Source organism: Trichocoleus sp. ST-U1, from assembly GCF_039961835.1.
Lineage (GTDB): Bacteria > Cyanobacteriota > Cyanobacteriia > Cyanobacteriales > FACHB-T130 > FACHB-T130.
The window spans coordinates 1-46588 of sequence record NZ_JAMPJZ010000044.1; the positions used below are offsets into that span (position 1 = coordinate 1).

General features: G+C 46.2%; 39 protein-coding genes and 3 pseudogenes. 23 read left to right on the top strand and 19 right to left on the bottom strand.

All coding sequences use genetic code 11. The features are described 5' to 3' along the window. Positions 1-153 precede the first annotated feature (153 nt). A complete protein-coding gene (locus NDA06_RS16125) occupies positions 154-291 on the bottom strand; it encodes a hypothetical protein (protein WP_190985825.1) in 138 nt (45 codons plus the stop codon). Between the two features lie 472 nt (positions 292-763). On the opposite strand from NDA06_RS16125, the gene NDA06_RS16130 reads away from it, so the two are divergent. Continuing rightward, positions 764-1570: a phytanoyl-CoA dioxygenase family protein gene (locus tag NDA06_RS16130; RefSeq protein ID WP_190434278.1), complete on the top strand. Its 807-nt coding sequence runs from the start codon at positions 764-766 to the stop codon at positions 1568-1570. Positions 1571-1577: 7 nt separating this feature from the next. Beyond that, complete coding sequence (locus NDA06_RS16135) at positions 1578-2597, top strand: glycoside hydrolase family 43 protein (protein ID WP_190985824.1); 1020 nt, start codon at positions 1578-1580, stop codon at positions 2595-2597. 195 nt (positions 2598-2792) lie between these two features. Here NDA06_RS16135 and NDA06_RS16140 read toward each other — a convergent pair whose 3' ends face one another. Further along, on the bottom strand, positions 2793-3899 hold the full coding sequence (locus NDA06_RS16140; RefSeq protein WP_242031243.1) for a HAMP domain-containing sensor histidine kinase: 1107 nt from the start codon (positions 3897-3899) through the stop codon (positions 2793-2795). Between the two features lie 698 nt (positions 3900-4597). Further along, positions 4598-4780, bottom strand: a pseudogene (locus NDA06_RS16145) (hypothetical protein); the annotation flags it as partial. 220 nt (positions 4781-5000) lie between these two features. Between NDA06_RS16145 and NDA06_RS16150 the strand changes: the two are divergent. The 3 genes from NDA06_RS16150 to NDA06_RS16160 all read left to right on the top strand — a co-directional run bounded on the left by NDA06_RS16150 (position 5001) and on the right by NDA06_RS16160 (position 7119). Then, the gene (locus tag NDA06_RS16150; RefSeq protein ID WP_190412389.1) at positions 5001-5972 is read left to right on the top strand and encodes a sodium-dependent bicarbonate transport family permease; all 972 of its coding nucleotides are present in this window, start codon (positions 5001-5003) and stop codon (positions 5970-5972) included. A 4-nt stretch (positions 5973-5976) separates the two neighbouring features. Beyond that, positions 5977-6288, top strand: a complete 312-nt coding sequence (locus tag NDA06_RS16155) for a P-II family nitrogen regulator (RefSeq protein ID WP_190412390.1) — start codon at positions 5977-5979, stop codon at positions 6286-6288. 114 nt (positions 6289-6402) lie between these two features. Next, entirely contained in the window at positions 6403-7119 is a 717-nt protein-coding gene (locus NDA06_RS16160; RefSeq protein ID WP_190985823.1) for a carbonic anhydrase, read from the top strand. Positions 7120-7758: 639 nt separating this feature from the next. On the opposite strand, the gene NDA06_RS16165 is transcribed toward NDA06_RS16160, so the two are convergent. The 4 genes and pseudogenes from NDA06_RS16165 to NDA06_RS16180 all read right to left on the bottom strand — a co-directional run bounded on the left by NDA06_RS16165 (position 7759) and on the right by NDA06_RS16180 (position 10181). Beyond that, a complete protein-coding gene (locus NDA06_RS16165; protein ID WP_190985822.1) occupies positions 7759-8742 on the bottom strand; it encodes a DUF5763 domain-containing protein in 984 nt (327 codons plus the stop codon). 351 nt (positions 8743-9093) lie between these two features. Then, a pseudogene (locus NDA06_RS16170) lies at positions 9094-9582 on the bottom strand (transposase family protein); the annotation flags it as partial. A 57-nt stretch (positions 9583-9639) separates the two neighbouring features. Continuing rightward, entirely contained in the window at positions 9640-9930 is a 291-nt protein-coding gene (locus NDA06_RS16175) for a transposase family protein (RefSeq protein WP_242047453.1), read from the bottom strand. 56 nt (positions 9931-9986) lie between these two features. Continuing rightward, positions 9987-10181 (bottom strand): hypothetical protein, encoded by a 195-nt coding sequence (locus NDA06_RS16180; protein ID WP_206755362.1) that lies wholly within the window; start codon positions 10179-10181, stop codon positions 9987-9989. A gap of 34 nt (positions 10182-10215) precedes the next feature. Between NDA06_RS16180 and NDA06_RS16185 the strand changes: the two are divergent. Beyond that, a pseudogene (locus tag NDA06_RS16185) lies at positions 10216-10445 on the top strand (IS1 family transposase); the annotation flags it as partial. Between the two features lie 220 nt (positions 10446-10665). On the opposite strand, the gene NDA06_RS16190 reads toward NDA06_RS16185, so the two are convergent. Both NDA06_RS16190 and NDA06_RS16195 read right to left on the bottom strand, forming a co-directional pair. Next, positions 10666-11865 carry a PEP-CTERM sorting domain-containing protein gene (locus NDA06_RS16190; protein ID WP_190985820.1) on the bottom strand — a complete coding sequence of 400 codons (1200 nt, stop codon included), beginning with the start codon at positions 11863-11865 and terminating at the stop codon, positions 10666-10668. A gap of 635 nt (positions 11866-12500) precedes the next feature. After that, positions 12501-12689 (bottom strand): hypothetical protein, encoded by a 189-nt coding sequence (locus tag NDA06_RS16195; RefSeq protein WP_190683874.1) that lies wholly within the window; start codon positions 12687-12689, stop codon positions 12501-12503. A 49-nt stretch (positions 12690-12738) separates the two neighbouring features. Between NDA06_RS16195 and NDA06_RS16200 the strand changes: the two genes are divergently transcribed. After that, complete coding sequence (locus NDA06_RS16200; protein ID WP_190985819.1) at positions 12739-14142, top strand: sugar porter family MFS transporter; 1404 nt, start codon at positions 12739-12741, stop codon at positions 14140-14142. Between the two features lie 90 nt (positions 14143-14232). On the opposite strand, the gene NDA06_RS16205 is transcribed toward NDA06_RS16200, so the two are convergent. Then, positions 14233-16017, bottom strand: coding sequence for an ABC transporter ATP-binding protein (locus NDA06_RS16205; protein WP_190524795.1), 1785 nt, complete (start codon positions 16015-16017; stop codon positions 14233-14235). Positions 16018-16430: 413 nt separating this feature from the next. Between NDA06_RS16205 and NDA06_RS16210 the strand changes: the two genes are divergently transcribed. Both NDA06_RS16210 and NDA06_RS16215 read left to right on the top strand, forming a co-directional pair. Beyond that, positions 16431-16679: a helix-turn-helix domain-containing protein gene (locus tag NDA06_RS16210; RefSeq protein ID WP_190524797.1), complete on the top strand. Its 249-nt coding sequence runs from the start codon at positions 16431-16433 to the stop codon at positions 16677-16679. 44 nt (positions 16680-16723) lie between these two features. Continuing rightward, entirely contained in the window at positions 16724-17710 is a 987-nt protein-coding gene (locus tag NDA06_RS16215) for a site-specific DNA-methyltransferase (RefSeq protein WP_190524799.1), read from the top strand. Between the two features lie 17 nt (positions 17711-17727). On the opposite strand, the gene NDA06_RS16220 is transcribed toward NDA06_RS16215, so the two are convergent. The 3 genes from NDA06_RS16220 to NDA06_RS16230 all read right to left on the bottom strand — a co-directional run bounded on the left by NDA06_RS16220 (position 17728) and on the right by NDA06_RS16230 (position 20607). Continuing rightward, the gene (locus NDA06_RS16220) at positions 17728-18321 is read right to left on the bottom strand and encodes a restriction endonuclease (RefSeq protein WP_190524801.1); all 594 of its coding nucleotides are present in this window, start codon (positions 18319-18321) and stop codon (positions 17728-17730) included. Between the two features lie 129 nt (positions 18322-18450). Continuing rightward, on the bottom strand, positions 18451-20202 hold the full coding sequence (locus NDA06_RS16225; RefSeq protein ID WP_190985827.1) for an ABC transporter transmembrane domain-containing protein: 1752 nt from the start codon (positions 20200-20202) through the stop codon (positions 18451-18453). Between the two features lie 147 nt (positions 20203-20349). Beyond that, entirely contained in the window at positions 20350-20607 is a 258-nt protein-coding gene (locus tag NDA06_RS16230; protein ID WP_190985818.1) for a hypothetical protein, read from the bottom strand. A gap of 481 nt (positions 20608-21088) precedes the next feature. On the opposite strand from NDA06_RS16230, the gene NDA06_RS16235 reads away from it, so the two are divergent. Continuing rightward, complete coding sequence (locus tag NDA06_RS16235) at positions 21089-22792, top strand: bifunctional diguanylate cyclase/phosphodiesterase (protein WP_190985817.1); 1704 nt, start codon at positions 21089-21091, stop codon at positions 22790-22792. Positions 22793-22831: 39 nt separating this feature from the next. Here NDA06_RS16235 and NDA06_RS16240 read toward each other — a convergent pair whose 3' ends face one another. Further along, on the bottom strand, positions 22832-22963 hold the full coding sequence (locus NDA06_RS16240) for a hypothetical protein (protein WP_277878373.1): 132 nt from the start codon (positions 22961-22963) through the stop codon (positions 22832-22834). A 129-nt stretch (positions 22964-23092) separates the two neighbouring features. Here NDA06_RS16240 and NDA06_RS16245 point away from each other — a divergent pair, with 129 nt between their 5' ends. Both NDA06_RS16245 and NDA06_RS16250 read left to right on the top strand, forming a co-directional pair. Continuing rightward, a complete protein-coding gene (locus tag NDA06_RS16245; RefSeq protein WP_190985816.1) occupies positions 23093-23989 on the top strand; it encodes an AraC family transcriptional regulator in 897 nt (298 codons plus the stop codon). A gap of 91 nt (positions 23990-24080) precedes the next feature. Beyond that, entirely contained in the window at positions 24081-25655 is a 1575-nt protein-coding gene (locus NDA06_RS16250) for an amidase (RefSeq protein WP_190985815.1), read from the top strand. A 401-nt stretch (positions 25656-26056) separates the two neighbouring features. Here NDA06_RS16250 and NDA06_RS16255 read toward each other — a convergent pair whose 3' ends face one another. Next, positions 26057-26185, bottom strand: coding sequence for a hypothetical protein (locus NDA06_RS16255; protein WP_277877550.1), 129 nt, complete (start codon positions 26183-26185; stop codon positions 26057-26059). On the opposite strand from NDA06_RS16255, the gene NDA06_RS16260 reads away from it, so the two are divergent. The 3 genes from NDA06_RS16260 to NDA06_RS16270 all read left to right on the top strand — a co-directional run bounded on the left by NDA06_RS16260 (position 26184) and on the right by NDA06_RS16270 (position 32429). Continuing rightward, entirely contained in the window at positions 26184-31577 is a 5394-nt protein-coding gene (locus NDA06_RS16260; RefSeq protein ID WP_190985814.1) for an AAA family ATPase, read from the top strand. The genes NDA06_RS16255 and NDA06_RS16260 overlap by 2 nt on opposite strands. 283 nt (positions 31578-31860) lie before the next feature. Further along, complete coding sequence (locus NDA06_RS16265; protein ID WP_190667023.1) at positions 31861-32136, top strand: hypothetical protein; 276 nt, start codon at positions 31861-31863, stop codon at positions 32134-32136. Further along, complete coding sequence (locus NDA06_RS16270; RefSeq protein ID WP_190985813.1) at positions 32133-32429, top strand: antibiotic biosynthesis monooxygenase; 297 nt, start codon at positions 32133-32135, stop codon at positions 32427-32429. The genes NDA06_RS16265 and NDA06_RS16270 overlap by 4 nt, the downstream gene beginning before the upstream one ends. Here NDA06_RS16270 and NDA06_RS16275 read toward each other — a convergent pair. Together NDA06_RS16275 and pyrC are read right to left on the bottom strand one after the other, a co-directional pair. After that, positions 32426-33046 (bottom strand): heme-binding protein, encoded by a 621-nt coding sequence (locus tag NDA06_RS16275; RefSeq protein ID WP_190985812.1) that lies wholly within the window; start codon positions 33044-33046, stop codon positions 32426-32428. The two genes, NDA06_RS16270 and NDA06_RS16275, sit on opposite strands and share 4 nt — an antisense overlap. A 180-nt stretch (positions 33047-33226) precedes the next feature. After that, positions 33227-34279 (bottom strand): dihydroorotase, encoded by a 1053-nt coding sequence (pyrC, locus tag NDA06_RS16280; protein WP_190985811.1) that lies wholly within the window; start codon positions 34277-34279, stop codon positions 33227-33229. 182 nt (positions 34280-34461) lie between these two features. On the opposite strand from pyrC, the gene NDA06_RS16285 reads away from it, so the two are divergent. Continuing rightward, positions 34462-35214 (top strand): DUF4336 domain-containing protein, encoded by a 753-nt coding sequence (locus tag NDA06_RS16285; RefSeq protein ID WP_190985810.1) that lies wholly within the window; start codon positions 34462-34464, stop codon positions 35212-35214. 222 nt (positions 35215-35436) lie between these two features. Here NDA06_RS16285 and NDA06_RS16290 read toward each other — a convergent pair whose 3' ends face one another. Then, positions 35437-35856, bottom strand: coding sequence for a helix-turn-helix domain-containing protein (locus NDA06_RS16290; RefSeq protein WP_190673190.1), 420 nt, complete (start codon positions 35854-35856; stop codon positions 35437-35439). Between the two features lie 136 nt (positions 35857-35992). Here NDA06_RS16290 and tmpT point away from each other — a divergent pair, with 136 nt between their 5' ends. From tmpT to NDA06_RS16320, 6 genes are all read left to right on the top strand, one after another. Continuing rightward, complete coding sequence (tmpT, locus tag NDA06_RS16295) at positions 35993-36631, top strand: thiopurine S-methyltransferase (RefSeq protein ID WP_190985809.1); 639 nt, start codon at positions 35993-35995, stop codon at positions 36629-36631. 14 nt (positions 36632-36645) lie between these two features. Continuing rightward, complete coding sequence (locus NDA06_RS16300; protein ID WP_190985808.1) at positions 36646-37449, top strand: sulfite exporter TauE/SafE family protein; 804 nt, start codon at positions 36646-36648, stop codon at positions 37447-37449. Positions 37450-37553: 104 nt separating this feature from the next. Beyond that, positions 37554-38528 carry an aldo/keto reductase gene (locus tag NDA06_RS16305; RefSeq protein ID WP_190985807.1) on the top strand — a complete coding sequence of 325 codons (975 nt, stop codon included), beginning with the start codon at positions 37554-37556 and terminating at the stop codon, positions 38526-38528. 310 nt (positions 38529-38838) lie between these two features. After that, positions 38839-40851: a methyl-accepting chemotaxis protein gene (locus NDA06_RS16310; protein ID WP_190985806.1), complete on the top strand. Its 2013-nt coding sequence runs from the start codon at positions 38839-38841 to the stop codon at positions 40849-40851. 426 nt (positions 40852-41277) lie between these two features. Further along, positions 41278-41775 carry a cupin domain-containing protein gene (locus tag NDA06_RS16315; RefSeq protein WP_190985805.1) on the top strand — a complete coding sequence of 166 codons (498 nt, stop codon included), beginning with the start codon at positions 41278-41280 and terminating at the stop codon, positions 41773-41775. A gap of 152 nt (positions 41776-41927) precedes the next feature. After that, a complete protein-coding gene (locus NDA06_RS16320) occupies positions 41928-42446 on the top strand; it encodes a DUF1993 domain-containing protein (RefSeq protein WP_190531233.1) in 519 nt (172 codons plus the stop codon). Positions 42447-42827: 381 nt separating this feature from the next. Here NDA06_RS16320 and katG read toward each other — a convergent pair whose 3' ends face one another. Further along, positions 42828-45056, bottom strand: coding sequence for a catalase/peroxidase HPI (gene katG, locus NDA06_RS16325; protein ID WP_190985804.1), 2229 nt, complete (start codon positions 45054-45056; stop codon positions 42828-42830). A 535-nt stretch (positions 45057-45591) separates the two neighbouring features. On the opposite strand from katG, the gene NDA06_RS16330 reads away from it, so the two are divergent. Continuing rightward, the gene (locus tag NDA06_RS16330) at positions 45592-45945 is read left to right on the top strand and encodes a DOPA 4,5-dioxygenase family protein (RefSeq protein ID WP_190985803.1); all 354 of its coding nucleotides are present in this window, start codon (positions 45592-45594) and stop codon (positions 45943-45945) included. Positions 45946-46588 lie beyond the last annotated feature (643 nt).

Sequence of the window (46588 nt, forward strand, 5' to 3'; positions counted from 1 at the left end):
ACTGTGTGTATGGCATCGCCCCCTCCTTAAGTTGCTCCTTGTCTCTCCTTAATTTTGCAATTCGACGATCGCCAACTGGCACACTATTTTCTCATTCATGCAGGAGGTCTAATGAAGTATATCTGAGTTTTGTCTCAGTGCGGGAAGCAATTATCAAGTATCAATTAGGCAGGCTACCACTGCCAGAGTCTCCCGGAAGTTATCTACCCGAATAGCGCGATCGCATAGCGTGCTGTAAGCATTCGCCATCTCATCGCCAGTCTTCATCCAGAGAAAAATAGTGTTGCTCAACTTGCAAAACTAACCCAAAGTTTTTTTAAGATTTCAAGTAGTGATTGCTATTCTGCATCTATCGCGGGGAATAATAGTATTAAGTAGATGACGCTATGTTTTTCTTTAGGCAATGAGGAATCAGTTTTAGTAGCAGCGATGAAACTTCGAGAAGCTAGGTCACTAAGGCTTGTGGATATGGAAATGACGATTGGACGATAGTGGTTAATAATTCAACCGTTGAGGGTGAGTGAAGATTTTACAGCTTCATTCTTTGCCTGCTGATTAAGCAGCTCGGTCACAGTTTCATCTGAAAGTTCAGGAGATTCCATAAGCGCGAAGCGTGGAAATTACTGAACTCTTGAACACCTTGTTAAGCAGTAATTATACGGAAGGTTTTGGGAGCAGCAAACTAGCTTCCTGAAACACTTTGCTCTTGAAAGCTAGATTTTACTTCAACTCTAACGCCCTGAATTGGAGCAGGAACAGCAACATGATTCAAACTACAGATACAGCTAAGTTTTCGACGACTGACCTAAATCGCTTTGCTGAAGAACTCAATCGAGATGGAATTTGTGTGATTCGGGGTCTGTTTGACAGAAGATTAATCGAAGAGTGGGGAGACGCTTTTAATGAATTATTCCAAAAGCGCCAAAATCAACCGGGTGGTCTGGCACCTCGCGAACAAGCCCGCTTCTATCTAACCTTCCCCTGGGTTGCTCCCTTTGCCAATGTAGATGTGTTTGCGAATCCAGTCATTTTGGGGATTCTCAATCGCGTATTCTACCAAGAATATAAGATGGTGCAATTGGGGGCTGATATTCCAGTCCAGGGTTCGGATTACCAAGAAATTCACCGGGACTTTCGCCCACTTTTCTCAGATCAGATAGTAACGCCACTCTACGCGCTGGCGGTTAACTTTCCACTGGTAGAAGTAACGGCGGACAATGGGCCGTTTCAAATGGCGCGGGGAACTCATGTCTTGCCTCGTGAGGAAGGGTTAGTGAAGGTCGCTGCTGGCGAAATTCCGATGGAGTCCTTTTATATGCAGCCGGGTGATGTGATGATTCGCTCGCCGTTGGCGCTACATCGAGGTTCACCAAACCGGACAAACACACCCAGACCGATGGTTGTGATGGGCTATGTGATGCATTGGCTGCATACCGCAAAAGTAGACTTGACTGTGCAACGGGACTATTATGAAAGTCTGCCAGAGGAAATAAGGGAATTACTGCGGTGCCACGTGGTAGAGCAGTTGCCAGAGAACAAAGTTGAAACCTACGTGAATTTCAAGTATTAGGACGCTAATGTCTCAATTTGAGCCGACGCCTGAAGAATTCCCTAGCAAGCGCACCTATACCAATCCGGTGTACAACGGCTATTTTGCCGATCCGTTTGTTTGGGAACACGAGGGAGTATATTACGCAATCGGCACGGGTGCAGCAGAAGCAGAGGGAGAGGTGGACGAAATCGGCAAACAGCGCGTCTTTCCCCTCTTGCGCTCTGAGGACTTTGCAAACTGGGAGTTTGCGGGTAATGCACTGCTGCGCCCAGATGCTGCTCTGGGAGATAACTATTGGGCACCCGAAGTTGCTTATTGCGATCGCAAGTTCTATCTCTACTACTCAGTAGGACACGAAGACAAGCGGCATCAGTTACGGGTTGCAACGAGCGATCGCCCGTTGGGACCTTATCAAGACATCGGTGAACCCCTCATAGACCCTGAATCGTGTTCTTTCGCCATCGATCCTCATGCCTTTCGGGATGACGATGGGCAATGGTATCTGTTCTACGCCCGCGATTTCCTGGATACAGAAGGCGGAGTAAGGGCTGGAACGGCGCTGATGGTAGACCGATTGATAGGGATGACAAAACTGGCTGGAGAGGGGAAAGTTGTTTTACGCGCCCGCTCTGACTGGCAGCGGTTTCTAGCGAACCGTTTGATGTACGGCGATCGCTATGATTGGCATACCTTAGAAGGCCCCAGTGTCCGCAAACATGGCGATCGCTACTACTGCTTTTACAGCGGTGGGCGTTGGGAAACGGAAAACTACGGTGTCGATTATGGCGTTGCAGATAGCGTCATGGGTCCTTACTCCGATGCGGGGAATGAAGCAGGACCCCGCGTATTGAAAACTGTTGTCGATCGCGTTCTCGGTCCCGGTCATAACTCGATCGTTGTCGGTCCCGATGGTAAAACTGATTACATCGCTTACCATGCTTGGGATACGGGCAGGTCAGCGCGGCGAATGTGCTTAGATAAATTGATTTGGATGGCGGACGGTCCGCGCTGCGATGGTCCCACCTGGACATCGCAGACTATCTAACAGCGAATAGCGATCGCGCTTACCGAAACCGAAGCAATTCCAGCGATTGCTGGCGGCAAGATGTCAAGTGCGATCGCTATTGAGGAGTGTCATGTATACGGGCAATTCTCTGGAAAGATTTTTAGCCTAGAATCCAGGTTACAGAAATTGGCGACCGTCCTTCTTTTCACCAAAATCAGCGAAGAACCTTAGCCACTATGCCACCTGATCGGGAACTTTGGGTAACTTGATGATAAAGCTTGTTCCCTTGCCTTCAGCGCTTTCAACTTCAATCGTCCCTTCATGTGCTTCAGTAATACTCTTTACCAAAAATAATCCTAGTCCCCATCCCGTTTGCTCCTCAGCAGAGATAGTTCGACGAAATTGTTGAAATAGGATTGATTGAGCGTCTAGGCTAATCGGATCGCCTTCATTATGGATAGTAAGGCTGATCTGCGTTTCAGTTTGCTGAAGCGTGAGTGTAATCGGCGTGCCAGACGCCCCATATTTCACAGCGTTAACTGCTAAGTTTTCAATCACCCGCCGTATTTCTTTACGGCTGCAATAACTCCTGATATCAGAATCACAAACCACAACAAACCGATCTCCATAAGCGAAGCTCAAATCCTCTACTACCTCTTGAACTAGCACCTCTAAATCGCATTCTTCAAATTCAATCTTTAAACTCTGCCCTGTCCGCAGCCGACTTGCATCAAGCAGATTTTGAATCATCGAATCCAGCCGATTGATTGCATTGAGCATCCTCGCGGCTATATCCACGTGGCTATCTCCTCGTTCCACCCGACGCAGAGTCAGTTGAGTTCCCATTTTTACAACATTAAGGGGGCCTCTGAGGTCGTGAGTTAGCGTCACCATAAATAGCTCTTGAATATCTCGCAGCGTCTCGGAGAATTGAGTGGCAGCGTCATTAACGGCTTGCTCAATGGAGTCGATAATGATGTCTCGTTCCCTCACGTCTAAAGGTGCTTCTTCCTCTAAAACTTGAAAGATGACTTGACGAAGGATGTGGTACTCGAAAATGAGTTGAGTCATGGAGTAGTCGGCATAACCGGCCCGCTCATGCCCATGCTTCTTGCCAATCCGAGTGCTTTCTACCTTGTCGGCTGCGATTCGGGCAGGTGTCCTGTCAATTCTGTTTGAGAGTTCATCTACCAGTTGGTTTAAGTACAGAGGTAGCGAATTTCGTAAAACAAGAGACTCATGATGCATTGATGCTTTGACTTCATCACGCGCCCGCTCCTCCCACAGATGCATAATTCTTTCAGCATTTTGCTTAAGACGGTCAGACGCTTGATTAGACATCGTTCTTGATTCTCTGCATGCGTGCAGGTAAGGGAAAGTTTCCAAGATGTGGGTTTGATTGAGTTTGAGCAGGTTCGGGCAGCAAGCAACAGAAGTTGCAATGCCTCTGTATACCCCGTCAAGTAGCAGACAAGGTTAAATTACCAAAGATGGTAAGTAGTTTGGACAAGCAGCAGAAAGATATAATTGTAGCGAACTGCAAACCCAAACGCTTCAAACCGCTTTCCAATACAAAACTGAAACTACATTAAATTGCAAATAAAAGGTTAGTCTAAACCCCAATAGCTGCAAATCAAATCACATTATCTGTAAACCGACTGCAAACATAATTTTGAAGCCACATTATCTGCCAATAGCTTTAGGGTAAGCGAAAAAAACTGCTCAAGGATTATTTTTAACTACTACAGTCCGATTTCTACCACTTCATTCGGGCATATATGTCTGGTCAATAAGTCCTTTTAATTCGGATACTTTTGGTAATGTATTCTAAAAACTAGCGTTGGTCAATCAAACCGCTACTTGATGAAGAGGAAAGACTTCATGCACAGAAGGAACCAGTAATGCAATTTTCTGATGGCTTTAGTGTGTATCTCTCTCAGGGTAAAATTATGTCAGTTTCGCTTCCTGACGATGAGATTTAACACCTCACTGCACTAAACGGCTGGATGAAAGCGCTTTACCAATTAGGTTGACAATTTTTAATGCGTCTGGGTCGTCATCGGTATACGAGCGATCGCCTTAGCCCAAAAACAGATTGCTGAATTCTGGCTGTCATCCTCATCGCTAAGCCTGAACGTATCGAGAAATGCCATCCACTCCTCCATCTCCTGGGGAGGTACCACCATTCTCACTACAATTCGCCCGTAATCGGCGCTGTTGTTGCAGTCGCGACTTCAGTTCTTGTCAAACCCACCTCCCGGCTGATTTCGGTAGTTAGAAAGGTTTTATTTATACTTAGTATAAAAATTTCCTATATCTTTTTAGCGGCTCAATTGCCATACAGTGGTTCTACGCAACATCTGATGCGTAGAACCACTGTGTCACTTCAGTCATGATTAAAACCTTTTTCAAATTCTTGGTTATCCAGGATGGGGAGTAGATATGGATACAAGCCTGATCGTTTCTAATATCCTAAATCCACCAATCCTATTCTTCTTTCTAGGTATGGTGGCAGTTTTTGTTAAATCGGATCTGGAAATTCCGGCTCCTTTCCCAAAGTTACTGTCACTTTATCTACTATTTTCCATTGGCTTTAAGGGAGGAGTAGAACTGATTAAAAGCGGCTTAACCCAGGAAGTGATATTCACCATGCTGGCAGCCGTATTGATGGCGTGTGCCGTCCCGATCTATACCTTTTTTATCCTGAAGCTGAAGCTGGATATCTACGATGCAGCAGCGATCGCCGCGACTTATGGCTCCATCAGTGCCGTAACTTTTATCACGGCAGGAGCTTTTTTGACCGAGTTGGGGATTGATTATGATGGTTATATGGTTGCAGCCCTAGCGCTTATGGAATCTCCGGCTATCATCGTCGGGCTGATTCTGGTCAATCTATTCACACCCAGCCAGGGAGATCGGGACTTTTCCTGGCCCGAAGTGTTGCAAGAAGCCTTCCTGAATAGCTCCGTATTTCTGCTGGTTGGTAGCCTGATCATCGGAGTCCTAACTGGAGAACGCGGTTGGCACACTTTGGAACCCTTTACTCAAGGATTGTTCTACGGTATCCTGACCTTCTTTTTGCTCGACATGGGGTTGGTTGCAGCTAGAAGGATTAAGGACTTGCAAAAAACGGGTGTTTTTCTCATTTCTTTTGCAATACTAATCCCAATCCTCAATGCAGGCATTGGAATTTTGATTGCAAAATTCATCGGAATGCCCAAGGGGGACGCGCTCTTATTTGCGGTACTTTGTGCAAGTGCTTCTTATATTGCTGTTCCCGCCGCTATGCGTTTAACGGTTCCTGAAGCGAATCCTAGCTTGTACGTTTCTACCGCACTAGCTGTAACGTTTCCTTTCAACATCATTGTCGGAATTCCCGTATATCTGTACGGCATTGAGATGCTTTGGAGATAACATCATGCATTCAGTTAAACGAATAGAAGTCATCGCAAATTCAGTTGAACTTGGCAAAATTTTAGACAGTTTAAAAAAATCAGGTGTAACCGGGCACCTAGTCATCCGAAATGTTGCCGGACAGGGGCTTAGAGGCGGTTCTGAAGATTTAGATATGACGATGCTGGATAATGTCTATGTCATCGCATTTTGTGCGCCAGAAAAACTTAAAGGTGCTGTGGAAATTATTCGACCAATCCTCAACAAGTTTGGAGGCAGCTGTTACATTTCTGATGCGATGGAAATTCGCTCGACGAGATGCGTTGCTTCGTTGTAAGGCGGCTGTTTCTATCTTCTGTGAATCTGAAGAAACTAAAAAACAAAAATAAAGTCTAGCTTCGGCTTTGAACTTTGAATCGTTTATTCTGCAACTTTTACTTCTTCAATAGCGATGAATCAAAACAATGGGTTGATGGGGCGGCGCAATTTCTTGAATTTAACGGGAAATGGCGGAATAGCACTGATGGCGGCTGTGGCGGGAAGTGCATTCTGGGGCGTGCAAGCAAACCGAGCGATCGCAGCGACCGTTGAGCCTCCCAGCCCTGATGCCGCCCTAAAACGGTTGATGGAGGGCAATCAACGGTTTGTGCAACACAAGGCTAAACATCCCGATCAATCAGAGGCACGGGTTAAAGAAATTGCCCAAGCACAACACCCTTTTGCAACGCTACTAACCTGCGCGGATTCGCGGGTATCTGCGGAAATTTTGTTTGACGAAGGACTCGGTGACTTATTTGATATCCGGGTTGCCGGAAATATCGTGACACCGGAGGTGCTTGGCAGTTTGGAATACGCTGTCGCTATCCTCGGTACTCCTGTGATTATGGTTTTAGGTCACGAACGCTGTGGTGCTGTCACTGCCGCAGTCCAGGGGGAACGTCTCCCTGGAAGCATGAATTCTTTTGTTAAAGCCATCAAACCTGCGATCGCTAAGACAAAAGATGAATCAGGCGATCCGGTTGATAACGCTGTAGTTGCAAACGTTCGGTATCAAATTGAGAAATTAAAACAAAATTCAACGATCGTTTCGGAACGATTGCTAGATGACAAGCTCAAAATTGTCGGAGGTCGTTACGATCTCGATACCGGAAAAGTCACGTTGATTTAGGATTGCGTACAGCAGGCATCTAAATTTGTGTCAACGCTGATTCCGCTGCTGTGAGCATTCGCTCTGCTGACGCTGATACTAGATAAATTCGCCCCTACTTTCTCTGCTGGATTCTGGTTGCAATAGATGAATAGGGGCGTTTGCATAGCTTGATACATAAACCTAATACTTAGCCCGTTTCCTACTCATATTTAGATGGGTTTACGCTGTTACACAAGCGCGAAATATCTTCTCTTTCATAGCCAATCTGCCATTCACATCGGAGAGCAATAAAGAGATTTTTTGACGGCTAGAAACTAAGCATTTGTAACTGATTGAGGCATTGATTCACCTCTAGTGAGATGATCTTATAGTAATTTGCTAGGGAGCATTCCAGCGAATACCTCTATTGCAAAGAGAGCATGAGCAACAAATCAAATTGCTTAGATTCGCTTCCACCATTATGTAGCGGCAATGGATGGTATAGGTAAGTTTTGATAGTTAGGTGGAAACTGAAGGTATATGACTGGCTATTACTGAGTACAGCAAAGCTGCATTGAATAGACCGATTAGCATTCCCACTCACCGGAGTCAGACAATTTCTGCAACTCAACGGTAAATTAACATCGTTCCGGCACAGTGGAATTGTTATATTTTTTGCTAAATTTTCGACTTTAAGTAATTGATAAAAGATGTACATGAAAGCAGAAAAAATCTTGCATCATCAGAAGTAAGGTTAGGCTCAATAAGCATAGCGTGTCTAATTCCACCTTCATCACTAGTATATCCATAGAGCTTTAAAAATGAATCCTTTAAGGCTGGATGAATTTTGTTGGAAGTCTCTAAAACTTTGAGGGCTTCTCCTAAAGTCGCTTTTGGCTTTCCTGTAATTGCTTTTGCAAGACTCTCCACTGCCGAAATAGATTCTTTTATTGAATTTCGATAATCAGGATTTTCTCGAGCGCTCATTAGAGTGAGCGCACATTTTAGATGGCTCGACACACCAAGAAAAGTCTTGTCAGATATTTCTTCTTCCAGCATTTCAACTTCTTGCTCAGTCGTAATATCGGTAAACACACCTCCAACAAATCTAAAGCCCGACAGTTCTCTAATTAGCACGAAATTTACTTCATTTACTAATATTTTGCTTTCAAAGTAATTGATGGTGAATTCCAAAAAATCATAAACCTCATACCATTTAAAACTATCAAAATATCTGCGTAAACCCTTGACAATTTGGTCTTTAGGTTTTGGCAGATCATCCAGTGGTTTTTTGAAGTGATCAATCCATAAAATCGTAAAAAAATTATATACACTTCTTCCGTTGTAAGTAAAAATTTCCGAACTAAAGCTATCAGAATATTCAAGTAAAAAATTTTTACTTAAAACGTTCCAAAGTGAATGTCTCAAGTTTTGACTGATTTCATCAACTTGAATGATTTCAGATACGGGTTTAAGCCCACGTCTTTCGCTAAACTTTTTAGTTGGTATTTCAAATTCAGACTGTATCTGGAGAAATTGCTTTTGAGCTACACGTTCAGCTATTGCGTCAGCATCATGAACATAACAATACCCGGAAGAACCGGCATCGCGCTTACATCTCTCACCAGACTTTGTTACACCTTTACACTTTGCTGATGACATTGCAGTTATCTTAAAAAAATTTTGAATCGATAGATATACCGCTACAGATGACACATAATTTGTTATTATGTGTAGAATTTCCTCATAATACCTTTCTTGGGGGAGATAGACGGAAATTTTCCGTTTAACAGCCCTTGGAGGATGATTAAACCGAAACTTTCCACATATGTTCCTAGCTGTTTGACTAGATACAGATGCAACCTCAAGAATAGCTCACCCTACACAGAGGTTGCGCGATAGCAGTTAGACTCTCAGGGGCGATCGCTTGTTCTATCAACCAGCAACTAGAGAATAACGGCTGTGAGTGAAGACGCTTCCCAGTGCTTGGGTTGAATAGAATTCTTGCGTGAATCAGGGGGTCTGGGAGCGGAGTAGTTCAACATTGATAATTGCAGCAATCAGATGGAAGCGCAGTCCAAATCGCTGGCGACGGTTTCGGTAACGCTCCCCGATAATGCGGAAAATCTTCAGCCGTCGATTGACATGTTCAGCAATCACTCTTAATTGTGCCAAAGAGCGGTTGTGTTGACGTTCACTGGTATCTAACGGACGCTGGGGTGGCTTCTTGGTAGGAATACAACTACAACGGTGCAGTTTGGCAATGCCCTGATAGCCTTTGTCTGCTAGACATAGTTGCTCCGAAAGCAGCGGTAGACGATGACGCTTGAACAAGCTAAAATCATGCACTCGTCCTTTGCCAAAAGCAGTGCAAAGAATCAGTCCATCCTTCTGCCTGACTGCCACTTGAGCTGCTCTCGGTATGCTGCTTTTTCTTACCACTGTAATAGGCTCTTTGTTTTTTTGGGGACGCTCAATCGGGCTTTCCGTCACATCGACGACAACGACTTCCCCACTATAGGCATTCTGGTAAAGCGTCTTCTTACCGGGTAGTCGAAACTAACCACTCTCGATCAATCGGTGTTCGACCTTTTGCACTAGGCGGCAGACCGCAGACTCGCTCAATCCCCAACTACTACCGATGTGGAAGTAGGTGCGATACTCCCGCCAATACTCCAGCACCACTAACAGTTGGTCTTCTGCGCTCAGTTTGGCTTGCCCGCCCCGTTTACCTCGTCGGTCGAGGTGAGGACGTAGCACCTCCATCATTTGCTCAAAAATATCGGGATGCACTCCGCATCGCCGCTTGAAAGCACTTGGCGTGAGTTGTTTGAGTTGTTTGTAGGTCATGCGCCTTTCCTCCTTAACCTACTTTTTCCCACCTTCCTTCTATTCACGCAAGAGGTCTAATGAAGCGATCGCGAACTCAAGTTAATATAGTCGGCTGGATCTGCATAGTTTTTAAGCACCCAGGCATTTAGTTGTCGCACCGTCGATTGCCAATCATCCGGAACTGGCATAGGTCTGCAAAAGAAGAGTGCAGCACCGAAAGCGGCAATTTTTTGGTGATTGAGAATGTTGTAGCCGCACTCCAAAGCCATCAAAGGTGCAACGGCAATTTGGGTGTTGCATAATATAGGGATAAAGTGTCCTCATTGCAATTCTACCACCATCAGTAAGAACGGTCATCAGCGCGGTAAACACGCATTACATTTGCCGTGGCTGCGGTCGTCAAGCAAGTGGAGTCTTACTCCCAGAAGGGATATTCTGATGAAATAAAGCAGCGATGTCTATCCATGTATGTTAAGGGAACGGGTTTTCGTGCCATTGAACGGCTGACCGGAGTCAATCACAATACCATTATGGATATGATCATTCTTGACCGTTTGAGAAGATGCACTTCAGGGGACAGGGCGGCATGCTAAGACAGCATCAGCACGATTCTACTTCTCTATCATTACATTTTTGGCACTACCCTCATTTTTAACCTAACAGCATTTATAAAGGCGATCGCGTAAAATGAAGGCACTTGAATTCGCCCGTGAAGACATCAGTTGTAATACCTTCACGAGTGCTACTATCTCGTTAATTGATAACTGTATCTTCTGCGTGCAAGCAGTGGTTTTTCCGCTTGGACTTTTGTAGAAAGACCGCGCAGAATGTACCAAGTGCAAACAAACTTATTGTAGCTGTCGGTTCTGGTACAGATGCAATTGATGTAATGCCAATTGGACGCTGAAGATTACTGTTAGTTGAGACAAAGACTGCACCTTGATTACCTGCCGAAGGTTGAGCATTCCCTGTTACGCTGTCATATCGTAGAATCGCTCCATAATCGTTTTTGGTAAAGTCAAAACCAACAGTAAAGAGGGTATTTCCAATGAAAGTCAGATTGCCAATAAAGTTATTGCTAAAACCTCCAGGGATTGAAGTATAGTCAGTTGGAATGGTCGCTTTTAATGCTCCTGAATTAATGTCATAAGCCCGAAGTCCATTTGCAAAGTCAGTTGCGAACAAATCTCCCTTGGGGCTAAGTGCTAAACCCAGAAAACTGACGAAGTTAAAACTGTTGGGAAGTGGAGTAGCTGAATCTACTAGAACAGCAGACTGTTTCGTTTTAATGTCATAACTCAATATTTGGCTGGGAAGTCCCTGGCTAAAGTCAGGAACAAACTCTCCAGGTGAAATGATGCCATCTGTGTTAGCATCACCAGCTATGGCAACGCTACCCTGAGTAGAAACGAGCAACTTACCATCAGGTGTAAATAACAAATCATTCGGGCCATTTAAACCACCGGGCAATCTATTTCCTGAAGCAAAGACATCTACAAATGCACCTGTTGTAGCGTTATAACGCAAGATTGTGTCTGTAAGAAAGCTACTCACATAAAGATAGCCATCAGGCCCAAATACCATACCATAGGGACGAGTTAGATTTCCCCCTGAAGCAAATACATCGATGAATGCACCTGTCTTGCCGTTGTAGCGCAATATCTGTCCTGTAGAACTACTACCACTGCTGATATAGAGATTTCCATCAGGACCAAATACTAAATCATCTGGGTTAGATAAGCCACCACTACCAGGGGCAATAAAATCACCCAAAAACTTTCCTGTCTTATCGTCATAACGCACTACATTGTTGGTTTTAGTATTACCAATTAATAAGGCAGCATCTGCTCCAGAAGCTCCAAGGTCTAAAATGGCAGCTGTACTTAAAGTAATTAAAGCTGACAGGTTCAGTAGCTTGATGAATGGTTTAAATGTAAAAGTTTTAGTTTTCATAAGGCTCCTCCCATAGATTTAGGCTTGTATCTGTTAGACAAAAAATACCTCAAATTTGTCAGTGAAAGCGTAGCTTTACGCAATATTTACCGTATTGTTGCGTAAGCTTTACAGAAAAATGTTATTAATTAAACTTGGGATACTGGCGTAAGGTGGAGGAACACCCTTCAGCCCAGCAAACGGATTTTGGAGCGAGTAGGGATGAAATGAAACTGAAATTAACGATCTATCAGAAAGCTAGGGAGTGCTTAATGTTACCGCAAAACGCACTGGTGAACGGACTGATGGTGAAGAGAAATTTGATTCGGTGACACTTGCGATCGCATCTGGTACATGAATGCGTTTTCACAGGTCGCGTAGTCTGTCAATTTGCTTCTAGATAACTCTCCTTGCGATCGCTCTTAAATACTATTTACAACCTGACGCTCCTATATTTTGGGATATTTACTCTTAATCAGGTATTTATGTTAAGTTTATTCGCTAAATCTTACATTTTCTTACGCTTTCGTAGGTTTAATCCTAAAGATTGATGCTAGTCAGAAGGTAGGATCAAACAATGTTCTCATGGTGAGAAATAAATTTACATCTTTCTGATAACCCGGTTTATCCCATTTCTCACATTAAACACAGACTAGCTATCGAAGCTGAACCAGGAGAACAATCCGATCGTTGTCTCCGGAGTTCACAAAAGTAGAAATTGCCGTAGTACATAAGCGATCGCGCAACGTACTGGAGGTAATCGCCAAGCGATAGAAAGCTACCACGATAGGTTGCTGGCTATCGCTTGGCAGGCTTTGCGTTTCAAAGTTTGTATGGATAAGCAAATCGAAATCAATTTAGCTTTGCATTTGCGTTTGACTTAGGGATTAACAAATGACTATTCACAACAAACCTGTTATGCCGAAAGCCAGCACATCCTATGTGCTGATGCTGGCGCTGGTAGCTGCGATTGGCGGCTTTTTATTTGGTTTTGATACTGCCGTAATTAATGGTGCGGTAGCGGCTTTGGGAAAAGAGTTTCAAGTGGGTAGTGTGGCAACGGGATTTGCCGTTTCCTCCGCACTACTGGGTTCAGCAGTGGGAGCCTTCTTTGCCGGACAGCTCGCCGATCGCTATGGGCGGGTAAAGACGATGATCGTCGCGGCTATTATGTTTTTTATCAGCGCCGTAGGTTCCGGTATTGCCTTTACTATTTGGGATTTCATGGTTTGGCGATTGGTGGGCGGGGTAGCAGTTGGTGCTGCGAGCGTTATCGCCCCCGCCTACATTGCTGAAGTCTCCCCTGCACACCTGCGCGGACGACTCGGTTCTCTCCAGCAACTTGCGATCGTTACCGGGATATTCATTGCCTTGCTGTGCGACTACTTCATCGCTGTTGCTGCTGGTTCCGCCGAAGCGCCCTTCTGGTTTGGAGTCCCGGCTTGGCGTTGGATGTTCTGGACTGAGATCCCAGCTGCCATTGCCTATGCAGTAGGCGCACTGCGGATTCCAGAATCACCCCGCTACTTGGTCGCTCAAGGACGGGAAGCAGAAGCAGCTTCGGTTTTGGCAAAGGTTTTGGGTGGAGATGTTGAGGCGAAAGTACAGGAGATTCGGCAGACGGTATTGCGGGAACGCAAACCTCAACTGTCCGATCTCATGGGTAGGCATGGCTTACTCACGATAGTCTGGGTTGGTATTGGGTTATCTGTTCTACAACAGTTGGTAGGGATTAACGTGATTTTCTACTACAGCAGCGTGCTGTGGCAGGCGGTAGGCTTTTCCGAGAAGGATTCGCTGTGGATTACGGTGATTACCAGTATCACCAATATTGTGACAACGCTAGTCGCGATCGCTTTCGTGGACAAGTTTGGACGCAAACCTCTGCTGATCCTGGGTTCTCTGGGCATGACTCTTACCCTAGGAACGCTGGCGGCAACTTTTGGCAGTGCGCCCCTAGATGCCGCCGGGAACCCCTCCCTAACCGGAAACTCTGGCATCATTGCCTTGCTAGCTGCTAACCTCTACGTCTTCTGCTTCGGCTTCTCTTGGGGACCCGTCGTTTGGGTGATGCTAGGGGAGATGTTTAACAATCGGATTCGCGGGGCGGCACTATCCGTCGCTGCTGCGGCTCAGTGGATTGCCAACTTTGCGGTGTCCACGACCTTTCCCCCTCTCAAGGATGTGGGTTTAGGCTTTGCCTATGGCTTGTATGCGACTGCTGCGGCGATTTCCTTGTTCTTCGTGCTGCTGCTGATAAAAGAAACCAAGGGTAAAGAACTAGAGGAAATGGTGTAGTATCGACTTTCACCGCAGGTTCTTTGGTTATCGGCGGTAATTGAGCAGAGTGCGATCGCGCTAAGTTTTAACCAGCATCCTTGCACCACCCTATTGAGTAGAATTTGCACCCAGTTGAAGTGCATAGAGATTGGCATAGACACCTTGTTGAGCGATGAGTTCTGCGTGAGTACCTCGTTCCACAATTTGTCCTTGCTGAATCACTAACACTTGATCGGCTTGCGTTACTGTACTGAGGCGGTGGGCAATCACAAAGCTGGTGCGACTTTGGAGTAGACGCGCGATCGCATCCTGCACCAGCGCTTCTGTGCGAGTATCAATACTACTGGTAGCTTCATCCAGAATCAAAATTCGAGGGTCAATTAATACAGCACGGGCAATACTTACCAGCTGGCGCTGTCCTTGGCTCAGAGGCGCACCCCGTTCTCCCAATTGAGTCGCGTATCCTTGCGGCAAGGAAATGATAAATTCATGCACATTGGCTAATTGCGCCGCTGCTTCAATATCGGCTTGCGTAGCGTGGGGACAGCCGAAAGCAATATTTTCTGCAACTGTACCGCTGAACAAAATATTGTCTTGTAAAACAATGCCAATTTGACGGCGCAAACTCGCCTGCGTCACGCTCCGCACATCAATCCCATCAATTTTAACTGCGCCGCCAGACACATCGTAGAAGCGCAGAATTAAGTTAATAATCGTACTTTTACCCGCTCCAGTTGGTCCCACCAATGCAATCATCTGTCCCGGTTGAGCGTGCAGATTCACCCCTTTGAGTACGAGTTGAGTAGGGGTATAGCCAAATGTCACCGCTTCAAATCGCACCTCACCCTGAATAGGCGGCATCTCAGTCGCATTCGGTGCATCATTCAGTTGGGAAGGTTCATCTAACAGCAGAAAAATCCGCTCCAAACCTGCCATCGCAGATTGAGCTTGGGTGTAAAACTGGCTGAGAATTTGGATAGGGCGAAAGAACTGCTGAACGTAGAGTAAAAAGGAAGTCACCACCCCCACAGTTGCGGCTCCTGTTACCGCCAGATAGCCTCCATACGCCAGCACTGCGGCGGTAGCTAATGTATTGAGAAAGTCAATCGACGGCAAAAATGCAGCCGTAATTGCCACTGCTTCAACGTTGGCATCGCGATTGGCTGCGTTGACAACATCAAACTCTTCAATATTGAGTTGGATGCGATTAAATGCTTGTGCTTCCCGGACACTGCTGATCCCTTCTTCTAGCTTGGCGGAAAGATCGCCGATTGTCTGCCGCGTGACGCGAAATCTCGCTCTTGCCCAGCGGGAAAACAAGCCAGTCGTGAAAATCATCAACGGCACCGCTAAATTGCTCAGCAAACCAAGTTTCAGATCGATTGAGAGCATGGCAATAATAATGCCAATTAAGCTGAACGTGTTGCCCAACATTTGGGCAATCGTCTGTCCAAACGCTTGATTCACTGTATTCACATCATTCAGCAAGCGGCTCATCAAATCACCCGCTTCGCTGCGATCGAAAAAGCTGATCGGAAGGCTTTGGATTTTAATAAAAATATCTTGCCGCAGTTGAGCCAGTACGCGCTGCACGATCGAACCCACGCGCATAATCTGTCCTCGAATTGCCCAAACACCGAGGATGTAGATCAGTCCCAGTACCCCCAACATCAATAACAATCCCCGCAGATTTCCCCGCGTAATCAGATTGTCAATAGACCAACCAATCAAGAAGGGGCCAATGGATTGCGTTGCAGCCCCAATCGCCACTAAGGTTAAGGCAATGGGAATTTCTTTCCGATAGGGTCGGAGATATCGTAAAAAGCGCCGCAGGGTTGAGAGTTGGTGAGTTGCTTTTTGCTCGGATGCGACAACGGGACCTGGGACTCTCATGCTTTTTTCCCAACTTATTTTTTCACTTCGCTATCGTATCGTCTGGAAGGACTCTCTCAAACCTACATCCGTCATAGCTCACTATTTGTTATGGCATAATTTGACATTATGTAGGCTGTGAGGCTTGGAGGAATTCTTATGACCTGGTGGCTATAGTACAGTCAGCGAGTATTTTTGCAAGTTAATCCGTCAGGATCGAGCACGAAAAGCGAAGGAACGGCTGGAATCAGTTCTACTGGAAGGGTTAGAGTTCGCTCCGGCAACACCAATGACAGACCAATACTGGGAGAATGTGCCTCAAGCAATACGCGATCGCATTTCTCAGCGAAATTAAGAGCTTACAGATAGTTGAAGTCACAAATGCAATATTGACGAAGGATTTGTGAGATCAAAGCACCCTTTTAGCTTATCGTATGACAGACCTTGCTTCAAAGGACAGCCCTGACTTACTTTCTGTAGCTCAAACAGCTTTGCTGCTATGCGTAACTCGTCAGCGAGTTCACGACCTGATTAAGAATGGTCAGATTGTAGCTCACAAACTTGGGCGTTACTACTACATAGAAGCTGCTGAAGTAGAGAGATATAAGAATCAACCTATGGGGAAACCCTATCAGCCACGGAGTACAACTTCTGAACCAAACTCTATTGACAAAGGACAATAGAGTTTGTAGGCTCAAGCTATACTAATGTACTAAAGGTTAGATAAATGCTTCCTTTTCAACTGATTGCAACTGATGTTGCAACTCAACAAGAATTACAACAGGTTTACATTAGTGAGCATGGCATCCTCTATCAAGGAGACTGCCTTAAACTTCTGTCAGCATTGCCTAATGAGTCTGTAAATCTTGTATTTGCCGATCCACCCTTTAATCTTGGAAAAGAATACGGTGAAGGAGTAAGCGATCGGATGGAGTTAGACAAATATCTAGTCTGGTCGCAACAGTGGCTGGGGGAGAGCATCCGAGTACTTAAACCTGGTGGAAGTTTATTTGTATTCAACCTACCTAAATGGTGCATAGAGTATGGTGCATACCTCAATCAGAAAGGAATGTGGTTTCGGCATTGGATTGCTTGCAGAATGCCGAAAGCTTTTCCTCGTGGTAAAAAGATGTCTCCCGCTCACTACGGATTACTCTATTACACTAAAGGAGAACCAGCAGTCTTCAACAAAGTTTACACACCCATTCAAGTTTGTCGGCATTGTGGCGGAGAAATTCGTGACTATGGCGGACATCGAAAAAAGCTCAATGAAAAAGGCATCAACTTAATGGATGTCTGGGATATGCCAGAGGATGTTTGGGAGGATGCCCCTGAGCCTGATTCTAGTGAAGTTTTATGGACATTAACCGAGGAAATGTGGACTGATATTCCACCAGTTCGGCATCGTCGGCATAAAAAACGAATCCCCAACGAACTGGCTCCCATTATGTTAGAACGGATTATTGCAATGGCATCTAATCCCGGTGAGATTGTGGTTGATCCATTTGGAGGTTCTGGTACTACATTTTACGCAGCAGAAAAACTACACCGTTACTGGATTGGTTCAGAAATTGGGGATACAGAGCCAGCAGTAGAACGATTGACTGATTTGGTTAATGGAATTATAGAGGAATGGGAATCAGCAAGGGGAAGCAAGAAATTGAAGCAACGCAAAACTATTGCATCACAACTGCCAATTCCTTACTCTACATAGCTTCCGTGCAGAACGATTCAGACTAATGCACGACCATCTGTTCCTTTGGTAATCGTTGGTACGTTGTTATCTACTCGATCGTGTTCAATTACAAAGATTGCTAGAAAACCTTCTTCTATCCTGACTGCCCGCCAAACATCAAAGTATGGCTCCAACTCTTCATAGTTGCCAATCCGATCGGTTAGGTAAGGATAGAGTTTTCTACTTGGGAGTACCAAAACAGTTCCTAGAAAAACACCACGTAGCAATCCAAGAACCATTTTATTGACTGCTCGATGGCTTGAGGAGATATTACCCGTTTCCCACTCAAGAGCAAAAAGGTGGTTGTCAATGACTTTTGTGGCATCTACCTTTCCTGGCGAGCGGGTTGCATAGTTAATTGAAGTTTCTAGCCTCCATCCGTATCTGTCCCTCAACGCGATCGTGCAAGCTTGTTTAATTGGCTTAACGCCATTACCATGCTTAGTTGGATTGATTGTAAAGCTTGATGTACCAGGAGGATGAACGATTAGAGAGACAGCATCACGAATTTCAGCGCGAATGATAGACCAATCGCTTGATTCTTCAAAACTGCCAACGCTGATTAAGGAAACCTCTTGAACAATCTTCATCCTGACTACTCATATAACTTTGTTACGCAAGAGTAGTACAGTTCTGCCTATTTGGTCGGAGAATTAAGCTGAGTTCCTGCATTGTCCCACAGACAACCCGAACAAGGTGACATTCAAATTATCTTGAGACTAAATTGCTCCACTTTCAATCTTTCGCTTCACCTGGGACTCCAAAATTGCCCCATAAAGGGGACTATTTTGCATCAACTCTTCATGGGTTCCTTGCGCTACCAATCGTCCTTTATCCATCAACAAAATCCGATCGGCATTCCGCACGGTACTAATGCGTTGAGCGATCGCAAAGGTCGTGCAAGCTTTTTGGCGCATCAGGCGATCAAGTTCCTCCTGAATCTGGGCAGCGGTTCTGGCATCTACGGCAGAAGTGCTGTCATCGAGGATGAGAATGCTGTAATCTGTCAGCAATGTGCGAGCGATCGCGATCCGTTGCTTTTGTCCGCCCGATAAGCCTACACCCCGTTCTCCAACTATCGTTTCGTAACCATCGGGCAAGCTGGTAATAAAGTCATGCATTTGCGTAGCTTTTGCGACTTCAATGACTTGCTCCAAGTCTGCATCAGGCTTAGCATAAGCAATATTTTCGCGGATGGTGCCAGAGAACAGCGTAGTTTCCTGAAATACGATGCCAATATGCGATCGCAAACTTGTTAGGGTGAAATCTCGCACATCTCGTCCATCAATGCGAACTGATCCCGCCGTGACATCATAGAAGCGCGGAATCAGGTTGATAATTGTGCTTTTCCCGGAACCAGTCATCCCCAGAATGGCGATGAGTTCTTTCGGTTTAGTTTCAAAGGAAACACCTTTCAGGGCTTCTGTGGTGGCTCCTGGATAGCGGAACGAGACATTTTCAAATGTAATTCTACCGCCGCAAGTTTCAAAAGGGACAGCACCAGGGCGATCGCGAATTTCAATCTCTGCATCCACCACTTCATAGACTCGTTCGGCAGATGCTGCCGCTTGCGCGATCGCGGGAGCCGCAAATCCTATTAATAAAACGGGTTGAAGAATCAACAGCAAGTAAGAGTTAAACGCTACCAATTCTCCAATTGAAAACCGATTTTCAATGACCTCTGCACCCCCATAACCGATGACAACGACTGTCACCAAGTTACTGAGCAAAAAGATGAACGGAAAAGTATCGCGGATGGCGCGAATGGTCTTCATGTTGGTCACGATCAAAGCATCATTCAGCGTCGTGTAACGCTTTGCTTCTGCTGATTCTCGGACAAACGCTTTTACTACTCGCACGCCCAGCAAGTTTTCTTGCAATACAGTATTCAGATTGCCGAGTTGCTCCTGAACTTGCCCGAACAACCGGCTATTTTTGGTGAGAAATTGCGCCAACAACCATCCTGAGATTGGCACGACTGTTAGCGTAATCAGCGCCAGTTGCCAGTTCATTAACAGCAGGATTGTGGCAATGCTTAGAAGCGTGATGACTGCACCGATCACCTGCATCAGGCTCGTACTCAGGAACGTGCGGATTTGCTCAATATCGCTCGTGACGCGAGTTAGCAGTTGCGAAGTCTGGGATTGGTCGTGGTAGCTGAAACTGAGGTTTTGAATCTTGCTGAAAATCTTGTTCCGCAGATCGTAGGCAACCCCTTGAGATGCGGTTTCTGCCCAAAAGCTTTGTCCAAAGTTAAACAACCCACGCGCGATCGCAGCAACGACCATCCATCCAGCGCTGTAGAACACAATTTGGAGGTTTCGCTGGGCAATCCCTCCATCGATTCCCCAGCGAAACAGTTGGGGAGTGACGGCATAAGCAGTCGTTAAGAGCAAGGAACTGAGCAACGCCCCTATCGAGATCCAACGGTAGGCGCTTAAACTTCCCAGCACGCGCTGAAGCGGCTGCATTGATGACTTGTTTTGGAGTTCTGATTGCTGAACCAATAGAATTCACCCTTCCGTATTTAGAAAAGTCTCTCCTGACTAAGATTAACGAAGATTTGATAGAAAAAAGCTGCAATCCTCAAGGGCGAGCTGCTTTGCATAACAGTCGCCTCACACCTCACTCAAGTCGCGATCGCATCTTGCACTAAGCCGTAACACTAAGCCGTAAGCCCTCACAATAGAATTCTGGGGCGATCGCATTCCCAGCTTTAAAAGCGCAGACTCACCGAAAATCAAGGATTTTATAACCTGCGTAGCCAGGTTTTGTTTGTGTGCTTGCGATCGCTGTGCGGTTTCAATCACCAGGTTGCAAGATGCGAGGAAACCCACCCACGGCAATACCTCGTCTACCCACCGCATCGAAGTCACCGGAAATCTATAGCAACTCTCGTTTGGGTGCCATACATCTATAGCGGCATAGCAATTAAAAAGCCTCTATCGAACGTTAGAACCGCCATCTATTCCACCTAACTGAAAAATGCTGTATATGCGATCGCAATCTTTCCCGGTCGTCCCACGCTCAAAGCATTACACTGAGTGACTTAAACTCTGGCGATCGCTTTCACTTTCCCTAATTTCTCGGAGATCAAAGCTTTATTTATTCTTAATTTTTTTATAAATCAGTGATTATACGGTGAACATTTATGATTTCAAAAATGTACTGTGTAGTGAAATGTATCAAAAATCTAAAATTTGGTTTCGGTGAATACCATATTTAAGGTTATAAATGTAACCTTGCATCGGTTGATTTGAAAGGGAAGTAGTCCTCTATATCTCCAAAATGCCAGATATGGTTCTGCCATATTACTTGGTAAGTAATTTGCCAACTTTTAACCCTTGAGCAGCATCTATGAAACTCAATTGCAAGCTTGCCCTGTACTCCTTTCTAGCTCGGTTCGGACTGCTTAAGAAAAGCTATACTGCCAAAATTATGTTGGTGGCATTTTTAGGCACTCACGTACCACTTTTAACCTTATTGATAACTTTCGTTATTTCAAACTCTTATTCCTGGGAAATGACAGTGCGAGTGCTGGTGATTGCTCTGTTGGCTACCTTAGTGGGTACAGCAGCTACTCTGTATGCACTACGCCACCTCCTCGCCCCAGTCATTTTGACATCTGCTGCATTACAAGACTATTTGAATACCAAAAAGTTACCCGAACTGCCTACAGAATTTGCCGATGAAGCAGGCACATTAATGGCAGATACCTCACAAACTCTTCATAAGTTAGATGAATTAATTCACTACATCAGCAACTACGATGGACTGACTGGATTACCTAATCGGGATTTATTGTGCGATCGCTTGCATCAGATAGTATCCCAATCTGAAAACAACCAGCGGCTGGTAGCAGTGCTTTTGTTGGGTATCGACGATTTCACTGATATGAGTCATACATTGGATCGGGAAACCTTAAATTTGCTGTTAAGAGCAGTTGCCCAACGTTTGACAACCTGTATGGGTCAAACAGAGATTTTGGCTCATGTGAGTGGAGATGAATTTGCGATCGCGCTAACGGAAATTCCCTGCTTTGAGAGTGCGATCAAGCTATCCCAGTTGCTAGTAAGTACGCTGGCAAAACCCTTCTTTTTAGAGGGAAACTCGATTCGGATTACCGCCAGTATTGGTATCGCAATTAATGACCTAGAAGATCGCAATGGTGTGGATAAACTGTTGCAACAGGCTCGTCTGGCGCTATATCAGGCGAAACAACAAGGACGTAGCCAATATCAGTTCTATTCGCCAGAAGTGAATGCTCAGTTGCAGGAACGACTGGTATTAGAAAATGAATTACATGGAGCGGTTGAGCGCAACGAAATGGTGGTTTATTACCAACCCTTAATTGATTTGCATACCAGACAAATCACGGCAATGGAAGCCCTGGTTCGCTGGCAGCACCCGACGCTAGGGTTGGTTTCTCCAGCTAAGTTTATTCCCATTGCAGAAGCAAATGGTTCGATCGTGCAAATTGGGGAATGGGTTTTGCGAACTGCTTGCGCCCAAACTCGTGCTTGGCAGCTTGCCGGATTCCCTCCAATTCGGATATCGGTAAATCTGTCAGCTCGACAGTTTGAACAACCAAATCTAGTCGAAGTCGTCAACCAAACCCTTGAGGAAACCGGGTTAAAAGCATCTTACCTAGAACTAGAAGTGACTGAAAGCCTCCTCATGGGGGACGTTCAGCGATCTGTTAACACTTTAGAGCAATTACGAAACCTGGGTATCTTGCTGGCTTTGGATGATTTTGGCACCGGCTATTCCTCTCTGAACTACTTGAAGCGCTTTCCCGTTACCATGCTCAAGATCGATCGGTCATTTGTGCAGGATGTGACATCTAATCCTGATAGCGCCGCCGTAACCGATGCCATCATTGCCCTCGCAAAGAGCCTGCGGTTGAACATTACAGCAGAAGGCATAGAAACCCAAGAACAGCTTGACTACTTGCAAAGACGGGGGTGTGAAGAAGGTCAGGGGTTCTACTTTAGCCGTCCTGTCCCCGCTGATGCGATCGCCCAAATGCTCCAAGAAAGTTTTCAGCAAGCCGTAGCCTAGAGAAAATCTGGCTAGCTGTTAGACTGCCTCCTCTAATCTCTAGAGATCGCACTTGTTTCGTATTGGGTGAGTGCGATCGCTTTTGGCGTGCAACCACATCCACAACAACTCTCGATCCTCCACGCCTTCAGAAGGCGCAGAGCGATTGGGAGCCTTCGGTTTGGCTCTCATGAATTCCTAGTTGTATTGCAGAAGCTGCTCCATCTTTCTGATGGAATCTTTGTGCGCCTGCGGCTTTTTGTGTCGATGAACTAGGGGATCGATATTGATACACTAGGCATGTAGGGATGAGTTCACCCCATGCCAGAAGCCAAACCTAGAGCGATCGCTAACGAAGACGATCTCATCCAAATCTGCGATCGCTCGCCAATTCTCACCAGTTTTCATGCGGGTTGGAATGGCATTTTCCTGGGACATTTCCGCACACCCGCCTTTGAATCTCCTGAAGTTTGCAGTCTCTTTTGGCATGGTCTTCTCATTTTCCCAAAAACCGAGGCTCCAATTCAGGCACGGCGAACCCTAGACGGGAGAATTCATCACGAGCGAGTCGTTGAAGGGGATATTGTTATTACTCCTGCCCAGGTTGGTCATCGTTCTTGTTGGAATGCAGAACATGACTTTATTGTTATCGCTATTGCTTCGGATGTTTTCGCCCGTGCTGTTGACGAATCGGCTGAACCTTCTAACGTTGAACTCGTGCCCCACTTTGCCACATCTGATGGGCTAGTTCTGCAAATAGGACTTGCACTTCAGCAAGTGTTAGAAAACAATCCTCAAGGGAGCCGTCTCTACGCTGAGACGATGGCTAATGCTCTAGCGGTTCACCTGTTACAAAACTACTCAGCACGCCAACCTATTCTACGTGACTATAATGGCGGTCTTTCCAGACGCCAATTACGGCAAGTCATTGACTACATTAACGACCATCTCGACCGAGATTTAGGTTTAGCGGAACTGGCGAAAATCGTGCAGATGAGCCCCCATTATTTTACTCGCTTGTTTAAACAATCAACGGGCTTGACTCCGCATCAATATGTGATTCGTCATCGAGTAGAACGCGCTAAAGAATTACTCCTCAACGGAGAACTCACCATTGCTGAGGTAGCTTACAGCGTTGGTTTTGCCAACCAGAGCCATCTCAACCGTCACTTGAAACGTCTACTAGGCGTGACTCCCAGACATATTCGACAAGGATAGCAAGAACGTACAAAAAATTGGACGAATCTACAAGACGCTCTGGAGTAGAAAGGTAATTCTAAGTAATGTAGAGTTATCAAGCGAGTGGTCAATGGATACCGTCAAAATTCCTTCCGCTATTGTTGGCAGTAGCGCCACAGAAATTACTCAAAAAATTGCGGCTGGAGAACTTTCTGCCAGTGAAGTCGTTGAGGCGCACATTCAACGCATTGAAGAGGTTAATCCTCGCTTAAATGCTGTTATTATCCCTCTATTTGAGCAAGCGCGATCGCAAGCAAAAGCTGCTGATGAAGCTCGTTCTAGGGGAGAAACACTGGGACTATTACACGGAGTACCCATCAGCATCAAAGAGTCATTTGATGTAGCGGGAACTGTCTCCAACATGGGAATCTCTGCTCTCAGTCAAACGGCAAAGCAGGATGCGCCACTGGTCAAAAGACTGCAACAGGCAGGAGCGATTATTTTAGGTAAAACCAATGTCCCCCAGTTGCTAGCATCGAACGAATCGGATAACCCCATCTACGGTCGCACCGTGAATCCCTGGAATCCGGAACGCTCTCCAGGGGGAAGCAGTGGTGGTGAGGCGGCGATTATCGCGGCTTTGGGTTCGTGTTTTGGCTTGGGGAGTGATATTGGCGGCAGCGTTCGGATGCCTGCTCATGCCTGTGGGATTTCCAGCCTGAAACCCACATCGAATAGGTTATCGATGGTCGGTCACATACCCCTGTTACCCGGTCAAGAAGCGATACTGGCACAACCCGGCCCAATGGCACGGACTGTCGCTGACTTGAACCTGGCGATGAAAGTTCTGGCGGTACCGGGACAGGAAGCGTTTGACCCCAGTATTCCACCCGTACCTTGGCGCGAACCGTCTGATGTCAAAGTGGAGAATTTGCGAATCGCTTTTTTCACTGACAATGGCATCATTACTCCTTCCCCTGCCGTGCGACGTGCGGTGAGAGAAGCTGCTGTTTCGCTTGAAAAACGTGGTGCGATCGTCGAAGAGTGGACACCTCCAGACTTGCTTAAAGCTTTACAGTTATACCTCCAACTCTATGGTGCAGATGGCTTAGTAACCTCGAAAAGGCAGTTAGGTAACAGCAAACGGCATCCACAAATTAATCAGACCATTCAAACAGCTTCTCTGCCAAAACCTTTACTCAGAGTTATTGCCGCAATTTCTGGATTGATGGGTCAGTCGCTCATCGCTAAGCTTTTCCCTTATATGGGCGAAGTATCCGTCAGCGAATATTGGCAAACGATTGATGAACGTAACCGCTACCGTGCAGCTTTTATGGCAGCAATGGAAGCTAAACAATTGGATGCGATACTCTCTCCAGTTTGCGCTCTGCCAGCACTGACTCATGGCAGTAGTAATTATTTACTCCAAGATGCGACTTATACTATCCCGTACAATTTACTGGGTATGCCCGCAGGCGTGGTATCCGTCACGCGGGTGCGTCCGGGTGAAGAAAGTGATCGCTTACTTAGTACACAGTTAAGTGAGCAAACAGCTTCCAAAGTAGAACAAGGGAGTGTTGGGTTACCTGTGGGTGTACAAGTTGCAGCGCGTCACTGGCGTGAAGATATTGTTTTAGCGGTGATGGCGGCAATAGAAGAACATTTCCAGTCGCAACCTGACTATCCGATTCATCCACCTGTTTAGGTTAGGCTGACATCTCCCTTGACCCCTATTTTCAAGAGAGATCGCAGTTATCGCTCTTGTGTCACTCCAGGAAAATAAAAATAGTAGCCAATGGATGAAAGCCCTACTTAATGGACAATCTAGCGATCGCTTGCCTGATAGAAACTCATGTCATAGGCTCAAATGCTAAAACTAGCTTGCTGTAATGGTTTCAGCTTTCGCTCCGGTGAGAGTGATAAAAGAGCGATATATCCTCGATCCTTAGATGAATATTAGAAAAAATACTAGCCTGTTGGCTGCGATACTAAGTTGTTGGAGCAAAGAAATCACTAGAGTCAGACAAGTCAATTTCAAGAAGCCTTGAGTGTTGTCAACAGACATTGATTATCTACCGAGAGATTAAAGACCGTTAAAGTGAAGGGTCAGCATTGGGTAATTGGCGAAATGTTTACGCTTCCCTGGGCAACTCGGCCAAGGCGATTGAGTACCATCAGCAGTCGTTGACCATCGCCCGTAAAGTTCATGACTGCCAAAAATGGAGACCCAAACATGATTAAACTCCCTGGAATTAAAGTTTTAGCCCAAATTTACGAAAGTGCCAATTCCCTGGTCTACCGAGGAATTAGAGAACAAGATAACCAACCGCTGATCCTGAAAGTCCTCAAAGAAGACTATCCTACCCCTGCCGAACTTGTCCGTTACCAGCAGGAATATGAAATCACTCGCAGCTTGGAGATAGGAGGAGTTGTTAAAGCTCACGAGCTACTCCGACATAACAACACGTTGGTAATGTTATTAGAGGATTTCGGTGGAGAATCCTTAGAGAGATTACTCGAAAAAAGACAGTTTACCTTATTAGAATTTCTCCAAATCGCTATTCAGATCGCTGAAACTCTGGGGAGGATTCATCAGTCAAACATTATCCATAAAGATATTAACCTGTCCAATATTGTTTTCAACTCTCAAACCGAAGAATTAAAAATTATTGACTTTGGCTTGTCCACAGTCTTGTCTAGGGAAAACACTGCCTTAAAAAGCCCTAATGTTTTAGAAGGAACGTTAGCTTATATTTCTCCCGAACAAACAGGCAGGATGAATCGAGCAATCGATTACCGCACTGATTTTTACTCGCTGGGAGTTACCTTTTATAAAATATTGACAAACCAATTGCCTTTTGACGCTACCGATGCAATGGAGTTGGTTCATTGTCATATTGCTAAACAACCCATCCCACCCCATATAATTAATCCCGAAATTCCTCTGGTCGTTTCAGAACTCGTGATGAAACTCCTGGCGAAAACAGCCGAGGAACGATACCAAAATGCTCTAGGCATTAGAGATGATTTGGTGATATGTCTAATGCAACTAGAAACAGATGGGAAAATTGAAGATTTTGTTTTAGGTGAACAGGATATTTCTAATAAATTTCAAATCCCGCAAAAGCTCTATGGTAGGTCAACTCAAATTGAAACGTTACTCGCAGCTTTTGAGCGAATCACTCATGGTACTAGCCAACTTATGCTCGTTGCTGGATATTCCGGGATTGGTAAATCAGTATTAGTTCAAGAAATCTATAAACCAATTACTGAACGACGCGGTTATTACATTTCTGGTAAATTTGACCAGTTCCAACGAAATATTCCTTACAGTGCTATCGTCAGTGCATTTCGAGAATTAGTTCGACAACTGCTAACTGAAACATCCGAACAACTGCACCTATGGCGTGACAAACTCGTATCAGCATTAGGAGCAAACGGACAAATTATTATTGATGTCATCCCCGAAATCGAACTGATTATTGGCAAGCAACCAGCCGTCCTAGAGCTAGCAGGAACTGAGTCCCAAAATCGGTTTAACTTAGTTTTTCAAAACTTCATTCAGGTCTTTTGTCAACAAGAGCATCCCTTAGTTATCTTTCTAGATGACTTACAGTGGGCGGATGCCGCTACTCTAAAATTAATGCAGCTAATGATGACCGATGTAGATATGAACTATCTACTGCTGATTGGGGCATATCGGGATAATGAAGTCAGTGCAGCCCATCCCTTAAAAATAACCTTATCAGATATTCAAAAATCTGGAGCAACTGTAAATTCTATCTTGCTCTCGCCGTTAGATTTAACTTGTATCAATCAGTTAATTACCGATACGCTTAAATGCGACGCAGAAAGGGCAAAGCCATTAGCCGAATTAGTGCTTGCCAAAACTCAGGGTAATCCGTTCTTCCTGAAAGAGTTTCTCCAGTCGCTTTATACAGAAAACCTATTAGATTTCGATTTTCTCAGTAGCAGTTGGCAGTGGAATTTAGATCAAATTCAAGCACGAGGTATTACTGATAATGTCGTTGAGTTGATGACTCAAAAAATTCAAAAGCTACCAGAACTGACACAAGAAGTATTAAAAACGGCTGCGTGTATCGGCAACCAGTTCGATTTAAAAACTCTCTCAAGAGTAGGTAAAAAGCCGCAAAAAGAAACGGCAAACGAACTTTGGCCAGCCGTGCGAGAAGGTCTAATTGTTCCAGTGGGAGATGATTACAAATTTCTGCAAACAGACCGAAATCCGAATGAATTGAAGGTAGCTTACAGGTTTGTCCACGATCGCATCCAACAAGCCGCCTATTCTCTCATTCCCTCACACCGCAAGCAAGCCTACCATCTACAAATCGGTCAACTGCTGCTGAATAGTACCCCACCCCAGCAGCAAGAGGAAAAAATCTTTGATATTGTCAATCAATTGAATTTCGGCAGCAACCTGCTCGAAAACCAGCAGAAACGAGATGAATTGGCAAAGTTAAACCTAATAGCTGGCAAGAAAGCAAAAGCCTCAGCCGCTTATCAACCCGCCCTTACCTACCTAACAGTCGGCTTAGATTTGTTGAACCCTTCTGAGTCCTCCCTTAGCAAGGGGAGCCAGTGCGTTGCGGGGGTCTCCCCCGTTGTAGCAACTGGCGTGGGAAGTGAAGGGGGGTCAAGTTGGCAGACGCAGTACGATACTACACTTGCTCTGTATGTAGAAGCCGCAGAAGCCGCCTATTTGTGCGGTCAATTCGATGAAATGGAGAGATTAGTTCCAGTCGTGCTGCAACAGGGCAAAGGACTACTGGATAAGGTGAAAGTTTATGAAGTTAAAATCTCTGCTTATCTAACGCAGAACAAGCCATTAGAAGCAGTCGATACTGGACTAACAGTTCTGAAGCTGTTGGGAGTAAGTTTGCCTAAAAAGCCCAGTAACTTAGATGTCTTACTCGGTTTGACAGGGACAAAGTTAGCCTTGTTGGGGAAACGAATTGAGGACTTAATCAACTTACCGGAAATGACTGCTCCTGAGCAGTTGGCAGCAATTCGTATTCTAGCGATTATAAGTTCTGCTTCCTATATAGCTGCTCCTAACCTATTACCGCTGGTTATTTTTAAAGGTATCAATATATCGGTCAAATACGGTAATGCTTCCTTCTCGGCAATGATGTATGCAGCTTATGGGTTGATTCTTTGCGGAGTATTAGGAGACATTGAATCCGGCTATAAATTTGGCAACCTAGCTTTAAGTCTATTAGAGCGGCTCAATGCTCGGAAAGTAAAAGCGAGAACAGTCGCTATTGTTAATTACTTTATTAGGCATTGGAAGGAGCATGGAAGGCAGACATTACAGCCTTTACTGCTCGCCTATTCGAGCGGACTAGAAACAGGAGATTTAGAATATGGGACATATTCCCTATTATGGAACTCCTACTATTCCTATTGCATAGGGCAGGAGTTAGCTGTTGTTGAGCGGGAGGCAGCCAAATACAGTGATACTATCCAAAAATTAAAGCAAGAGCGAAACTTTCATTACCTTAATCTAAATCGGCAGAGGGTTCTGAATTTGATGGGGCAATCGAAAAATCCCTGCCGTTTAATTGGTGCTGTTTATGACGAATCGAAAAGACTGCCCCTTGATGTTGAGGCGAATGATCAAACCCTACTTTTTCATACATATCTTGAAAAACTGACACTTTGTTACCTATTTGGAGAGTACGAGGAAGCGCTGGACAATGCGGCACTAGCGGAAAAATATATAGATAGTGCAGCAGGGATGCTGACTACTACGTTATTTTACTTTTACGATTCGCTTGCAAGAGTTGCCGTGTATTCTTCTTCCTCAAAATTCCAGCAAAAACGCCTATCTGGAAAGGTGCAATCTAACCAAAAAAAGCTAAAAAAATGGGCGCATCATGCCCCAATGAATCATTTACATAAATTTTATCTTGTAGAAGCAGAACGAAACCGAGTTCAAGGGTCAGAGGTTGTGGCAATGGACTATTACAAAAAAGCTATTGCTCTTGCTAAAGAACATGAATACATCAATGAAGAAGCACTAGCGCACGAACTCGCCGCTAAGTTTTATCTCGCTTTAGATCAAGATAAAATCGCGCAAGTCTATATGCAAGATGCCCGTTATTGCTATCTCCGCTGGGGTGCAACAGCTAAAGTTAACGATTTAGATACGCGCTATCCTCACTTATTACAAAGAAAGCCCTCGAACAGGGGAACACTTAGCACTAAGCTATCTACGCCGCCTACCACAACAGGAAGTAGCACTTCCTCTGAACTGGATTTGATCGCAATCATGAAAGCTTCGCAAACTCTATCTGAAGAAATTCTGCTAGATAAATTACTGGCAAAATTGATGCGGATTATTATTGAGAATGCCGGAGCGCAAACGGGCTTTTTGATTCTGGAAAAGAAGGGAAAATTGCTAATTGAAGCTGAAGGATCTGCGGATAAACATGGCGTGACTGTGTTGCAGTCCATCCCCGTCCAGTCTATATGGGAACCTGAGGATAAAGTTCTAATGTCTCACACAATTGTTAACTATGTGGCTCGCACGCAGGAAAGTGTAGTCTTAAATGATGCTGCTAATGACCCTAAATTTGCTCATTCTCCCTATATCAAAGTACATAAGCCTAAATCAATCTTGTGCTTCCCTCTCCAACATCAAGGTAAACTCGCAGGAATTATCTATTTAGAAAATAATCTAACCACAGAGGCTTTTACTCCCGATCGCGTAGAACTCTTAAATCTACTTTCCTCCCAGGCAGCTATTTCTATTGACAATGCCCGTCTCTACAACAATCTCACTGAACTCAATCAGGCTTTTGAGCGCTTCGTTCCCCGCCAGTTCCTCCAAATTTTGGATAAAGAGAGCATTATTGATGTTAAATTAGGCGACCAAGTTCAACAGGAAATGTCGGTACTCTTTTCCGATATTCGCGAATTCACAACTTTATCGGAAAGTATGAACCCTCAAGACAATTTCACATTTATTAATTCCTATTTGTCTCACATGGAGCCAGCCATTATTGAAAACCAAGGATTTATTGATAAATATATTGGCGATGCAATTATGGCTCTATTTAGTGGCGAGGCAGATAATGCAGTGAAAGCAGGAATTGATATGCTGCGTCGTCTTACCGAATATAATCAACATCGCACCGCTTCTGGACACGTGCCGATTAAGATTGGCATTGGCATCAATACAGGTTCTTTAATACTCGGTACGGTTGGGGGAAAAAACCGGATGGATAGCACGGTAATTAGCGATGCAGTGAATTTAGCCTCGCGGATAGAAAGCTTGACTAAAAAATATGGGATTTCGCTGTTAATTAGTCACAAAACTTTCCAGTCTTTGCCAGATTCTAACCAGTATGCTATCCGTCTTATCGATCGCGTAAAAGTTAAGGGAAAATCAAAAGCGGTATCGATTTTTGAAGTTTTCGATGCCGATCCGCCTGAGACTTATGAGGGCAAGGTAGCCACGAGAACGCTATTTGAAGAAGCTTTGATACTCTACCATTGGCAAAAGCTTAGAGATGCTGAACAATTATTTGCTGAGTGCCTGCGCCGCAATCCTACAGATAAAGCAGCTCAAATTTATCAACAGCGCTGCACTCAACCCGATTAGGACTAGGCAAAAATAGAAGGTTGGTGCAACCTAGGGCAACTCTGAGTTGGAATTATTGATATGTATAGGTTTCAGCCTTTGTCTCTTTACTGATGAATGATACCCGTTTTCACCGCTTGTTATCGCTCTTTTGTCACTCTCGCCTGAGCGAAAGCTGAAACCCTTACACCAAGCTAGGTTTAGCATTTGAGCCTATGACATGAGTTTCTATCAGGCAAGCGATCGCTAGATTGTCCATTGAGTAGGGCTTTCATCCATTGGCTACTATTTTTATTTTCCTGGAGTGACACAAGAGCGATATATTAGAGCGATCGCTCTGTTCGGCTTTTGTTATGGAGGATTGACGCTGAATCTTGCGATCGCAGTGGGCATTATTCACACCCTAGAAGAAATTGCGATGACGTTAATCCTTCCTCAGTGGACTTATGATGTATTGAGTATCGTTCATACACTCTCGACTGCACCAATCTTACTGAAGAGAAAGCGATGCTGTGAAAGCCACCGCTACTTGATAGCACCTTGTATTATAGTATCCGTGCTAAAAACATCCAGCCCATGATACTAGAGGTTGCAATCCTTGATGTTAAGCCCAGTATGGTTAATGAGTTTGAAACGGCTTTTAAAACAGCTTCAACCATCATTGCCTCCATGCCAGGGTACATCTCTCATGAACTCCAACGTTGCTTAGAAACCACGAACCGCTATATTCTACTTGTGCGCTGGCAGACGTTAGAAGACCACACGATTGGGTTTCGACAATCGCCAGAGTACCAAGAGTGGCGTTCCTTGTTGCATCACTTCTATGACCCGTTCCCAACAGTGGAACACTATGAGGTCGTTGCTTTTCCCTAGCTATCTACCCGACGAATTGGAATTTGGATTTCACTGCGCTTGGCAGGTTCGGGGACATAGGGAGCATCGTAGAAGAAGCGGCGAGGTGAACCGACGACAGCCCACTCTGGGTGCTGCGCTAACCACTCCCGTAATCGCTCTATGTTCTTTTGGTAGCTTACGTAATCGTAACTGCCTTTTAGCCCAAGGCTGACGACTGTCATGGGTGCAATATCTTCTACCTGAATGTTTTGTGCAATCTCAGAAGGGTAGATGTCAGTGCTGCGGTAGAGGAATGAAACAAGTGCTTCACCCCGTTCATTGGATGCGCCCATCTCACTGGCTTCTAGGGTGTTAACTGGATAACGGGTTTCTACCGGAGCCGTCATGGAGATATTGTTAGAGCTGATGTGGCGATAGAGAGGGTCAAAAGCTCTATTAGCTGCCATTGAGAGTTCTCCTGAATAGCGAACTGTGGCAGAACGGTATGCGGGATATTGTTTGACTTCAATTTGCCCTTCTGGTGTTGGAGGTGGAAATCCTTCTGGCAAGGGAGCGGCGGTAGCACTGTAGGCGAAAAATGCGATCGCAACTACTACCAGGATTCCTACGGGGAATAATATGTTCTCTAGCTTCACAGGGAACCTCAGAAATTCATCCTATTCTCAGTCTGGCAGTTTTTCATGCGAGCAGGGTTTCACCTTCCTTGCACAGCGCAATCATGCGATCGCAATTTCCCTCCGACACAGTACCTATCTTACCTTTACCCATCAGCTCCGAACCTAAGGAATAGCGTGTCTATAACACGATCGTCCAAATCAATTAGCTTCAGCCATGCTAGCGTCAAGCATTTGCCACGTCATCTCCTGACCTGCCCGTAAGGGCACAAGTCCGGATTCAGTAAATGGAACTTCATCGGGAACGCGCCAGGTCGTTCTGGTCAAGGTAATCTGTTCGGTATTGCGCGGGAGTTGATAAAAATCTGGCCCATAGAAACTGGCGAAAGCTTCAAGTTTATCGAGTGCATCAACGCTCTCAAAAGCTTCTGCATATAACTCCATCGCGTGCAGAGCCGAGTAGCAACCCGCACAGCCACAGGAACTTTCCTTGCCATTGCGGGGATGGGGGGCGCTATCGGTGCCAAGAAAAAACTTAGGATTACCAGAGGTTGCGGCTTGCAAAAGCGCCAAGCGATGCTCCTCGCGTTTCAAAATTGGCAGACAATAGAAATGGGGGCGAATGCCACCTTGGAATAGAATATTGCGGTTAAATAATAGATGTTGTGGCGTAATCGTTGCAGCGATATTGTTGGCAGACAGGACATACTGCACAGCATCTGAGGTGGTAACGTGTTCAAGCACCACGCGCAGGTTGGGAAATCGCTGCTTGAGAGGGATCAAATGTTGCTCGATAAACACTTTCTCGCGATCGAACATATCAACATCTTGAGCCGTCACTTCCCCGTGCAGGAGTAAAGGCATATCTACCTGCTGCATCGCTTCAAAGACACGATCGCACTGACGAATGTCCGTCACCCCGAAGTCTGAATTGGTCGTTGCACCCGCTGGGTAATATTTGACCGCTTTGACAAACTGGGATTCTTTAGCCCGGATAATTTCTTCGGGGCTGGTGTTGTCGGTGAGGTAGAGCGTCATCAGTGGCTCAAACTGTTTCCCAGCCGGAATCACTGCAAGGATGCGATCGCGATAGGCCGCAGCATCCGCTACCGAGCGTACTGGGGGCTTCAAGTTCGGCATGATGATAGCGCGGGCAAACTGACGCACCGTATGGGGCAGAACCGCTTTCAGCGCTGCACCGTCACGTAGATGTAGATGCCAGTCGTCAGGTTGGGTAATCGTAAGCTTTTGCATCACTCAATTATAAAACCGCGAGTGCTTTAGCAAGGAAGACCAAGCTAACAACGCCCAGGCACACTGCCTACCAACAGATAATCGGTTTGATGCAGAGGTTACTTGCGGTAGGTGATGGGCACTGCTAGCCTACTTTTATACCCCACGCTAGAGCAGCAAGCCTTTACCTTCCTTTCATAGCTATGAGCAACGACGCGATCGCACTTTATGAACCAATCAACCTTCTGAAACAGGTTGACGAAGATATTTGGATCGTAGATGGTTCCATCGTGCAGATGGCAATGTATGGAGCAAAGGTGCCCTTCCCAACCCGAATGACGATTGTGCGACTGAGCACTGGTGACCTATGGTGCCATTCACCAACAGAATTGACCCCCGAACTGAAAGCTCAAATTGACTCCCTCGGTTCACTGCGCTACCTCATTTCGCCCAACAAAATCCATTACGCCCATATCGGTGCTTGGGCTAGCGCTTATCCAGAAGCTGTAGCATGGGCATCTCCAGGTGTTCGCGATCGCGCCACCCAGCAGAAAATTGCAGTGGATTTTGATGCTGACCTGGAAGATGAACCACCCCGTGAGTGGGTAGCAGACCTAGACCAATTAATATTTCGTGGCGGTCGATTTATGGAAGAAGTCGTCTTTTTCCACCGCAAGAGTGCCACTCTCATCCTTGCCGATCTCATCGAAAACTTTGAACTAAATAAAGTAAGTCAGCAGTTGCATTGGCTACTTAAATTAGGGGGTGTTGCCGATCCGGATGGAAAACTCCCATTGGATTTGCGAATGACATTTCTCGGGAAAAAGGAACAGGCACGTAGCTGCTTACAGCGAATACTTCAGTGGAACCCTGAAAAAGTTATCCTATCCCACGGTCGTTGGTATGAGAATAACGGTACTGCTGAGTTACGGCGTGCTTTTCGCTGGCTTGAATAACTTCTAGACGACAGCAAGCTAACACTTTAATGAAGCGGATAGTGTAAAGGCTCTCATGCTTAGTTTCACTTGTATCTACCGTCGCTCACTTTTGCCGTTAGCCAGCAAGCATTTAGGGTGTTATTGGACTAAATTGTCTAACTGAACGTATTGTAAAGGGCTAGGTTAAGCATTTCTAAAAGCATTTAATATCGCTTGCATTACTTTTCCTGAGCCTCTTGCTTAAAGCTTATTGTCCTTCAATTTATTGGGTTGCCTAAAACGATTTTTACTAGCAATACGCAGGAGCCGCAAGAATTTTGGACATTCAAAATGGTTAGGCGCAGTGCAGGCTGCCGCATGGCGGAGACCATCGCGCATTGCGGTCAGTTCTTTAATTTTTTTGTCTAACTCATCTGCCTTCGCTAAGAGCAGCGTTCTATTGATTTCAGGGACTTCAGGCGTAAACATTTCACGAATCTCATCGAGTGAGAAACCGGCGCTACGCCCCAAGGAAATCAAAGCGAGCCGTTCTATGACACTGGCATCAAAGAGCCTCCGTAAGCCATTTCTGCCGTTCGACTGGATCAGTCCTTTTTCCTCATAAAATCGTAGCGTTGAGGTCGGTAATCCAGAAGCCTTTGAGACCTCAGTGATATCCATGATTTTCTTGGTGCAACGACTGCTTGACTTCAAGTCAACTTGAAGTTGTATCGTATATTCAAACACAAATAAGCACAAGGCTGACGCGATCGGTTTGTGGCAGATGATGGATACCTTGAGCAATGGAGGCGTTGATATGGAAGCAAGTTTTTGGCAGCAAAAATGGGAAGAAGGAGATATTGGTTTTCACCAAAGTGAGGCAAACCCATTCCTTGTCGAACATTTTGAAAAATTAAATGTGGCGAAGGGCGGTCGTGTATTTCTACCGTTGTGTGGCAAGACGCGCGATCTTGCATGGTTGCTTAATTGTGGTCATCGAGTGGTTGGTGCAGAGTTAAGCGAACTTGCAATTAACGAATTGTTTAACGACCTGGGAGTCAAGCCAAAAATCTCCAGAGTTGGTAAATTAACCCACTACTCCGCCAAGGATATCGACATATTTGTGGGCGATATTTTTGATGTGTCTGCTGAAGTTCTTGGGCCGGTTGACGCGGTATATGACCGCGCAGCGTTGGTTGCAATGCCTGAAAATAGGCGTCATCAATATACGTCACACTTGATGGAAATCACCCACGCGGCACCGCAGTTGCTGATTTCTTACGAATACAATCAACAACTCATGGATGGCCCTCCGTTCTCAGTCGGTGAAGCAGAAGTAAAACACCATTATGCGTCTGCTTATCAATTGAACTCTGTTGAAAGCAGGGAAATCACTGGTGGATTAAAGGGAAAAGTTGCAGCAATTGAGAGGATTTGGTTGCTCAAAAGATTCTAAAAAGTTAGGTTGATATGCTGAGTATTGAATGGATGTTGTTGTACATCTTGTTGGGTTTCTTTGTCGGTTTTATGGCAGGCTTACTGGGTGTGGGTGGCGGTGGAATACTCGTTCCCCTGCTAGTATCCATTTTTAGTAACCAGGGTATCAGTGCAGATAACGTCGTTCATTTGGCGTTAGGAACAACATTGGCTTGCATGCTCATTTCTTCAATCGCAAGTATTCGCGCCCATGCTGCTCAAGGAACTGTATTGTGGAAAGTGGTTTACGGGATGGCACCTGGCATTATGCTGGGTGCCTTTCTGATTACCCGCATCGCCGCCAAGGTCAACTCAGCTTACATCGCTATATTCTTTGCGCTGTTTATGGCTCTGGTGGCGGGTCAGATGTTTCTGAATTGGCGACCGAAAGCTAGCCGAAAGTCAGCTAAGTTTCGTGGCTTATTGCTAGCGGGGACAGGCATTGGCTCGGTATCTGCTCTTGCTGCGGTGGGTGGTGGTTTTTTAGCAGTCACTTACCTCAGCTATCAGAATGTGGAGATGAAAAAGGCGATTGGTACTTCATCGGCAATTGGATTTCCCATTGCGATCGCAGGTACTGTTGGGTACATGATGAGTGGCTGGTCTCAAACATTGAGCCTTCCCTATACGATTGGCTTTATCTATGTGCCAGCATTTTTAGTAATCGCGATCGCAAGTTCGATTGCGGCTCCCTATGGTGCTCGCTACTCTCATCGTTTACCTGAGACTCATTTGAAGAAGATATTCGCCGTTCTCTCGCTCATTCTGAGTATAAAGATGCTTTTCTCAGTTGTTTAGTGTTGACCTAAAAGTGTGTTCCTAATTAGTGGGCAGATGCTGTGACCGCCAGTAGGATGGGGACAGAGTGACCTGTTCATCGCTCCACCTAGCTCTAGACGCTGATGCATACCTACACGCTGTCGGGCACTGATTTGAGAGTTTCACGAGTTGCCTATGGCTGCATGAATATTGGCGGCACTTGGGATGATACACCGCTTTCTACAGATGTGCGGGAAAGTGCCTCTCGGGCCATTAAGGCAGCTCTGGAAACAGACATTACCCTGTTTGACCATGCAGATATTTACACGCGGGGCAAGTCAGAGCAGGTGTTTGGTGATGTGCTCAAAGCCTCGCCAGGTTTGCGTGAGCAAATTGTGCTTCAGTCGAAGTGCGGTATTCGTTTCGCGGGAGATCCTCAGCCAAGCGACCCCCAGCGCTACGACTTTAGCTATGAGCACATCGTCGCGTCAGTGGAAGGCAGTTTGCAAAGACTGCAAACCGACTACCTCGATATTCTGCTGCTGCATCGCCCTGACCCGCTAGTAGAACCCGAGGAAGTCGCGCGAGCCTTTGATGCGTTGCAGACGGCGGGCAAGGTGCGCTACTTCGGGGTCAGTAATCATACAGCGGGGCAGATTGAGCTATTGCAAAAGAGCGTGGGGCAACCGCTGCTGATCAATCAGGTGGAGCTAAGCCTGTTGCACTCGTATTTGATTGACGAGGGCATTGTTGCAAACATGTCTGGCGTCAGCTCAGCCTTGGCAACCGGAACGCTGGACTACTGCCGCAACCACAATATCTTAATACAGGCCTGGGCACCGCTGGCAGGTGGCAAGCTTTTCAAACCCAACGCAGAGGCAGATCCGGCGTTGAGCAAGACGGCTCAGCGCGTGGGTCAGTTGGCTGAAGCAAAGCAGACGAGTCGTGAGGCCATTGTTCTTGCTTGGCTGTTGCGCCATCCTGCGGGCATTCAACCGATTGTGGGGTCAACTAAGCCAGAACGGATTGCAGCGTGCGCTTTAGCCGATGAAGTCGCTTTGACGCGGGAAGAGTGGTACTCGTTGTTTACAGCAGCGAGGGGTGGGCGGGTTCCCTAAACAGGGGTGGGGCCGATGCTCTCAGCGGGAATTGCGATCGCACGCTGAGCAGCGCAGCACTCCTTATGCTGCATGTCCGCCCTCTATTATGCAATGCCTATCTTCGCGACGACGGCGAGGCATAGGCGACCTTCTAATATTTGAGTTAATTTTGACCGCTTCACAAAATAATTTACAGTCTCAGGTGCCGCTTACTCAGTATTAGCACAACTCTCAGTATTATTTCAAATTGTAAGGATTTTTACTAACTTTAAATAGTTTGTGGGCAGCTTAATTAAGCTAAAACATAACTGTTAACTTAAAACTATAAATGTTTGACTTTCATTCTCCTACAAAACAAGGCTCTCAGAGTCAAAAATCCTTATCTTCTCAAGCTAAAACGAAAAAATCACTTGCTCGTCGAACACTTATTCAAATTGCGTTTAGTGTTACGGCTGTTATTGTTGGCTCAACAGCGATTAGCTACTTTCAGATTGTTTCTACTCTCAAGTCGCAGACGTTAGACCAACTCAAGAGTCATGTAATAGAGCGAGGTCAACGAGAACAAAGTATCTTTTTAATGGCAGAAGATAACCATGCCATCTTTAAGGAGGAGTGGCTACGACGCTTGGAAAATACTGATAGCGAAGGCGTGAAAGCTCGCTTCGATCAGCTATTTGTGCGTTTTCCCGATGGGGCAACCCGCAATCGCCCCAACTTGTTCGATGGCAAACGGCAAGCAGGCGTGTTCATTGATAAGCCAGTTCTAATCAATGATGACATTCGCCGTCGCGTAGTAACGTCCTACGATTTAATCAATGCCTATGGTCCACCCTGGCATAATCGCTTTCCGGATCTCTACCTGAATATGCCAGAGAATATTGCTGTTATTTACTGGCCTGATTATCCAACATGGGCACAGGATGCCCCCGTTGGCTTTGACTTATCCAAGGAAGAATATGTGTGGGTTGGTGACCAGAAGCACAATCCAGCCAGAGAAACGGTTTGGTCGGGGGCTCAAATCGATGGGGTTGCTAAAATCTGGATTCTTTCTTGTGTAACGCCTATCTACTCTAATGACAGAATCATCGGTACTCTTGGACAGGATGTATTACTGAATGATTTATTTAAGCGAACGATCGAGGAGCACATTGAAGGCGGTTATAACCTAATTTTTCGAAAAGATGGTCGCCTGATCGCTCATCCGCAATTGATGGAGCAAATTCAGCAACAAAAAGGTGAGTTTAAAATTCTTGAATCAGGAGACACTCAGCTAAAACGTATTTTTGAGGCGGTCACAAATAAAGCAACCGATCAAGTCGTCATCGATAATCCGAACGAGAGCAATTACTTAGCTGTCACTACGCTACAGGGACCTGATTGGTACTTTGTTACCGTTTTACCCAAAGCAATTTTGGCTGAAAAAGCGATCTCGCTAGCTCGCTTTACGTTGTTTCTAGGCTTTGGCTCCCTCATGATTGTTGTAGCAATTGTGTTTTGGGTTTTACGTCGGCGCATTGCAACTCCTTTAGAAGAAATCACTGTTGCAACGAATCGAATTGCCAATGGAGAGTTTCAGGTGGTTCTTGATGACAGCAGCCAAGATGAGTTAGGTCGGTTAGCACAGGCATTCAACACAATGATCCGAGAGGTCGCCGCTAAAACGACAGAATTGGAGGCTAAAACGACAGAATTGGAGGCTAAAACGACAGAATTACAGAGAAACCTGGAGCAGCAGGCTATTTCGGTCAATCAGACGACTGCCACAATGGATGAGTTAAATACCTCTTCTCGGCAAGCGGCTGAACAAGCTGAAGCGGCTGCAACTGGAGCGCGCCAAGTTCTCATATTGATTGATGATAGTGAGCAAAAGAACGGTTCTGGAACTGCTTCTAGCTTAAAAGCGAAGGTCGAACAAATTGGAGAACAAATCTTACACTTTAGAGATCAAACGACTCAAATCAATGCGATTTCTAACTTAGTCAGTGATTTAGCTAACCAAACGAACATGTTGGCACTCAATGCGGCGGTCGAAGCAGTTCGGGCAGGCGAAAATGGTAGGGGCTTTGCTGTTGTGGCTGCTGAGATTCGAAAACTAGCGGATAGAAGCCGCAAATCGGCTGAACAGATTAGTGAACTGGTAGCCAGTATTCAAAAAGCGACGAAAGCTACTGTGGCAGTATCCGATGAAGGTCGTAAAACCGTGGAAGAGATCGTAGATGCAGTCAATACGATTACAGTGAATAGTCAGCAAATCTCTCTAACGGCTAAACAACAGTCGATCGGAATTCAGCAAGTTGTCAGTGCGATGAATGCTTTGAGTCAAGCTGCAAACCGTGGATAGTCCCAATTAATCCCAATGGAGTGAGCATTTCCAGGCCAGTATTGAATCTGGTGAAGCTTTAGGGAGAACTCCGGTTGGAGAAGTTACTGTGGCGTATTTGCAGGTGAATAGCCCTGCTCAAGTAGTAGCACGACAACTATGGATTCGTTTGGGTTTGTTCCATAACTACGCGGTACAACAACGCCCATGCACCCGCCGAACATCAAAATTGATTAGTTGGAATCACAAAGTTATCTGTATCGGCTCAACTGTACCGTTATGCTGCTGAGTCTTCGGTAAAGAGGCAACCAAAAGGCTATTTGTCGATGCTTAGGATTGAATTATTTTGAGGTTCCGATAGGGTGGCAGGTGAAGGGTATCTGCGGAGCAGTTTAGGCTTTATTGTGGTGCTCAGACCCTTTGCCAACTTGATAGGAGGACATCAACGTGACTGATGAACAACATTCCCTGCTGAAAGCATCAGACATCAATTCAATGGATGCATTTGAGTTTCGTCATCCGCTTAACCCCAATTCAGAAATTTATTTACGCTTCCTTGGGCGTGCTGCCGGTCTTAAACGCATTGGTGTAACAATTGCTCGTGTACCATCAGGCAAGGAATCCTTCATTTTCCACGCTCACCAAAATGAAGAAGAATGGGTTTACATTTTGTCGGGTCGAGGTATTGCGGAAATTGGAGATGTGGAGTACGAAGTCGAACCAGGAGACTTCATGGGCTTTGGGCTACCTCAACAACCCCATCATCTTCGTAATCCATTCGATGAAGACCTTGTATATCTGATAGGTGGAGAAGCAGGACGCTTAGATGTTGGCGTTTTTCCTCGGCTTGGTAAACGAGTGATTAGGGATGGTGAGTCAGCTTACATCGTTGATGAGTCAGCGCTTCAACTTTTTTGGAGCAGCAAGCAATCTACTGAGGATTGATATCTGTTGGAGCGATCGCGGCATAACAACCCTAGTGCAGCGGCCACTTGTGGAGTTAAATAAAGTGTTGGCAACCGCTGACCAAGAGCGTTAGGCTGAAATTTGTTCTAAGTACAGCTAGGGTTCATAGAAAAGACTTGAGGGATCACAAAATGCAAAGCCAGAATATAGATTTAATCCGAACCCTCTTTCAAAGCCGCTTAGCGACTCTTGAGCATCTCTTGAAGTCAGCTCAGACTCATTTTTGTGATGACGAGTCGTTTCTTCAAAAGCGCATTGCAGCTGATATGTTTCCCTTCGGTACACAGATTGCTTTCACCTGCAATCAACCACGCAACTTTGCTCTGTGGTGTGATGGCAAACCTGCGAATAATCTAGAGCCAGACGTCATAGCTCTCACACAGGCATACGAACACATAGCAAACACTAAGGAACTTCTTTTGGGTGTTAACGCTGAAGATGCAAAGCTAGCTGAGGTGACGCGCATTAACTTGAGTCAGGACCTCTACGTCGAGTTATCTGGTAATGCCTACGTGAATGAATTTCTAATTCCAAACTTTTACTTCCATATGGTCACAGCTTACGATATTCTTCGCATGGCTGGTGTACCAATTGGAAAACGAGATTACATGCTGCACTTGGTGCCATTAATCAGAAAGAATGAGGCCTAACTATTTAAATGTAGCGGACGGTCAAGAGTCACTCGCTCTAAATTCGGGATTATTGCCGCCGCTGATTTGAGCTGTTATGCTTTGGAACCAGCAGCGACGTATATCAAGAGGTTAAATCTACTCTGTATGCAACTCTACGCAATGCTGTGAACAGCCGTTGTGTATTCGATTTTCTGGGTGTTCTGGTGACTGCTCTAGGTTATGCTAAAGCTCGCAAATTGGCACTAACAAGAACCCAATTACAGCTTTTTAAGTGGCTTTGGCGTTAGGGTCTAGAACTGAGGGCAGCGTTTCAAATCAAATTGAAACGCCGCCCTCCGTTTTGTTTTTGGCTTCTACCCGCGTTCAAGATTGCCGCGGGTTAGTCTAGCGTCCGCTAGGCTAAAAACCCCTAGCAGAGCTTGACGCTAAGACTGTGCGAAGGTCATAGCGATCGCGGTTCATCACCTTGTCCCAGGCTGCTACAAAGTCATTGACAAACTTCTGCTGCGAGTCCACACATCCGTAGACTTCTGCAAGGGCGCGGAGCTGAGAGTTTGAGCCGAAGATGAGGTCAACACGGGTCGCAGTCCACTTCAGGTCGCCTGTTTTGCGATCGCTCCCCTCGAACTCATACTCATCTTCAGAGGTCGCCTTCCACGTCGTACCCAGGTCGAGCAGGTTCACGAAGAAATCATTGGTCAGCGTTTCTGGGCGATGGGTGAAGACGCCGTGTTTAGACCCTCCAAAGTTTGCACCCAGGACGCGCAAGCCGCCCAAGAGAGCCGTCATCTGAGGGGCTGACAGGGACAGCAATTGCGCCCGATCCACCAGCAGCTCTTCGAGCGATTCGCTGTGTTTGCCGCTCGTGTAGTTGCGGAACCCGTCCGCCGTCGGCTCAAGTGGAGCGAAGGATTCTACATCCGTTTTCTCTTGCGATGCATCCGTGCGTCCCGGTGTAAAGGGAACCGTCACGTCGTGACCAGCGTTCTTCGCTGCTTGCTCAATGCCCGCGCAGCCGCCCAGAACGATCAAGTCAGCGATCGAAACCCGCTTCCCGCCAGACTGCGAGCTGTTGAACTCCTGTTGGATTCCCTCTAGGGTTTGCAGCACCGTTGCCAACTGGGCTGGCTGGTTGACTTCCCAATCCTTCTGCGGCGCAAGACGAATGCGCGCCCCATTCGCGCCACCGCGCATATCGGAGCAGCGGAAGGTCACTGCCGACGCCCAAGCGGTCGAAACCAGTTGGGAGACAGACAGCCCCGAAGCTAAAATCTTGGCTTTGAGAGCGGCGATGTCTTGCTCATCAATCAACTCATGGTCAACTGCGGGGATGGGATCTTGCCACAAGAACTCTTCCTGAGGAACCTCTGAACCGAGATAGCGCGATCGCGGTCCCATGTCGCGGTGGGTCAGCTTGAACCACGCCTTGGCGAACTGCTCTGCGAACTCATCCGGGTTATCGTGGTAGCGCTTCGCAATCTGGTTGTAGATGGGGTCCATCTTCATCGCCATGTCCGCCGTGGTCATCATGGGGGCGTGCCGTTTCGACGGATCGTGCGCGTCGGGTACCGTACCGGCACCAGCGTCGCCCTTGGGCTTCCATTGCCACGCGCCAGCGGGACTCTTCGTCAGTTCCCAGTCATATTTGAACAGGGTTTCGAGATAGCTATTGTCCCATTGCGTCGGCGTGGGAGTCCATGCGCCTTCGATACCGCTGGTGATCGCATCAACGCCGACACCCGTGTTGAAGGCGTTCTTCCAGCCAAGACCCTGATCGATGATGGTGGCACCCCCAGGATCGGCACCTACGTGCGTCGCCTCGCCCGCACCGTGACATTTGCCAAAGGTATGTCCACCAGCGGTGAGCGCGACTGTCTCCTCGTCGTTCATCGCCATCCGACCAAAGGTTTCGCGAATATCGCGCCCTGAGCCGACCGGATCGGGTTCGCCGTCTGGTCCTTCCGGGTTGACGTAGATTAGGCCCATCTGAACAGCGCCGAGGGGATTCAGGAGGACGCGATCGCCTTCATAACGCTCATTGCCGAGCCAAGCTTTCTCAGAACCCCAGTAGATGTCTTCTTCTGGCTGCCAGACATCCACGCGCCCACCAGCAAAGCCCAACGTTTTGAAGCCCATCGATTCCAAGGCGCAATTGCCTGCGAAGATCATCAGGTCAGCCCACGAAATTTTCTTGCCGTATTTCTGCTTGATGGGCCAAAGCAACATGCGCGCCTTGTCGAGGTTGGCATTGTCTGGCCAACTGTTGAGCGGCTCAAACCGCTGGCTACCCGAACCCGCGCCGCCGCGACCGTCGCCAATCCGATATGTGCCGGCGCTGTGCCAAGCCATCCGAATGAAGAGCGGCCCATAATGACCGTAGTCGGCTGGCCACCAGTCCTGGGAGGTGGTCATCAGCTCGTAGATATCTGCCCTCAAGGCAGCTAAGTCCAGACTTTTGAATTCCTCAGCGTAGTTGAATTCCTCACCCATAGGATTGGCTTGGGGGGTGTGCTGGTGGAGGATGCTCAGATTCAAATAATTCGGCCACCAGTCTCGGTTCGACGGCATATGACGAGGCTGAGATTTCTGACCGCCGCCCGTAAATGGGCATCCGCTTCCGCTGCTCATACTATTTTCCTATCAAGATGTGTGGGTCGATTTTTTGATGTATTGCGGGTATTGCCAACAAATAGCACATAGTAATTACTGGAATAATCGATGAACAAATAATCGAAGAGAAATATAATCAACGTTATGATTTGAAACAATGAATTTGTGATTTGCAACAATTAGTTAATTACCAATAAACCAAGAGTGCGATAGCGTTAGCGAAGCGGGACGTAGTCCAGCGCTGCTGCATTCGCCCTACAGCCCTCCCTTGCATCCTACGGCAGGCGTTACCGAAGCGTCGCGCAGATGGCAACTCTATTAGGTTTGTTAAGTTACTATCACAGCGTACTCATTGCGATCGCACTGATTGTTCATTATGGAATTGGATCAAACTTTGCCGTAGGTTGAGTTTCCTTCTGTCAACCCAACCTACGGCAAGGGGCGATCGCACTAGACGGACAAGAGTGTCAGTTATGATGCAAGTATTGCCTGCCACAGAGGAATATCAACCATTACGATTCGTTGACGCCTAGATAAAGTGGAGCTAAGCGCTATGAAAGATACTGCCCAGATTACGGGTTTTCATGCTCATATCTACTTCGATACCTCCAGTCGTGATGTGGCGGCGCGTGTACGTGAAGGATTGGGCGGTAGGTTTGAAGTGCAACTCGGACGTTGGCATGATAAACCGATTGGTCCACACCCAAAGGCAATGTATCAAGTTGCATTCTTACCAGAGCAATTTGGCAAGGTTGTCCCCTGGTTGATGCTCAATCGTGAGGGATTGGATATTCTTGTCCACCCCTCAACAGGCGATGATGTGGGAGACCACACCGATCGTTCTCTGTGGTTGGGAGAGAAGCTAGAGCTGAATATCGAGATCCTAAGGGCGATTGGAATCAGCTAATAATTAGACAGCTAGTGGCGATCGCAGTTGTCTATCTCCCCTAATAAGGGTGTTATGAGGCGATCGCACTCCCATTCACAAAGTGAAGGCTAGCCCTCTTTTCACACCTCTCGCCCAGTTCGGTACCTAAACTGAGAGCGATCGCTCAGCATCTGATCGTGTACTAGAAGTTGGTTTCCGTAGGCAATTAGCTTGCTTCATTTGTGAGTTGTGACGGTACACTAAGCTATCTATTTTGTCTTCGAGCGACAGTAACTCCTCATAATATTCCTGGGTTTCATCCGGTCAATAATTGATTCTTTGCAACGTGCGATCGCTTCTACTAAAAAGGTACGCAGCTCAGCCCTTCGTAACAAACTTTCAAAAAATAGCTGTAGTGCCAGTAAATCTGGGAATACTTATATAGATTACCGAAAGGTACTAGGGAACCTGAAATTCATCCAAAATTAGGAGTTCCGCTCCCTCACCTAAAACTATTTGTCATCGCAGCAAGGAAACTTCCATCAAGATGAGTAAAATTACGCTTTCAGAGCGCGTCCGCTACGGGTTCGATAATTTCATGGCTAGAGGTACTGGTGCTCTGATTGGCGGATTAGCCTTGACCTCTCTAGCTTTTATCTTTTTAATGGGATTCTTGGTCAGC

What these genes read in the sequence shown, in the direction of transcription:
- NDA06_RS16155 (WP_190412390.1), top strand. Translation starts at nt 5,977, where the DNA reads ATGCATTCAGTTAAACGAATAGAAGTCATCGCAAATTCAGTTGAACTT.
- NDA06_RS16205 (WP_190524795.1), bottom strand. Translation starts at nt 16,017, where the DNA reads ATGAGAGTCCCAGGTCCCGTTGTCGCATCCGAGCAAAAAGCAACTCAC.
- NDA06_RS16160 (WP_190985823.1), top strand. Translation starts at nt 6,403, where the DNA reads ATGAATCAAAACAATGGGTTGATGGGGCGGCGCAATTTCTTGAATTTA.
- NDA06_RS16200 (WP_190985819.1), top strand. Translation starts at nt 12,739, where the DNA reads ATGACTATTCACAACAAACCTGTTATGCCGAAAGCCAGCACATCCTAT.
- katG (WP_190985804.1), bottom strand. Translation starts at nt 45,056, where the DNA reads ATGAGCAGCGGAAGCGGATGCCCATTTACGGGCGGCGGTCAGAAATCT.
- NDA06_RS16290 (WP_190673190.1), bottom strand. Translation starts at nt 35,856, where the DNA reads ATGGATATCACTGAGGTCTCAAAGGCTTCTGGATTACCGACCTCAACG.
- NDA06_RS16165 (WP_190985822.1), bottom strand. Translation starts at nt 8,742, where the DNA reads ATGTCATCAGCAAAGTGTAAAGGTGTAACAAAGTCTGGTGAGAGATGT.
- NDA06_RS16305 (WP_190985807.1), top strand. Translation starts at nt 37,554, where the DNA reads ATGCATACCTACACGCTGTCGGGCACTGATTTGAGAGTTTCACGAGTT.
- NDA06_RS16130 (WP_190434278.1), top strand. Translation starts at nt 764, where the DNA reads ATGATTCAAACTACAGATACAGCTAAGTTTTCGACGACTGACCTAAAT.
- NDA06_RS16270 (WP_190985813.1), top strand. Translation starts at nt 32,133, where the DNA reads ATGATACTAGAGGTTGCAATCCTTGATGTTAAGCCCAGTATGGTTAAT.
- NDA06_RS16260 (WP_190985814.1), top strand. Translation starts at nt 26,184, where the DNA reads ATGATTAAACTCCCTGGAATTAAAGTTTTAGCCCAAATTTACGAAAGT.
- NDA06_RS16135 (WP_190985824.1), top strand. Translation starts at nt 1,578, where the DNA reads ATGTCTCAATTTGAGCCGACGCCTGAAGAATTCCCTAGCAAGCGCACC.
- NDA06_RS16235 (WP_190985817.1), top strand. Translation starts at nt 21,089, where the DNA reads ATGAAACTCAATTGCAAGCTTGCCCTGTACTCCTTTCTAGCTCGGTTC.
- NDA06_RS16210 (WP_190524797.1), top strand. Translation starts at nt 16,431, where the DNA reads ATGACAGACCTTGCTTCAAAGGACAGCCCTGACTTACTTTCTGTAGCT.
- NDA06_RS16250 (WP_190985815.1), top strand. Translation starts at nt 24,081, where the DNA reads ATGGATACCGTCAAAATTCCTTCCGCTATTGTTGGCAGTAGCGCCACA.
- NDA06_RS16300 (WP_190985808.1), top strand. Translation starts at nt 36,646, where the DNA reads ATGCTGAGTATTGAATGGATGTTGTTGTACATCTTGTTGGGTTTCTTT.
- NDA06_RS16190 (WP_190985820.1), bottom strand. Translation starts at nt 11,865, where the DNA reads ATGAAAACTAAAACTTTTACATTTAAACCATTCATCAAGCTACTGAAC.
- NDA06_RS16215 (WP_190524799.1), top strand. Translation starts at nt 16,724, where the DNA reads ATGCTTCCTTTTCAACTGATTGCAACTGATGTTGCAACTCAACAAGAA.
- NDA06_RS16245 (WP_190985816.1), top strand. Translation starts at nt 23,093, where the DNA reads ATGCCAGAAGCCAAACCTAGAGCGATCGCTAACGAAGACGATCTCATC.
- NDA06_RS16320 (WP_190531233.1), top strand. Translation starts at nt 41,928, where the DNA reads ATGCAAAGCCAGAATATAGATTTAATCCGAACCCTCTTTCAAAGCCGC.
- NDA06_RS16220 (WP_190524801.1), bottom strand. Translation starts at nt 18,321, where the DNA reads ATGAAGATTGTTCAAGAGGTTTCCTTAATCAGCGTTGGCAGTTTTGAA.
- NDA06_RS16310 (WP_190985806.1), top strand. Translation starts at nt 38,839, where the DNA reads ATGTTTGACTTTCATTCTCCTACAAAACAAGGCTCTCAGAGTCAAAAA.
- NDA06_RS16150 (WP_190412389.1), top strand. Translation starts at nt 5,001, where the DNA reads ATGGATACAAGCCTGATCGTTTCTAATATCCTAAATCCACCAATCCTA.
- NDA06_RS16175 (WP_242047453.1), bottom strand. Translation starts at nt 9,930, where the DNA reads ATGACCTACAAACAACTCAAACAACTCACGCCAAGTGCTTTCAAGCGG.
- NDA06_RS16225 (WP_190985827.1), bottom strand. Translation starts at nt 20,202, where the DNA reads ATGCAGCCGCTTCAGCGCGTGCTGGGAAGTTTAAGCGCCTACCGTTGG.
- NDA06_RS16330 (WP_190985803.1), top strand. Translation starts at nt 45,592, where the DNA reads ATGAAAGATACTGCCCAGATTACGGGTTTTCATGCTCATATCTACTTC.
- NDA06_RS16180 (WP_206755362.1), bottom strand. Translation starts at nt 10,181, where the DNA reads ATGGCTTTGGAGTGCGGCTACAACATTCTCAATCACCAAAAAATTGCC.
- NDA06_RS16140 (WP_242031243.1), bottom strand. Translation starts at nt 3,899, where the DNA reads ATGTCTAATCAAGCGTCTGACCGTCTTAAGCAAAATGCTGAAAGAATT.
- tmpT (WP_190985809.1), top strand. Translation starts at nt 35,993, where the DNA reads ATGGAAGCAAGTTTTTGGCAGCAAAAATGGGAAGAAGGAGATATTGGT.
- NDA06_RS16255 (WP_277877550.1), bottom strand. Translation starts at nt 26,185, where the DNA reads ATGTTTGGGTCTCCATTTTTGGCAGTCATGAACTTTACGGGCGATGGT.
- NDA06_RS16285 (WP_190985810.1), top strand. Translation starts at nt 34,462, where the DNA reads ATGAGCAACGACGCGATCGCACTTTATGAACCAATCAACCTTCTGAAA.
- pyrC (WP_190985811.1), bottom strand. Translation starts at nt 34,279, where the DNA reads ATGCAAAAGCTTACGATTACCCAACCTGACGACTGGCATCTACATCTA.
- NDA06_RS16240 (WP_277878373.1), bottom strand. Translation starts at nt 22,963, where the DNA reads ATGAGAGCCAAACCGAAGGCTCCCAATCGCTCTGCGCCTTCTGAAGGC.